The following is a 57,516-nucleotide window of genomic DNA, read 5'->3' as shown; positions in this document are numbered from 1 at the left end:
ATGGGGGAGGTTCCAGGCGTCGTCACATCTCCGCAACCTTCGGTTCCGCCGTGGGAGTTACGGGCCAGCCTCCGCAACCGGGAGCGTCGCTTCAGCCGCTACGAAGAGGTGCATCGGCTGGGCCAGACAGGAGCGTCCCATGCTGCGATCGGCCGACAGCTGGGACTCGATCATCGCACCGTACGCAAGTTCCTCAGAACCGAGACGTTCCCCGAAGCGCAACGGAGCCCACGTCCAGGCATCGTCGATCCTTATGCCGAGTACCTCGACCGACGGCTTGAGCAGGGCTGCAGGAACGTGTCCCGGCTGTGGCGCGAACTGCGGGAACGAGGCTTCACGGGTCAACTTAACATCGTGAGACGCTGGCTTCGCTGCCGGCGTGGCTATCAACCGACCTCGGCAGCAGCCGCTCCACACAGAGCTGCACCACGTATCTCAGTCCGGCAGACGGTCTGGCACATCCTGAAGGAAACGCCCTCCGCTCAGACTTATCTTGAACAGGTCTACCAGGCTTCACCCGAGGTGTCTGTCGCGGCCAAGCTGGCCAAGGAGTTCTTCCGACTCATCACGCAGCGAGATCTTCCAGCCCTCACACCGTGGTTCGAGGCTGCGAAGACAACGGCACTGGCCGGCTTCGCCAGCCACCTGACCAGAGATCGAGATGCGGTTGAAGCGGCTCTCAAGCTCCCGTGGAGCCAGGGCCAGGTGGAAGGCCACGTCCATCGGCTCAAGCTCATCAAGCGCCAGATGTATGGCAGAGCCGGCTTCGACCTGCTCAGACTCAGAGTGCTTCACACCGCCTGAACAGGGCGGCCAAGAGCAGCCGCCCCAACTAAACCATCCTTCACCAAATGTACGGAAGAGCCACAAGAAGGACATGGATAAGCTCAGCGAAATGGCCGCATCGGTCAAATCTGCTGCGGCCTCCGCCAAAACCCCGGAAGATGCCAAGCGCCTCACCGCCCTGTCGGAAATCATGGAGCACCCAACCGCCTGACCCGCGGCCGTTTCCCCACTGCCCGTCCGCGAATCCTCCGCGGGCGGGCCGTTTTACGTTTGAGACCTGACCTGAGAATCCCTCCTGCCTAACCGCATTCGCGCCGGATCAGATCTCCCCAAAATCGTTAACACTTAAGTTGTAATTTGCCAAAAATCCACTACTATCGGCGTACAGCCTTTCACATAAGACGTTTGTCTTCAACTATCCGGGCCCCTTCCAGCCGTTCCGACTGGAAACTCCTGTCTGGTCTCAGGAAAATTTCACGCAGGGAGATTGCCCATGTCGCACTTTGCCTCAACCCTTCCAGTTCTCACGTCCACCCGCAGGCTCATGGTGGGTGCTTCTATGGCGGCATCTTTCGTGCTGTCGTCTCCTGCCTTCGCTCAGAACGCCGTAATCTCCCAGCATGTACCTGCCGTAGTACGCAGCGGCGTCGCCCCGCGCCTGCAGCCGCTGACCTCATTCACCACCATGGAGCTCCAGCTCACGCTCCCCATCCGCAATGAGGCAGCCCTGGACGCGGAGCTGGCTGACATCTACAACCCCGCCAGCCCCAAATTCCATCAATACCTCACCTCCGCGGAGTTCGATCGCAAGTACGCCCCCACGGAGGCCGACTATCAGACCCTCATCCGCTGGGCTCATAACAAGGGGTTCGCAGTCACCCTCACCACGCCCAACCGCCGCCTCATCTCCGTCTCCGCCACCACGGACGTCGTCAACCGCGCGTTCAACGTCACAGAAACCGAGTTCCGAGATAACGTCCTTGCCCGCACCTTCCACGCTCCCGACCGCGAACCCACCACGGACCTCCCCATCCGGCTCTTCGCCATCTCCGGCCTGGACGACTCCATCCCCAAACACAACCATCTCAAGCAAGGTACCCGCGCTCAGCGGTCCGCCGCAACCCACCTCATCACTGGCTCCGGTCCCCAGAACACCTATCTCCCCAGCGACATGCGCGCAGCCTACTACGGCACCGGCCCGCTCGATGGCACCGGCCAGACCGTCGCCATCTATTCCTATGACGGTTATCTCACCTCGGACCTCAGCGTCTTCGCGACCAATACAGGCACCCCGGATCTCACCGCCAAAGTCAAAAATGTTCTCGTCGGCGGCTACGCCGGAAAGTGCTTCGCCTCCAGCAGCGGAACCAGCGGCACCTGCGATGACGGCGAGCAGATCCTTGACATCGAGCAGGTAGGCGGCATGGCCCCTGGCATCAAGCAAATTCTCTTCTATGAAGGCACCTCGGCCGTAGCCGAACTCAACCAGATGGCCACCGACAACCTCGCCACCGTCATCACCTCGTCCTGGGGCGGCGGAGACTTTGGCCCCGCCAACGACACCACCTTCAAGCAGATGGCCGCGCAGGGACAGACCTTCATGAACGCAACCGGTGACTCCGGTGCCTTGAACTCCAGTACCTATTCCGCGCCGTCGGTTGACCCATACATCCTGGAGGTCGGCGGAACGGACCTCGTGACATCCGGCGCTGGCGGAGCCTGGGTCTCGGAGGACTCCTGGTCCTCCTCCACGGGAGGCTTCTTCAGCGCCAGCTCCCCCATCCCTTCCTGGCAGCAAACCCCCGGGGTCATTACCACGGCCAACCAGGGTTCCACCACTCTGCGCAATGTCCCGGACATATCAGCGGAGGCCGACTTTGACAACCCAACGGTTACCAATGGCAGCTTTCAGTTAGGCTACGGCGGAACCAGCTTCGCCGCGCCACGCATCGCCGGACTCATCGCTCTCGCCAACCAGCAATCCGCAGCTCAGGGAGGAAAGCCCGTCGGCTTCTTCAACCCCGCCCTCTACGCTCTCGGGCTCGGTGCCACGGCAGCCGCCAACCTGCACGACATCACAAACGGAGCGAATCCTTCACAAGTCGGCACCGCCGTCAGCTTCAACGCCGTCCCAGGCTACGATCTCGTCACCGGCTGGGGCTCCCCCAACGGCGCAACCTTCCTCAACTCACTCGTCTCCTCGCTCCTGCCGGACTTCTCCATGGCTCTCTCCGCCAACACCGTCACCATGGTGCGCGGAACCACGGACCCAGCCAATAGCATCAACCTTGCCATCACGAGTCTCCAAGGCTTCACCAGTGCCGTCAACCTGACCGTCTCCGGCCTGCCCGCGAACGTAACCGCAAGCTTCAGCCCGGCCACCGCCACCACCTCCAGCGTACTCACCTTCACCGCCGACCCAACCGTCCAATCCTCCACCTCAGCGATCACCGTAACCGGCACCTCCGGCGCACTGACCCACTCCTATACCCTCACGCTCAACGTGCTCAAACGCGCCAGCGGAGACTTCACCATGAGCCTCGGCAACACTAACGTGGCCCTCATCCCGGGAGGAAAGTCCGGCCTCAACGCCGTCACCATCACGCCAGGCGCAAATTTCGTCAACCCCTTGACGCTTTCACTCTCCGCCCTCCCACCCTCCACCGTCGGCGCCACCTTTACGACCAACCCCACCCTCGCCAGCAGCAATCTCACCCTGGCCGCAGCCGCAGCTGCTCCGCTCGGCACCTTTCCCATGACCGTCAGTGCCACCAACGGCACACTCCTCCACTCCGTTCCCTTCAACCTCATCCTGACCAACGCCCAGCTGCTCGGAAACCCAGGCTTTGAGAACGGCACAGACACCACGCCTTGGATCGCCACGGGCGGCATCGAGTGCAACACGGCCTGCACACCCCAGGCTCCCAACTCCGGGAGCTACTTCCTCTGGATGGACGGCTACGGCAAGGTCCACACCGACTACGCCTACCAGACGGTCACCGTACCCTCGGGCTACTCCTCCCTCGTACTCAGCTTCGCCCTGCACATCAACACGGTGGAGACCACGACCACGCTCAAGAACGACGTCTTCACCGTGCAGATTCTCGATCCCAACGGCGTCGTCCTGGCCACACCCTTCACCTTCTCCAATCTGGACGCCGCCACCGGCTACATTGTCCACACCGCCAACCTCAGCCCCTACAGCGGCCAAACCATCACCCTGAAATTCATGGGCGTGGAGAATAAGTCGCTCGCAACCTCATTCACCCTGGACGACGTAAGCCTCACCGTCCAGTAGTCCCTCAAACCCCACCACTTCCAAACCCGTAACACTGACCGCCACGATCCCGACCCGGATCGTGGCTTTTTTGCGCCCGGGATTCACTCGCATGAGTGCTTGAGTAAAGCCCGTGCAAACACCTATAAAACCCCTTGCCAGAAGTACCCCGGCAGGCATAGTTTCTTCCTCGAAACTGTTTCAGATATCAGCCCGTCTCCAAATCACGACCCACGATCCAAGCCCTCTTCAGGAGCAGTTCATTGAACCGTATCGCCGCCCGCATCGCCCTGGCCACCACCCTACTCCCTCTATCTGCGCTTGCCCAGTCCACCCCACCCAAAACCTGGGTCGATAAAGACACCGGCCACCGCGTCATCCGCCTCACCGACGAGCCCGGCTCCTCCGGCTTCTATTTCAATAACAACGCCTACACCCCAGACCTCAAGACCATGATCTACAACGCCCCCGACGGCATCCGCGGCATGGACATGGTCACCCGCAAGACCCGCCTCATCGTCCCCAATCCCCCCACCCCCGCCGGCGATAACGTCGCCCGCTTCCGCAACGGCGTCCACGCCATCATCGCCGGTCGCAAGACCAACAGCATCTTCTACACCCAGACCGACCCCGCCACCAAACAAAGCTCCATCTACAAGGCCGACGTCTACACCAACCAGATCACCAAGCTCGCCACCCTGCCCCCCGGCGCACCCGGCGTCGCCACCATCAACGCGGACGAGACCCTCGCCGCCGGCACCATGAACGACGGCCCCGCCGTAGCACCCGAGTACGGTGCCAACTCCGTCTCCCCCACCGGCACCCCCCGCGTAGCGCCGGAGGCCCACGGAGCCCAGTCCGGCAACCTAGTCCAGCCGGACAACAAGGGCGAGATGATGGAGCGCCGCCTCGCCTCCCGCCAGCCCCTCATCCTCTACACCGTCTCCCTCAAGCCCGGAGACAACAGCAAGATCACCGTCCTCCAGCACTCCACCGACTGGGTCAACCACCTCCTCTTCTCCCCCAAAGACCCGCAACTCCTCATGTACTGCCACGAAGGCCCTTGGCAGAAGGTCGACCGCATCTGGATGATCCACACCGACGGCACCCACAACACCCTCATCCACAAGCGCCACATCGCCATGGAGATCGCTGGCCATGAGTTCTGGGGCCTCGACGGCGAAACCATCTGGTACGACTGGCAGCCCATCAAGGGCCAGGACTTCTACCTCGCCGGATACGACCTCTCCAACGGCAAGCGCACCGCCTTCCACATGGATCGCAACGAGTGGTCCATTCACTTCAACCTCACCCAGGACCTCGACCTCTTCACCGGCGACGGCGGAGACAAGGGCCAGGTCGCCAAAGCCCCGGACGGCGAGTGGATCGAACTCTTCCACCCCCAGATGATCAACACCGCCGGAGCCCTCAACGAGCCGGACTTCTTCCAGCCCGGCATCTTCCACTCCGAGCACCTCGTCAACATGTCCCACCACAACTACAAGCTCGAACCCAACGTCCGCTTCTCCCCGGACAAGTCCCTCGTCATCTTCACCAGCAACATGTTCGGCCCCAGCTACGTCTTCGGCGTAGAAACCGCCGTAACCAAAAACATGAAGCCCGCCGACCTCCTCTCCACCCCGGAACTAGGCGAAAAGCTAAACCCAGGCAAACCCGCCTCAACCAACCTCAACAAGTAGCTCCCCTTGTTGTCATTCCCGTAGGATATCCGCTGTTGCTCTTGCCTTCTTGTTTGTCATTCCCGAAGGGAATCTGTGTTTGTAGTTGCATTCGTCTCCGTGCCCCATTCATCGTAGTTTCATCGCGATGAGTGGGGCCACCACCTCACATTCAAGGCCGTTTGCGAGACAATAGACCTCATGTCTTCGCACCAATCAAGCCCGCCGTTCCGCATGCCCGCCGAATGGGAACCCCACGCCGCCACCTGGCTCGCCTGGCCCCACAACCCGGAAGACTGGCCCAACAAATTCCAGCCCATCCCCTGGGTCTACGCCGAGATTATCCGCCATCTCTCCCGCGTAGAAGAAGTCCACATCCTCGTAAACAACGCCGACGCCGAGCGCCGCGCAGACTCCATCCTCAAGCGCGGCGGTGCCAACCGCTCCCGCGTCCACTTCCACCAGTGGCCCACCGACCGCGTCTGGATGCGCGACTCCGGCCCCATCTTCACCAAGAACCCCGCCGGCGACCTCAGCATCACCAACTGGCGCTTCAACGCCTGGGCCAAGTACGACAACTGGCACCGCGACGACCTCGTCCCCCACATGGTCGCCGAGCACTACGCCATGCCCGAGCGCCGCCCCGAAGCTCGCCAACCCGACGGCGCACCCCATCGCCTCGTCCTAGAAGGCGGCAGCATCGACGTCAACGGGGCCGGCACCCTCATCACCACAGAGGAATGCCTCCTCTCGGAGATTCAACAACGCAACCCGGGCCTCGGCGACGAAAAAGCCACCCGCGAGCAGTTGGAGATAGCCTTCCGCGAGCACCTCGGCGTCCAGCAGACCATCTGGCTCAACCGCGGTTGCGCCGGCGACGATACCCACGGCCACGTAGACGACATCACCCGCTTCGTCGGAGAAAACAAGATCGTCACCTGCGTCGAGCCCAACACCGCCGACGAGAACCACCTCCCCCTGGCCGAAAACCTGGCCCGCCTCCGCGCAGCCCGCAACCTAAAGGGTGAGCCCTTCGAGATCGTCACCCTCCCCATGCCCTGCCCGGTCGTCTTTGAAAGCCAGCGCCTCCCCGCCAGCTACGCTAACTTCTACATCGCCAACGGCCTCGTCCTCGTCCCCACCTTCAACGACGCCTGCGACCGCCATGCCCTCAATACCCTCGCCGCCTGCTTCCCGGACCGAGAGGTCATCGGCATCCACGCAGTCGACCTCGTCTGGGGCCTCGGCACCCTCCACTGCATGAGCCAGCAGGAGCCCGCATGAGCGCACCCTGGCCCCCACCCCCCGACCTCCACTCCATCCAGGAACTAGTCCGCGCCGCCGACCCAGAAAAGCACCTCGCCGAAGGTGCCCCCGCCGACGAGTACGAGCCTGAAGAGCAATCAATCTTCGAAGCCATCCACCACCTCTCCACCGCCGATCTCCTCGTCCCCAACATTCTCCCGCCCATCGAGCACATCTGGACCAAAAGCTTCTCCCTGAACGCCGAAGATCTGGCAGAACGCCGCCCCGCCCTGCTCTCCCTCGCCAAGGAGATCGAGCGCTTCTTCGGCCCCGAATCCAAACCCCGCACCCGCGCCGAGATCATCGCAAGCTCATGACTCCCGACGAACAATTTCTCCGCGAAGCCATCGCCGAAGCCCGCGCCGCCGAGCAGGCCGGTGAGGTCCCAGTCGGAGCCGTCCTTGTCCTCAACAACGAGATCATCGCCCGCGGCCGCAACCGCGTCATCCTGGACTCAGACCCCACCGCCCACGCCGAGATCGTCGCCCTCCGCGAAGCCGGCCGCATCCTCGGCAACTATCGCCTCGAAAACTGCGACCTCTACACCACCCTGGAGCCCTGCGCGATGTGCGCCGGGGCCATCCTCCACGCCCGCATCCGCCGCCTCATCTACGCCGCCGCCGACCCCAAAGCCGGCGCATGCGGTTCCGCCCTGGACGTCATGAACCACCCGCGCCTCAATCACAGGATGGAGGTGGCTGTCGGCCTCCTCGCCGAGGAGTGCGGCGAGATGCTCACATCCTTTTTCCGCACTCGGCGTCTCAAAAACAAAGAGAACGCGGCATCAGCCATCGGCATCGAAGCGCTCATGACAACCGTTAAGAAGTCAGCCGCCCCAAAGAAATCGGCCGCAAAGACGACCGCAAAGAAAACAGCCGCCAAACCTCCTCATAAGTGGTCTGCCAAGGTCACCACGGATTCGACGCATCCTGACGAAGGCCTCTTCAACGAAGACGCTCAGACGATCGCGAAGAAACTCGCCTCAAAGAAGGTTTCACCAAAGGGCCCAGCTTCTGGCATGCAAATGCTCAACTTTTACATCAACCGTGCCGGCAAGAATCTACCCAAAGCACGGCAGGCAGAGCTGGAGAAGGCCAAAGACATCCTCTCCCAGATCATCGCCGACGCGAAGCCGAAGGCCCCAGCGAAGAAGGCTGGCCGGAAGACCCCAGCGAAGAAGACCGCCAACTGAATCCCAGTCGAGCTACCCGGATACCGCATCAGACCTGAACAGGCGTCACTCATCACTGACCGAATCGCGGAGACTGCATGTCAGCACGTTTCACAGGTAAAGTAGCCATCGTCACCGGATCATCCTCCGGCATAGGCCAGTCCATCGCCGTCCGCCTCGCATCGGAGGGCGCATCCGTCGTCATCGATTACCACTCCAACCCCGAGGGCGCGGAAGAAACCCAGAAAAAGATCGCCGCAGCAGGCGGGGGCAAGACCATTACGGTCAAGGCCGACGTCACCATCATGGACGACGTCAAGAACCTGGTGGAGCAGGCCTGGCAGCAACTCGGCTCCTGCGACATCCTCGTCAACAACGCCGGCGTGGAGAAGCACGCCCCCTTCTGGGAGGCCACCGAGTCCGACTACGACCTCGTCCTGGGCACGAATCTCAAAGCCCCCTTCTTCCTCACCCAGCGCTTCGTCCAAAAGCTCATGGAAGCCAAAAAGCCTGGCCGCGTCATCAACATCAGCTCCGTCCATGAGGACATGGTCTTCCCCAACTTCGCCAGCTACTGCGCCGCAAAGGGCGGCATCCGCATGCTCATGCGCGACCTCGCCATGGAACTCGGTCCGCTCGGCATTACGGTCAACAACGTAGCCCCCGGCGCCATCAACACCCCCATCAACGCCTCCCTGCTGGAGGACAAGCCCAAGCTCAACGCCCTCCTCAACAACATCCCCCTCGGCCGCCTGGGTACACCAGAGGACGTAGCGTCCCTCGTAGCCTTCCTGGCCTCGGACGAAGCGGCCTATGTAACGGGCTCCACCTACTTCGTAGACGGCGGCCTCATCCGAAACTACAAGGAGCAGTAGCGTCGGGAAGGTAGAATAGACCTATGGATTTGACCGTATACTCCGCATCCTGGTGCCGCGATTGCCGTGAGGCCAAGCGCTTTCTCGCCAAGCACAATATTCCCTTCAAAGAGGTCGACATCGAGGCCACCCCCGGCGCGGCTGATGAAGTCCTCGCCAACGTCGGCAAGAAGGCCATCCCCCAGTTCGTCCTGGACGGCAAGTGGATTCAACCCTACCGCCCCGGCCAGGGATTCCTCCACGCCGAGATGGCCACCCTGTTCGGCGTCTCCGACCGATAAAAAAGTCTTTATAAAGGAATCCCCTTGATCGCCCGCTATACCCGCCCTGAGATGGGCCGCATCTGGACTGACGAAAACAAGTACCGCTGCTGGCTCCGTGTTGAAACGGCCGCCTCTCAAGCTCTCGCCCGCGCCGGCATCGTCCCGCAGGAGGCCGCCGATGCCATCCGCGACAAAGGCAACTTCTCCGTCGATCGCATCAACGAGATCGAAGCCGAAGTCCGCCACGACGTCATCGCCTTCACGACCAGCGTCTCCGAGTTCGTTGGCCCCGAGTCACGCTGGTTCCACTACGGCCTGACCTCCACCGACGTCGTCGACACCGCACAGTCTCTCCAACTCAAGGAGGCCTCCGCAATCATCCGCGAGGGCATCGTCAAACTGGCTGAGGTTCTGAAGCGTCGCGCGCTCGAGTTCAAGATGACTCCGAGCATAGGCCGCACCCACGGCGTCCACGCCGAGCCCACGACCTTCGGCCTCAAGCTGCTCCTCTGGTACTCCGAGGTCCAGCGCAACCTCGTCCGCTTCGATGCCGCCGCAGAAGACCTGCGCGTCGGCAAGCTGTCCGGTGCTGTCGGCACCTTCGGCCACCTCAAGCCGGAGCACGAGGAGGCCATCTGTGAGGCGCTCGGGCTCAAGCCGGTTGCGATCGCGACGCAGATCGTGCAGCGTGATCGTCACGCGGCATATATCGCTACGCTGGCAGTGCTCGCCTCTACGTTGGACAAGATCGCCACAGAGGTTCGTCATCTCCAGCGCACGGAGGTTCGTGAGGCTGAGGAGTTCTTCTCGGAGAAGCAGAAGGGGTCCTCCGCTATGCCGCACAAGCGGAACCCGATCGTCAGCGAACAGATCAGTGGGCTTGCGCGTGTCATTCGGTCGAACGCGCAGACTGCATTTGAGAACGTCGCACTGTGGCATGAGCGGGACATCTCTCACTCATCGGCTGAGCGGGTGATCTTCCCTGACTCGACCATTCTGGCCGACTATCTGCTTGCCAAGACCACGAACCTGATCGATAAGCTGCTGGTGTACCCGGCTCGCATGTTGAAGAACCTGGAGTCCACCGGGGGGCTCATCTTCTCCGGACAGTTGCTGCTGGATCTGGCGGAGTCCGGCATGTTGCGCGAGGATGCTTACCGGCTCGTCCAAGGCCACGCGATGCGGAGCTGGAAGGAAGACCTTGTCTTCCGCGATGAGGTTGCGAAGGAGCCTGAGATCACCAGCCGCCTGAGCCCAGAGAAGCTGGCGCGTGCCTTTGATTACAACCGTCAGCTTGCCAATGTGGATGCGATCTTCACGCGCGTTCTCGCGCAAAGCTGATGCCTGGACAGACGCTGGATGCGCGGCTGGTGCAGATTGTGGATGCTGCGCTGGCCGACGCCACCCTGCGGGGTGGCTCCCATCTAGCCTGTCGTGCGGGCTGCTCGCAGTGCTGCGTCGGAGTGTTCCCCATCGCGCAGCAGGATGCGGAGCGGCTCCGCCAGGGCTTGCACGCTCTGTCCGGTAGCGATCCGGCTCGAGCGGAGCGGATTCGGCTGCGGGTCTTGGACGCGCTGACGCGGCTCGATCCGTGGTTTCCGGGCGATCTTGCAACGGGCGTTCTCAACGAGGATCATGAGTCGGCGATCCTGTTTGAGGAGTTCGCCAACGATGAGCCTTGCCCAGTGCTCGACCTGACCACCGGGACCTGTGACTTGTACGAGGCGCGGCCGATCCTTTGTCGAACCTTCGGGCCTCCGATGCGGACGCCTGAGGATAACCTCGGAACGTGTGAGCTTTGCTTCATCCATGCCTCGACCGACGAGATCGCAGCCTGTGAGCTCGATCCTGCTGTCCCGGAGATCCAGGAAGCGAGTGATGACGCTTACAACGAACAGGCCGGATGTTCAGGCGAGACGTTGCTCGCATACGCTCTGCGCGATAATTAGCAGGTGAACGTTCCTTCCAATTTGACGCTGGCGATTACCGGGGCCAGTGGGTCTGTCTTTGCCGCGGAGATGCTGCGGCTGCTCGAGGCCGATGCCCGGGTGACGAAGATCAATCTCGTGGTGAGCGAGAGTGCGCTCCGGGTGCTGGCAGAGGAGCTTCAGTTATCGGGCCGTACTGCGCTGCCGGAGAAGCTGCTCGGTCATGCTTCAGTGAAGACGCAGCATCATGCCGATCCTGACATCGGCGCGAACATCGCATCCGGCAGCTACCCGTCGGACGGGATGATCGTGCTTCCCTGCTCGATGGGCACGCTGGCCGGCATCGCGCATGGCATGGCCTCAAACCTCATCGAACGTGCGGCGGATGTGTGTCTCAAGGAGGCTCGGCCGCTCATTCTCTGCGTGCGGGAGACTCCGTTCAACAAGATTCATCTGCGGAACATGACGCTGGCCGCCGATGCCGGGGCTACCCTCTATCCGGTGATGCCGGCCTTCTACAACCAGCCGCAGACCTCCGCCGAGATGGCGGGGCAGTTTGTGCGGCGGGTGCTTGGGCATATCGGCCTGCCGCAGGCGGATGCCTTCAAGTGGCAAGCTGATTAAAACGACATGCCCTGCCGGGTGGCAGGGCATGTCGCCTACTGGGTTAATGACTACTTGTCGAGGATCAGGGGCATCTCGACGAGGTGCTGACCGATGAACCAGGACTGCAGTTCGTTCGGACGGAGGATGTCGGAGACGACCATGTCGTTGGTGCCGTCATCCCCGGCGTCGTCGGCTGCTTCGGCGATGTCGTGGCACTGCTGCATGATGATCTTGTGGGCCTCAAGCAGGCGGGAGATCTGGACCGGAACCTCCTCCTTGCCGCGGGGCGGTTTGGGGATCTGCGAGATCTGGGCCACGTCGCCGCCCATGGCGATGGTTACGCCGCCAAGAAGCTGGATGCGCTCTGCGATGGTGTCCACGAGCTCTACCTGCTCCTCAAAATGCTTGTCGAAGAGGAGATGGAGTTGGTAGAAGGTGGGGCCGGAGACTTGCCAGTGGTGCTTCTTGTACATATCGCGGAGGTCGATCGAGTCCGCGAGAAGCTGATTCAGCTTGCCGACCATCTCGGCGCGGACCTTGGCGCTGAGGCGGTGGGGCATATCTTCAATGACCGATCCGTATGCTTGGATCTCTTTTGCCTTGGCGTGCCAGTGCGGTGCTACGTTCGCGTCGCCGATTGTCTGCTTCTTCATTGCAACTGCCATTTTCTTCACCCCTTGTAGTTCATATGATGCGGGAGAAGGGGGTATGGTTTGCAACCCTCAATGCAGGGTTTGGGTGAATTCCGGATACTCCCCCACCCCACCTCATTTAGTCCAAAGTCTTCATTCGACACGACTTAAGTCCGAACATGCGCGCAAATTGTTCTTTCTAAAATACTTATGGGTAAAGTCTTGCATTGAAAGGAGTTATGCCTTCTTTCGCTGGGCTAAATTGTCTTTTGGATATGAGTTAATTGTACGCGTTTGGGGGAACCAAATACCCCAACTATTTTTAGAGGCTATGTTGTTGTGCCGGTTAGAGTTACAGCGTTTTTTGCATGGTGGGGGGCTTGACATGCGAATTTGCTGGTGTTTTTGAGGGTGTTTTCTGAAAGTATTTTGGGCAGAGAGAAGGGTGGGTTGCGATGGCAGAGGAGAATGTGTCTACGAAGGCGGCGGCGCTCAAGGCGACCCTGAACGTTAAGGGGCGCTTTCTGTACGACCGGCAGGGGAACAAGGTGGTGCTGCGCGGGGTGGACTACCAGGCGCTGGATCAGTGGAAGTATCCGGGCATCGACTACCTGGACGAGGTGCTGCAGACGGGTGCGAACGCGATCCGGATTCCCTGGTACAAGGTCTATCCGACCAAGGGCAGGGGGGCGTTCACGATCGGCAATCTTACGAACCTGATCGACCGGTGCGTTGCGGCCAAGGTCATTCCGATCGTGGAATTTGCAGACTTTACTTCGAACGCGAAAATGAGCCTGCTGAGTACGGTGGTGACTCCGTGGTGGACTTCAACGGGAGACCAGACGCAGAACGGAGTGTTTGCGGCTCTGAAGGCACGTGAATCGTGCCTGATCCTCAATCTTGCGAATGAACTCGGCGACTACCGGTGGGCGGAGGGAGAGACCCCTGCTGCGGCACTGAGCACGTATAAGACGGACTACGAGAAGGCGATCAAGGCGATGCGGACGGCGGGATATACGTGTCCATTGATGATCGATGCGCCGGACTCCGGGACGTCGAGTGAGGCGTTCACGACGAGTGGGACGGGGGCTGCGCTGGTCGCGTCCGATCCGCTGAAGAACGTGCTGCTGAGCGCACATGCGTACTGGGCGGGCTTTGACGGCAGGCCGGGGGTGCAGGCGGCGATTGCGGCGGATCTTCCGATTGTGATCGGGGAAGTTGCGAACAAGGAGGGCGATCCGCCGGGTAACCTGCCGATCTACGACCTCGACGGGACGAACGAAAATACGCCCACGACTACGGGGTTTACGTATCAGAGCTTTCTGACGACCCTGCTGGCGGATCAGGTGGGATGGCTGGCGTGGAGCTGGTTTCCGGATGATGTGGATGCACGGAATATGAGTTCGGATGGGAGCTTTGCGGGGCTAACGACTTATGGGACGGATATTGTGAATAACCCGACTTATGGGTTGAAGGCTACGGCGGTCAGGGTTGCTCCGTGAGGGAGCGACGGCTTCCTTGCGCAGTTGTTGTGGCGGGATGGGAGTGGTAACGGCAAACCGCTAAGGGCGCTAAGGAAGAACGCTAAGGGCGCCATGTAGGGCGAGTGCCAATGCGGGTATCCTTCGCTTTGCTCTGAATGACGGCGTAAGAGGAACAGTGACAACAGCAAAAGAAAAAGGCCGCTCAATCCTTGGGATCGGCGACCTTCTTTGCTGCGGCTTGTGGAGACTACTTTGCGGCTTGCTGCTCGGGTAGACCCTTTTCGCAATCCGACGTGTTCTTGTTGTCGTCTTTGCCCTTGATGGTGACGTCCGGGGTGACCGAGAAGCCGGGGCGTAGAGCGTAGTCGCCGTTTTCCTTATCGAGGTTGGTGAAGTCAATGCGGACCGGGATCCGCTGAACGACCTTCACGTAATTTCCGGTGGCGTTCTCAGGTGGGAAGAGCGAGAGGCGTGAGCCGGTTGCGCCGCCGATCTGGGTGACCTTACCCGAGAACTCGCGGCCGCCGAGAGCGTCGACCTTGATGCCGACCTCCTGGCAACGGTGCATGCCCTTGAGCTGCGTCTCCTTGAAGTTGGCGGTGACCCAGAGGTTGGTCAGCGGGATGATCGTCAGGAGATCCTGGCCGACGGCGAGGTTGGCTCCAACGACGACGCTCTTCTTGTTGATGACGCCGGAGGACGGAGCCACCACGCGGGTGTAGGACAGGTTGAGCAGAGCCTGATCGACCTTGGCCTGGGCGGACTTGACCTGGGCAAGCATGGACTGGGCGCGAGCTTGCTGGGCCTTGACCTGCTGGGGACCGTTCTTGGCGGCCTGCATGGCCTGGGCGCGAGACTGATCGAGCTTCTGCTGCGCGGTGGTTACAGCCGACTGCTGGGCGACAAGGTTGTTCTCCGCCTCAAGCACCGCAGCCGAGGAGGCGCGAGAGGATGCAATGGCCGCGTCATACTGCTGACGGCTGATGACATCTTTTTCTACGAGCGGGGTGTAACGCTCTACGTCCTTGGCGGCCTTGATGGCGTTGGCCTGCTCCTGCTCCACGCGGGCGGCGGCGGCGGCTGCCTGCTGCTGGGCCTGGGTGACGGAGGAAGCTGACCCGCGCACATCAGAGTTCGAGGTGCTGACCTGGGTGTTGCTGGTGGTGCTGGTGATCGGCACGTTCACGTTGGCGTTGGTGTAGTCCGCCTGGGCGCTGGCGAGAGCGGCTTGAGCCTGCTCGAGCGCGACCTGGTAGTCCTTGGGGTCGATCTCGATGAGGAGATCACCCTTGTTCACCTTGGTGTTGTCTTCCGCGTAGACGTGGATGACCTGACCGGTGATGCGGGAGCTGATCTGGTAGATATCGCCGTCAACCTGGGCGTCGTCCGTATCCTCCGAGAAGGTGGAGCGCCAGTACCAGAAGGCTGCGCCGAGGACGAGCAGGATGAGAACACCGAAGATAAAAACGCGACGGCCGGTCTTCCGGGCCGGGGTCTCTTCCGGAGCGGCGGGCTTGGCGGGCGCGCTTGCAGGCGCGCTCTTCTGTTCCGGCTGCTGATGGTCGGTTTGCTGGCCCTGTTGGGACTCTTGTTGCTGCTCTGTATCTGCCACGGTTACTTGCCTCCGAGATAATCTTTGTAGTTGGTCTGAGCTGCGCCGAGCGCACGCGCCAGGGTGAGCTTGGCTACGTTGTGCTGGTAGAGCGCGCTGATGTATTGGTCGTTGGCCTGCTCAAACTGCGACTGAGCCTGCGAGACGGGAAGGTTGTCCGAGATGCCGGCGTGGAAGCGCTGCTGGGCTTCCGAAAGCGCCTCGGTTGCGAGATCGACGTTCGATTTAGTGGCATCGACGAGCTTGGCCGCGGACTGGATATCGAGGATGGAGTCGCGGATATCGGCGTTGACCTGCTGAACCTCATCGGAGAGACGAGCCTTGGCCTGGGTGAGGGAGGCGTCGGCTACTTCCCTTTCGCCGCGCGTCTTGGCGAGCTGAAGGATGGGCGCACTAACCTGGCCGGTGGCGGTAAAGGTGCCGTGGGAGTGGCCGGCGGTTTCTCCGATATCTCCGAAGTCTCCGGAGACGCTGACGACGGGAAACTGGTCTGCGATGGCGGCCTTGCGCTGCGCCTCACCGGATTTGACGGCTTCCTGGCTGGCCTGCAGATCCTTGCGAGATTTGAGAGCTTCCGTGAAGGCTGTCTCCGCGTTGAGATTGTCGAGCGGCTTGAAGGGCGCGGTATCGGTGAGCTGGAAGGGCTGATCGAGCGGCAGGCCGATGGCGCGGGCGAGGGCCAGCTTATCTTTGGCCAAGGTGTTCGCGGTCGAGATCAGGCTCTGCTGTTCGTTCTGGTAGTCGACCTGGGCGCGGAGGACGTCGAGGCGTGGGTTGGTGCCGGCGTCATGACCGGCGACGGCTTGGTCAAGGGTAACCTTGGAGGTCTTGAGCTCGGCGTTGACGGCCTCAATGCGGGCGGCGTCTGCGATGCAGAGCAGGTAGGCGTTGCCGACGGTGAGGACGACCATGTCACGGGCATCTTCCGCGGTGAGCTTGGCCCCGGCGAAGTTGTGCTTGGAGGCGATGTAGCTCTGCAGCGCGGCGATGTTCAGGACGTTCTGCGTCAGGTAGGCGCGGAAGTCGACGACCTGGAAGGGTCCGATGATGGGATTGACGCCGGGGAACTTGAGGCCGTAGGCGGCGAGATTGACCTGCTCGACCTCGATGGAGGCGGAACCGGTGACGGTGGGGAGGAGCTGCTGAAGCTGCTCCAGCCGCTGACCGTTTGCGCCCTGGACGGAGGAGCTCTGGAGGATGATGCCGAGGTTCTGGCGCAGGCCGCGCTGGATGGCGTCGTCCAGGGTGAGGTCCATCATGGTGCCGGTGCTTTTTCCGGTGACGATGGAGCCCTTGTAGCTATCCTGGGTGGGCGTGGCACCATTCTGGCCGGTGGCGTTGTAGAGCTGGGTCTGCCCGGACTGGATGGCGGAGGCGTTGGCTCCAGAACTGGTACCGGTCGAGCTTGCGCCGGGCTGGGAACCGCCGGGAGCCTGAGCAAACGCGCTGCCGGTGGGAGCGAGGACGACAGGGCCACCGACCAGACACGCTGCCAGAGCAAGCTGGGCGAGCCTTGGGCGAGACACTGCTTTGGTTTTCGTCATATATCTAATGGTAACTGTTCCTGGAGTCGATCTGCCGGGAGGAAGCGGAGGTACTCTTCTTTGCCGGTGAGTTTAAGATGCGGAGTGAACTCAGAAGAGTGCAAAAAAATGGTGTTTTCTGTACTGGTTAGTTCCATTTATGTCATGACGCTGCGGGGTTTGGGGCTTTCGACGGGTCTGGACGAGGTTGACCGGTGGAAAACTGGGTCATGCACAGGCCGGAGAGAGTCCGGAGTGAGTAGACTGCGGAGGCAGGCTGTTCTGGAGTTGAGGAGAGAGAGTACATGGCTGAGATTGGCGTAGGGGTGATTGGGTTTGGGCTGGCGACGAAGGTGTTCCATGCTCCGTTTGTGAGCGCGGTGCCGGGTTTGAAGCTGAAGGCGATCGTGCAGCGGAGCGGGGATGAGGCGGCGCAGGCGTATCCGGAGGTGAAGATCGTGCGCTCCGTGGAAGAGCTGCTGGCTGACCCGGCGATTGCGCTGGTGGTGGTGGCTACGCCCAATGAGACCCATTTTCCGCTGGCGAAGCAGGCGCTCGAGGCTGGGAAGCATGTGGTCATCGACAAGCCGTTTGCGGCGACGAGCGAGCAGGCGCGGGAGCTGATCGAACTGGCGCAGGAGATGGGGCTGGTACTGGCTCCGTTTCATAACCGGCGGTGGGATGCGGACTTTCTGACAGTGAAGAAGGTGATGGCGGATGGGTCGCTGGGGCGGCTGGTGACGTTTGAATCGCACTATGACCGATACCGCCCAACGCTGCGGGAGAATACGTGGAAGGAGGCGGCGAACCCGGCGAATGGGTTGCTGATGGACCTGGGGCCGCACCTGGTCGATCAGGTGCTCAGCGTGTTCGGGCAGCCGGAGACGATCACGGCGAGCGTCCGTACCGACCGGGACGCCAAAGGAATTGAAGACGCGTTCGATATCGCGCTGGGGTACAAGGGCTTGATTGCCTGGTGCCGGTCCAGCATGCTGGCGTGCGATGCTTCGCCGCGGTTTCTGCTGCATGGGACGGCGGGGAGCTTCAAGAAATATGGGCTTGACCCGCAGGAGCCGGCGCTGCTGAAGGGTGCGAAGGTGCCGCGGATGGGCTCGGATGAGGTGTGGCTGCAGGAGGATGCGAGTGCGTGGGGGACACTGACGGTCGCGCCCGATCTGAACAAGCCTGCGGAGCTGGTGAAGACGACGGTGAAGTCGGAGATTGGCGACTACCGGAACTTCTATGCGAGTGTGCGGGACGCGATCAGCGGGGCCGGCGAGCTGGAGGTGCCGGCCGAGGCGGGGTACGATTGCGTGCGCGTGCTGGAGCTGGCGCGGGTGAGCTCGCAGGAGGGGCGGTCGGTGCGCCTGAGCGAGTAAGTTCGGATAATTCGATAGAGTATTGAGATGGCGATTTCGGATAAGGTGCAGACGGGCGCGCTGCCGCTCGGTTTTGTATGGGGCGCGGTAAAGGCGGGGATCAAGGCGAGCGGGAACCTGGACGTGGCGGTGGCGGTAGCTCCCAAGGGTGCGAATGCGGCGGCGATGTTTACGCGCAACCAGGTGGTGGCGGCTCCGGTCATCGTGGGGCGGCGGCACCTGGAGGCTACGGGCGGGCGGGTGTCGGCTCTGCTGGTCAATGCGGGCAATGCGAACTGCGCTACCGGTGAGGCGGGGATCAAGGCCTGCATCGAAACCTGCCGGGCGGCGGGTGAGACGTTTCAGTGCATCTTCGACGAGGTCTTCCCTTCCTCGACCGGGATCATCGGCGTGCCGCTGCCGGCGGAGAAGATCCTGGCGGCGCTGCCGAAGGTGGTGACGGAGCTGGGCGCTACGCCGGCTCATGCGGAGGCATTTGCCACCGCGATCATGACGACAGATACGAAGATGAAGGTGGCTCGGGCGGTCGTCGATGTGGACGGGGCGGAGGTGCGGATCTTCGGCGTCGCGAAGGGGGCAGGGATGATTCATCCACAGCTCGTCGCCGCCGATGCGCCCAAACACGCGACGATGCTGGTCTATCTGTTCACGGACCTGGTGGCGGAGGCAGCGGAGTTGAGTGCGCTGCTGGGGCCATCGGTCGAGCGGAGCTTCAATTCGATCTCGATCGACGGGGACACATCCACCAACGACACGGTGCTGCTGCTGGCGAGCGGTGGAAGCGGGATCAAGCTGGACGAGCGGGTGGGCGAGGCGTTCGGCAACGCGCTGAAGCTGGTTTGCGGGAGCCTGGCGCACCAGATTGTCGATGACGGCGAAGGCGTGGGGCATGTGGTCACGCTGGAGATCCGGGGTGCTGAGACGGAGGCCGATGCGAAGACGGTGGCGAAGAGCATCGCGCATAGTCCGCTGTGCAAGACGGCGTGGTCCAGCGCGGACCCGAACTGGGGAAGGCTGCTGGCGGCGGCGGGATACTCCGGCGTGAAGTTCGATCCGGCGAACGTGAATGTGTGGATCGGGACGCAGGCGGTGTTTGAGAACGGGGGGCGGGCGGCGCTGTTCGACAAGGACGCGGCGCACCAGATCATGCTCGCCCGGGAGTACACGATCACGCTGGATCTGGGGATGGGGAGCGCGGGCTGCACGTTCCTGACGTGCGATCTGACGGAAGAATACGTGCGGATCAACGCGGATTATTCGACGTAGACCGGGCAATAACCGCTGTGAAACACTTTGCTAGCGAGATCACAATGGAGACGCCTCATACAATCATCGACGGTTCGGAAGAGGACGGTTCGAATGAAATCGAGCAAGTAAAGCAGATGTAGCCTTGGATGAGACAGCCGAGGCGAAACTCCGGCGGGAACACCTGGTTGAGCTTCTTGAAGAGTTACGGGTAAACCCAGCGTGGAAGGACGCAGATCACCCAGAACTTGCCAATGGATCTTACGAATGGGTACGCCAGATGAGAATGGGATCAGAGAAGCGGCTTCAATATCTTGATGATCGGCGAAACGGTTTGTTCGATTGAAGACCCTCAAAGGTTGGGGCGAACCTGAACGTATCCATCGTCCACCCCAGACTTTCAGCTTGTTGGCAACCGGTCTAAGCTTCCTGGCACAAAAGGCGATTAGCGGTGCGCCGTGACGTTTTGGCATCGGAACAATTATCTTTATAAGCGCAGAGCAGCATAAGTTTTTTGAATACAGAACGGGCGGACCGCCCCCGAGGGATCAAGAGCCGATGGCAATGAAGTTGGATGATGCTGCGATGAAGGACTTTACCGCGGAGATCGCGGAGTGGATTGAAGCGTTTGACCAGATTGTGGCTGCGGACTCCGGGCAGGGTGCCGAGGTGCTGGAAGCTCTGCGGAAGCGGGCTTCCGAGTCTGGCGTCGCGGCTGCTGGGACCCTGACGACCCCGTACTGCAACACCATTCTGACCAGGAACGAGGTTCCCTACCCTGGAGACCGCAGCTTGGAACGCCGCGTAGAAGCGCTGCTGCGCTGGAACGCCATGGCGATGGTGCACAAGCAGAACAAGCAGGATGCGGGCATCGGCGGACATATCTCGACGTATTCGTCGCTGGCTACGCTGCTCGAAGTTGGCTTCAATCACTTCTTTCATGGCAGCTACGGCGAACAGCCGGGCGACTTCATCTACTTTCAGGGCCATGCTTCGCCGGGCGTCTATGCGCGCGCATTCCTTGAGGGCCGCTTTGACGAATCGCGCCTGAAGAACTTCCGCCATGAGCTTCGCGGCGAGCCGGGGCTTTCCAGCTATCCGCACCCATGGCTGATGCCAGACTTCTGGAACTTCCCCACGGTTTCGATGGGCATCGGGCCGCTGAATGCGATCTACCAGGCTCGGTTTATGCGCTATCTGGAGAACCGCAAGCTGATCGAGAAGACCGACCGCAAGGTGTGGGCGTTCATCGGCGATGGCGAAACGGATGAAGTGGATACGCTGGGCGCAATCTCGCTGGGTGCGCGCGAGAAGCTGGATAACCTGATCTTCGTCGTCAACTGCAATCTGCAACGTCTGGACGGGCCGGTGCGTGGCAACAAGCGCATCATCGACGAGCTCGAAGGTGTCTTTCGCGGTGCGGGCTGGAATGTCATCAAGGTCATCTGGGGCTCGGACTGGGATGCGCTCTTTGCCGCCGACAAGTCCGGCCTGCTGCTGAAGCGCATGGACGAGTGCGTGGACGGCGACTTCCAGACCTTCAAGGCGAAGGACGGCGCGTACCTGCGCAAGGAGTTCTTCGGCAAGTATCCGGAGCTTCTGGAGCTGGTCAAGGACTACACGGACGAGCAGCTCGGGCTGCTGCACCGCGGCGGCCACGATCCGGCCAAGGTCTACAACGCCTACAAGCAGGCAGTCGAGCATAAGGGTGGGCCGACGGTCATCCTGGCCAAGACGGTCAAAGGCTACGGTCTGGGTTCGGCGCAGGCTCGTAACGCCACGCACAGCGAGAAGAAGCTGGCGGACGATGCGCTGGCGGCGTTCGTGAAGCGTTTCGATATTCCGATTCCCGAACAGGCGGCGAAGGACGGCGCCTTCTACCGGCCGGAGCAGAGCTCGCCTGAGATCGCTTACATGCAGGCCCGGCGTAAGGAGCTGGGCGGGTATCTGCCGGTGCGTCAGACGCCGAAGCTTTCGCTGCGTGCGCCTGAGTTCAAGGCTCCTTCGCTCGAGTTCTTCAAGGCATGGACCGATGGGTCCAAGGGCCGCACCATCTCCACCACGATGGGCTTTGTGAACCTGCTGAACGCGCTGATGAAGGACCCGGCGGTGGGAAAGTGGGTTGTGCCGATTGTGCCCGATGAGGGTCGTACGTTCGGGCTGGAGTCTTCGATCCGCCAGGTGGGTATCTATGCGCCTGAGGGTCAGAAGTACTCTCCGCATGATGCCGATATGCTGCTCTACTATCGCGAGGATAAGGACGGCCAGATCCTCGAGGAAGGCATTACGGAAGCTGGTTCGATGGCCTCGTTTACGGCTGCGGGAACGGCTTACTCGAACTACGGCGTGCCTTCGATTCCCTTCTACATGTACTACTCGATGTTCGGCTTCCAGCGCATCGGCGACATGGTTTGGGCGTTTGCGGACTCGCGCGGCAAGGGCTTCCTGATGGGCGGCACGGCTGGCCGCACGACGATGCTCGGCGAAGGACTACAGCACCAGGATGGACACTCCATCGTTCTGGCGAGCACGGTGCCCACCTGCCGCACCTACGATCCGGCGTTCGTCTACGAGCTGGCAGTCGTCGTGCAGGACGGCATCAAGCGCATGTACGAAGGGGGCGAGGACGCCTTCTACTACATCACCATGTACAACGAGGACTACGTGCAGATCCCGATGCCTGAGGGCGTTGCGGAAGGCGTCGTCAAGGGCATGTACAAGATCAAGCCTGCGCTCAAGGGTGAGGCTGCTCTGCAGTTGTTCGGCTCCGGTCCCATCCTCAACGAGGTGCTGAAGGCCCAGGAGATTTTGTCCGAGAAGTACAAGATCGAAGCCGATGTCTGGAGCGTGACGAGCTACGTCGAGGTTCGGCGTGAGGCACTTTCAGTTGAGCGTTGGAACCGCCTGCACCCGGCCGAGGCGGAGAAGAAGAGCTACCTCGAAACGCTGATGGACGGGACTAAGGGACCGATCATCGCAGCGAGCGACTACATGCGCAGCGTGCCGGATTCGCTCGCGCCGTGGCTGGATTCGCGGCTGGTGAGCCTGGGGACGGACGGCTTTGGCCGCTCCGACAACCGCGAGCACCTGCGGACGCACTTTGAGGTAAGCGCGGCGGCTATTGTGGGCGCGACGCTCTCGCGCCTGGTTCGCGAAGGCAGCTTCAAGGCCAAGGATGCGCAGAAAGCGATGAAGGAACTCGGGCTCAACAGCGAAGCGAAGGACCCTGCACGCGCTTAGTGTTACGGGCTGCGGGCGGTGAGTCCGCCCGCAGCCAAGCTTGCTGCCTGGGAGGGCCTGATGTGCGCCAAGTCGTTTGAGAATCCACTGACTCCCCACAAGAGACTGCGTGAGATCTACGCCGCGATGGTCGAGACGCGTGTGCTGGGCAAACGCCTTCGCAAGGGCTTTGCGCAGGGGACCGAGGCCTGCTGGGTCGGCACGGCGATCGGGCTGATCGACGCTGAGGGCGATGTGGTCAGTGCCGGCAAGACCGGCGCGCTGGTCGATTACGTCGTTGGCGCGAAGCTGAAGGCTGTGTTGAAGGATCAGACGTCCGAGGCGAAGACCCCCGCGGAGCGTCTTTACTTTGCACTGGGCGCGGCCTCGCGCATGGCTGCCGAAGGAAAGGTCCTGCTCGCTTTTGTCCTGGCTGGTGATCTGCCTGCAGTGGAATGGAAACGGATCTTCAGCGAAGCTCTGCGGCTGGAGCTGCCCATTGTGTTCGTCGTCGTGCCGGAGAAGCGTAGCGAGCCTGGGTTGGCAGACGTTGCGTTGAAGTTGGGGCTGCCGGGGATTCCAGTGGACGCCAGCGATGCCGTGGCGATGTATCGTGTGGCGCAGGAGTCGATTGGCCGTGCGCGCGCGGGTGGCGGGCCGGCCTTGATCGAAGGCGTAGTGTTTCCGGCGACGGGCGATCCAATCGCCTTGCTGGGCCGTCAACTGATCGCCAAAGGCGCGGCGACGCAGGCCTGGATCGACAAGGTGGAGCCGCGTTTCCGGACGAAACTTCCGAAGGAAACGGTACACTAGCCTAAGGCGGAAGCGCCTGAAGCTAAACGAGGTTTGCGTGCTTAAACGAGTTCTGATTCCGGCTGTGGGCTGTGTTGTGTTCACCGTCTCTCCTTCTTTTGCCCAGACACCGGTAGAGCCCGTTCCGGCCGTGCCGAGCACGCAGGCACCCGCCGCTCCCAAGCCTCAGCCAGGCCAGCCGGACCAGTACCCAGCCGCTCCTGCGTATGCGCCGAACCCGACATCGACTCCCCAGGCTCCTGTTGCAGAGCCGGTGGCCCCGCCTGTCATTGCTCCCGCTCCGACCACGCCGCAGGCTCCTTTTGGAGCCTTGCCGCCTTATAGCGGTGCGGATCAGAGGCTGCAGGTGTATCAGCCTTATGGGACTCCGGATGAAAAGGTCAAGAAAGAGCACAACGGCTCAACCTATATCCCGATGGATAGCTGGATCTATCCGGAGATGAGCCGGCTGTACTCACTCGGCTTTGCCGATACTGCATTCCAGAGCATGAAGCCGTACACACGGATGAGCCTGACGCACATCCTGGACGAGTCCGAAGACGACATCCGTGAGAGCGACAGCGATGAGGCCAAGGAGATTCTTGCCGTCATCCGGCGTGAACTGCAGGATGAGACTGGCTTCCAGGGCCAGGGACGAGGGCTCGTCTACGGCACACATGACGTCTACACGCGTGTCATGGGAATCACGGGGACGACGCTGCGGGACAGCTATCACATCGGTCAGACGATCGAGAACGATTACGGGCGGCCATACCAGCACGGCTTCAACAACATCACGGGCTTTGCGGCCCTTGCGGAGAAGGGACGCTTCTCGCTCTATGTGCGCGGGGAGTATCAGCATGCGCCGACCGGCGTAGGCTACTCGCAGGCACTGTCTGCGGAGATTTCAGCGATTGATGGGATTCCCTTCTCCGGGTTCAACCTGCACCAGGCGACGATCTCAACCGGGCCGGTTGCGGCGCAGAACCCGTTCCGGTTGGTGGAGGCTACATTGTCCTTTCACCTTCTGGGGAATGAGATCTCCGGGGGGAAATCGGACGCATGGCTTGGACCCGGGCAAGGCGGTTCGGTGGCGTGGTCGAACAACGCGGAAAATATTTATTCGTTCCGGATCAATCGTGTCGACCCCTTACACATCCCTTACCTTTCAGCGATTCTGGGACCGGTCCGGTATGACTTCTTTTATGGAAGCCTGAAGGGGCATACGGCACCCAACGATGACTGGACTCACTCCGCCATGTTCTCCTTCGCGCCGACGAGCAACTTCCAGTTCGGCTTTCAGCGGACGGTAATCTTTGGCGGCCATGGGCATGAGCCGGTCACGATCCATACCTTCCTGAAGAGTTTCTTCGATGTCAGCGATACGACGGCTGCGGAGAAGAACGGCCGTGACGACCCGGGCGCTCGCTTCAGCGTCTTCAACGCGTCGTACCGTATGCCGTTCGTGCGCAAATATGTGACTTTTTATGCGGACTCGATCGCGCACGATGACGTAACGCCGATCAGTGCGCCACGGCGGGCGGCCTTCCGGACCGGGCTTTATCTCTCGCAGATTCCGGGTATGCGGAAGATGGACTTCAGAGTTGAGGCCGTCGACACAGATCCGCGGGTCTCCCGCAGCACGGGCGGCACGTTCAATTACTACGAAGGGATTCAGAACCAGGCTTATACCAATCAGGGCTTCATCATGGGCGACTGGATTGGACGTGAGGCCAAGGGAGGCCAGGCATGGCTCACCTATCATCTCTCCGGCAAGGAGTGGGTGCAGTTGGAGTATCTGAACAAGAAGAACGACAAGGATTTCATCCCGGGCGGCACCACGCAGAACCAGTTCAAGGCGCAGGTGCTGAAGCGCTTTGCGCATGACAATATCGAGCTCAATGCATGGTTCCAGTATGAAAAATTCAAGGCACCGGTCTACCTGCCTGGTGCACAGAACAACACTGTGACTGCCGTGCAGATCACGTTCTTCCCTGGATTGAAGTCAATCCAGGCGCACTAAAACGACTCAACCGAGAACGAGGCTGGGAGATGAACTCTCCCAGCCTCGTTCTCGTTTTGTTCAAGCGTTATACCGAAGCTGCGACCGGTGCGGCATCGATGCAGGCCTTGAAGTAGTCGAGCGAGAGCTTGAGGCCTTCGTTCAGGCTGACCTTCGGCTCCCAGCCCAGCAGCGCCTTGGCCTTGGTGATATCCGGACGGCGGCGCGTGGGATCGTCCTGCGGCAACGGCCTGTGGACGATGGGAAGGTCCGCACCGGTGACCGCCAGAATCTCCAGCGCGCACTCCTTGATAGTCCACTCCACCGGATTGCCAATGTTGACCGGGGTGTGCTCGGCAGAGCGCGAGAGGCGAACGATGCCCTCGATCAAGTCCGAGACGAAGCAGAAGGATCTGGTCTGCGAGCCGTCGCCATAGATGGTCAGCGGGTTGCCGCGCAGCGCCTGGATCATGAAGTTGGAGATGACGCGTCCGTCGTTGGCCTGCAGACGCGGGCCGTAGGTATTGAAGATGCGGACCAGATGTGTGTTGACGTTGTGATAGCGGTGGTAGGCGGTGACTGCAGCCTCCGAGAAGCGCTTGGCTTCGTCGTAGACGGAGCGGGGGCCGACTGGATTCACGTTGCCCCAGTAGGTCTCGACCTGAGGATGGACTTCGGGATCGCCGTAGCACTCGGAGGTGGAGGCGTGGAGGTAGCCGGCGTTGTACTTGCGGGCGATCTCCAGCGTGTTGATCGTACCTGCGGAGCCGACAAGAAGGGTCTCGATGCCCAGGCGATGGTAGTCGTCCGGGCTGGCTGGCGAGGCAAAGTTGAAGACGGAATCCACGTGGCCGACGTCGAAGGGCACGCAGATATCCTGCTCGACGAGACGGAAGTTCGGCTCATGCTTGAGGTGCGCCAGGTTGGCAAGATTGCCGGTGGCAAGGTTATCGACGCCGATGACGCTGTGGCCCGCGGCCAGCAGCTTATCGGTGAGGTGTGAACCGAGGAAGCCCGCGGCTCCCGTGACGAGTACGATCTCTTGCTTCATGGACTGCTCCACACGTCTTTCAAGGCCGCGAGTCTGCGTGACGCTCTTCCGGGACATCGCAGCTTGGCCGTTGTGACGACAGGCTGAGACAACGTCGCAGCCTGTCCTGTTGTCAAGGTCAGACGATGAGTGGGACCACCGTCAAACGGAGATTCTACGAAGTGACGGGCTGACGGCGAAGATTGTGAATCGGATGGGCCGCCGGACGGCCGACGCTCAGGTAGGTAAACCCATGCTGCAGCATCACGGACGGATCGTAGAGGTTACGTCCGTCGATCACGATGGGGTAGCGCAACGCCTTGTGCATCTCCGTAAGGTCGAGCGTGGCGAACTCCTGCCAGTCGGTGAGGATGAGCAGTGCGTCCGCATCCTGGGCTGCGTCGTAGGAGGAGCTGGCGTAACGCAGCGTGGTGCTGGCCGGCATGATCTCTTCCGTGCGCTTGATGGCGGCGGGATCGTAGGCAGCAACCGAGCAACCCTCGGCCAGCAGCATCTCGACCAGATCGATCGCTGGCGACTCGCGGATGTCATCGGTCTCACCCTTGAAGGCCAGGCCGAGCACGCCGATGCGCTTGCCGCGCAGCGTCCAGAGAGCCGAACGAACCTTGGAGAGGAAGCGCTTCTTCTGCGACTCGTTGATCTTTTCGACCTCGGTGAGAAGGGAGAAGTCGATGCCAAGCTGCTCCGCAACCGAGCGGAACGCGGCAACGTCCTTGGGGAAGCAGGAGCCGCCGTAGCCTATGCCGGGGCGCAGGAACTTGGGGCCGATGCGGCTATCCAGCCCCATGCCGCGTGCAACCTGCTCCACGTTGGCGTCGGTCGCCTCACAGAGATTCGAGACGGCGTTGATGAAGGAGATCTTCAGCGCCAGAAAGGCGTTGGAGGCGTGCTTGATGATCTCCGCGGACTTCGTGGAGGTGTTCAGCAGCACCGGCGGAGCCGCGACCGAGCAGACACCCGGGATCAGGTTGGCGTTGGTGTAGTAGGCACCAGTCGTTAGCGGGGCATAGACCTCCGCGAGCACAGCCGCGGCACGTGCAGTGTCCGAGCCAACGACGATGCGGTCCGGGTGCAGGAAGTCGGAGACCGCAGACCCCTCACGCAGGAACTCGGGATTGGAGACGACGTCAAAGAGATCGCGTGCGACACCGTTGCGCTCCATGACCTTGCGAATCCACTCGTTGGTATAGACGGGGACGGTGGACTTCTCCACGATGACCTTATAGCTGTTGATGGAGCGCGCGATCTCGCAGGCGACGGCCTCCACGTAGGAGAGGTCGGCGTCGCCGGTCTCGGACTGGGGGGTTCCGACCGCGATGAAGATGGCCTGGGACTCGCGGGTGGCTTCCGCCAGATCCGTCATGAAGCGGACCTTGGTGTTGCGATAGCGGTTCAACAGTTCCGGGAGATGATCCTCATGGATCAGGGTGTCCCCGCCCTGCAGTGCGGCGACCTTCCGCTCGTCATTATCGACGCAAATAACGTCATGACCCATCTCAGCGAAACAGACGGCAGCAACGAGTCCGACGTAGCCGGACCCAACAACAGCAATTTGCATATCTTTAGCCATAATTTTAAGAAGTGGAGCAGATTTCCCGGGGTTTGAGCTGCATTAGGTCGTGGCTCGAAGCGCCTCCGACAGTTTATAGTAAGGGACTCAACATCAGATGCGAATAGCACCAAAGAACGTAGGAACGCTTGGTACTCAGTTTGTAGGAAGAGCAGCTTTCGCCTGGAACAGCCCTGCTGCTGGCATCGTCCCAGCGATTGCCACCGCGCCGCTTTCTCGCTGATTTTGCCCTGCGGGAGCTGGCGAAAAGTGCTGGTCTGTGCCATGAGAGACACTTCCTGCAAGTGCGCTTCCTGGTAGAACCACGGTATCAGGTTAGTCCTTGCAAGCAGGTGGTTTACGTTCGCATTGTCCGAGTCTGTCAGTTAGACTAAGTTCAAATGAGTTCGGATAATCCCTACAGCAATCCTGGGCCAGGCATGTCCCAGGCGCAGCAACCTACGTTTGTAGCGCCTTCCAACGACACGACTCTTTCCGAGGCGCTGATCACGCTCCGCAAGCGTCGTATGGTCCTGATCATTGCGGTCGTTCTGGGCACGCTGTTCGGCTTTTACAAGTCCGTCACCCAGATCAAGCCGTATGAAGCGTATGGCCGGCTCGAGGTGAACACCGGTGCCTCCAACCAGTTCAAATTAAGCCCATTTTCTGGTCTCGGTGACGACCCCCAGCAGAAGATGATGAGCGAAATCGCAATCATCACCAGCGATACCCTGCTGACCACCGTGGCCAAGGAGATGAACCTTGCCAACAATCCCACGTTTCTGAGTGTCAAAGGTCCCATCCCGCATAGCAGCATGGAAGATCCGCGGGTACGCCAGACGATCGTCGGCATCCTGCAGAAGAACCTGAAGGTCACGCTGGTCCCCAAGACCGACATTATCCGGATCGCATACAGCAGCCTTGACCCGAAGCTTTCGGCCGATGTGGTCAACAAGGTCATTGCCGACTACCAGCAGCGCAGCTATGAGACCCGGTTCGATTCCACCAAGCGCGTCTCCCAGTGGCTGTCCGGCCAGTTGGATGACCTGAAGCGTCAGGTGGAGACCTCGCAGGAGCAGGTACTTGACCTGGGCAAGAAGCTCGGCACGCTGGGCTTCGATTCCACGCACAACCAGATCGCCTCCTCGCTGGAAGATCTCGCCAAGGCTTCCGGGACGGCGAAGCTGGCACGGATCATCGCGGAATCGCGCTATCGGATGCTGAACGGGATGGACCCGAACGCGATCGAGGGATCGATCGACGCGGGCACGACCGCCACAACGGGCGGAGCGACCAATGGGCTTGCGAATCTGCGCAGCAATCTTGCAACAGCGCGAGCGACCTATGCCGAACTGACCGCAACCCTGGGCCCCAATCATCCTCAGGTCAAGGCCGCCAGAGCACAGATCGACGAGTTTCAGCATGCGGTTGAGGCTGAACAAAACCGGCTGCTGACCCAGGCGAAGGAAACATACCTGATCGCCAAGGCAAACGAGACCCAGACGACCGCGGCTCTGGAAGCCGAGAAGCAGGACGCCTACAGCCTGCGGGACGCGCAGGTCGAGTACACCCTGCGTCTGCGTGAGTTTGAATCCAACCGGACGCTCTATGAAGGCTTGCTGCAGAAGCTGCGCACCGCCGGCGTTGAGGCTGGGCTTGAGTCCTCCGAGATCGATATCATCGACCAGGCTGTGCCGCCGTCCGATCCGCAGTCAACCCCGCAATCGACGATCATTCTCACCTACTTTGCTGTTTCGTTGGTGCTCGGAACGCTGCTCGCCTTCCTGCTCGAAAGCCTTGATACCGGCCTACGCAGCGTGGCAGAGATTGAAGCGATCACCGAACTTCCTTCGCTCTCCATCATCCCCCGCGCGCGCCGGGCGACTCCGGAACAGCTCGCCGCAATGTCTACCGTGGAACGCAATATCAATGTGCTGACCCAGCCCAAGAGCCAGTTTACGGAGGCGTTCCGCTCCCTGCGTACGGCTCTGCTGCTCGCCAGCACGGGCAAGGAGCCCAGGCTTCTGCTCTTCACCAGCGCCACTCCCTCTGAAGGCAAGACGACGGCAGCCAGCAATCTTGCCGTCATCCTGGCGCAGGGTGGCACCCGTACCCTGCTGATCGACGCCGACCTTCGCCGCCCCAACGTCCATCACCGCTTCGGGTTGAACGGCAAGCTCGGCCTCAGCACCATCCTCAGCGGTCAGACGACGCTGGAGAACTCGGTCCAGACCCTGAAGGAAGTTCCGACCCTGGACATTCTCGCCAGCGGCCCCGTCCCTCCCTTCCCCACCGAGATGCTGAGCTCCGCCTCAATGGCCGAGTTGATCCGTCATGCCAGCGAAATCTACACGCACATCGTCATCGACTCGCCGCCGATCCTCTCCGTGACAGACGGCATCATTCTCTCGCGCCAAGTCGATGTATGTGTGCTGGTCGTTCGCCACGGCAAATCGAGCAAGCACGTCGTTCGCCGCGCACGAGACCTTCTGGTGCGCTCCGGCGCACCCATCGCAGGTATCGTGCTCAACGCGGTGGATCTCAACTCTCCGGAGTACTACGGTTATTACGGCTACTCTGGCTACTCCTACTCCAGCCTGGACACTGCGGGCTGGGATGCCAAGAGCGAGTCCGGCAAGACACGGAAGAGGGACGACCGATGAACCTGATGCCTTATGGGACCGATATGACAGATAGGTCCAAAGCAATGCACACTCCCCTCGCCGGCTTGTTCGTGGCGGCAACGGTTCTCCTGCTCTGCCCGGGCCAGCTTTCTGCACAGTTCAGCGGCCCTGCAGTCCATGTGCCTTCCACCGCGAACGTCATTCCTGTCCCCACCGCTGACCCGGCTGTGCTCAATCCGAATCAGAGCGACCTCGTCATCAATTCGGGCGACCTCGTCCAGGTGCGGATCTTCGGTTCACCTGACTTTTCCGTCCCGACCAGAGTGAGCATCGACGGAACCCTGCAACTCCCGCTCATCGGCGTTGTTACAGTCAAGGGCCTGAGCGTCAATGACGCTGAGACTCTGATCGCCCAGAAGCTGATCGCAGCAGGCATGTACGTCAATCCTCAGGTTACGGTGCAGGTGACAGAGGCCTCCGGCCAGACCGCAACCGTCTCCGGCGAGATGCATGCCATCGTGCCGCTCTCCGGCAGCCGGCGTCTGCTGGATGTGCTGGCTGTGGCAGGCACGCTGCCCGTCAACGCCAGCCACATCATCACCGTTTTGCGGGTAGGCGCGGACAAGCCCATCATCGTGGATCTTGGAACCGATCCGAGCCAGAGCGCGGCCGGGAACATCCCCATCGTGCCTCGAGATACGATCATCATCTCGCGGGTTGGCGTGGTCTACGTCGTCGGCGCCTTTGCCAAGCAGGGGGCCATCCCGCTGGATCAGAACTCTCCCCTTACGCTGATGCAACTGACTGCACTCAGCGGTGGCGTGGGTTTTGAAGGTAAGTATGACGACTTGCGCATCATCCGCACCGTCGGGCTGGAGCGCAAACTCGTCAAGGTCGATATCAAACGCGTCCTTCTGGGGAAAAATCCTGATCCAGTCCTGGAAGCAAACGATATCGTCTTCCTGCCGTCGGCACCGCTGAAAGCAGCTTTGAAGTCGAATGGCATCGGCACCGCCGCCAGCATCGCTTCTCTGTTCATCTTCGCGCTTCAGCGTAATAACTAGTGTCTGCTTCGGCAGGCGGTTCGAGACACAGCATGAGCTCTTCTTCCAACCTGGACGGCAGTCCCCCTAGGCCTCGAACGGCTGTGCGGCTGGCCTACCTGGTCAGCCACCCGATTCAATATCAAGCCCCTCTGCTGCGCCGGATCGCCGCCGAACCCGGAATCGAACTCACCGTCTTCTTCGGCTCCGACTTCTCCGTCAAAGGCTACCGCGACGAAGGCTTTGGGGTAGACGTCACCTGGGATATTCCGCTGCTCGACGGCTATCGCCACGAGTTCCTTCCCGTCCTGCGCGACAAGGGTACGGAAGGGGTCTTCACGCCGATCAGCCACGGACTCGTGACGCGGCTGACCAACGCAGACGGCAGCGCACGCTTTGACGCGTTGTGGGTTCATGGCTACGCGACCGTCAACCAGATGCACGGTCTCCTGGCAGCCAAGGCTCTCGGTATTCCAGTGCTGGTGCGCTCCGACTCGTCCCTGCGCGATCGCCCGCGCGGCGGCGCAAAGCTGCTGGCGAAGAAGGCTTTCTTCGCCGGACTCCGCAGCCTCGTAGCCGGCGTGCTGGTCACCGGCACCATGAACCGCGAGTACTGGCAGCATTACATGGGCGAGGACTTTCCGCTCTTCCTCCTGCCCTACGCGGTCGACAACGCATGGTGGCAGGCTCGCTGCCATGAAGCCGCCGCGACCAGATCCGAGCTGCAGACCGAGCTTGGCCTCGACCCAAAACGACCCGTCATTCTCTTCGCCTCCAAGATGCAGACGCGCAAGCACTGCGACGACCTCATCGAGGCCTATGCGCGGCTTGCCCCTGCACCCGGCACCGAGCCTGAGCCCTACCTCGTACTCGTCGGCGATGGAGAAGAACGCGCCGCCCTGGAAGCCCAGGCCGCGGCCACCGGCCTCAGTAGCATCCGCTTCTGCGGCTTTCGCAATCAATCGGAGTTGCCCCGCTTCTTCGATCTCGCCGACGTCTTCGTCCTTCCCTCCCGTCATGAGCCCTGGGGCCTCATCGTGAACGAGATCATGAACGCTGCCTGCCCGGTCATCATCACGGACGACTGCGGCTGCCACCCAGACCTCGTGACCGATGGAGTCGAAGGCTTCGTCTACCCCGTCCGTGACATCGATGCCCTGGAGCAGGCGCTGCGCCTCACCTTTGCAACTCCGCAGACAGCAACTGAGATGGGCCAGCGGGCGTTGGAGCGCATCGAAAACTGGAGCTTCGAGCAGGACATCGTGGGCCTCAAACAGGCCCTCCAGCACGTCGCCAGAAAGCGCCTCGCGGGAGTCGACGCTGCCACATCCAGCGGTGACCAAGCGTGAGCGAAGCGCCCACCACAAAACGCATCCTCCATGTGATCGAGACGCTCGACCCTGCCGCCGGCGGCCCTACGGAGTCAGTCCGAGCGCTCATCACCTTCGGCCCCGCCAACTACATCGGAGAGGCCGTCACGCTGGACGAGCCGGACGCACCCTTCCTCAAGACCTATCCGTTTCCCGTCCATGCGCTCGGCAAAGGAAAGACCTCGCTCGGATACAGCCGCAAGCTGGACCAGTGGCTCGCCGCCAATCGCGACCGCTTCGACGGAGTCGTCGTCAACGGTCTCTGGCGCTACATCAGCTTCGCCGCATGGCGCGCCGTCCGTGGCCGCAAACCCTACGTGGTCTTCCCTCACGGAATGCTGGACCCCTACTTCAAGCGCCGCTACCCGCTGAAGCACCTGAAGAAGTGGGTCTACTGGCTCCTGAGCGAGTACTGGGTCCTCAAAGGCGCATACCGTGTCCTCTTCACGACGACGGAAGAGAGCCAACTGGCGGAGGAAAGCTTCTGGCTGCATGACTGGAACGGCTTCATCGTGCCCCTCGGCGCAAGCAGGCCGCCAGCCGATGGTGCCCTCCTCAAAGACGCCTTCTATACCCAGTTCCCCGAACTGCGCGGAAAGCGTTTCGTCCTCTTCCTGGGCAGGATTCATCGCAAGAAGGGCTGCGACATGCTCATCGAGTCGTTCGTCAGACTCGCAGCCACCGACCCCGAGCTCCACCTGGTCATGGCCGGCCCGGATCAGCAAGGCTGGAGCGCAGAGCTCCAGGCGACGGTCGCCGCCGCAGGCCTCAGCGACCGCGTCCACTGGCCCGGCATGCTGAAGGGTGAGGTCAAGTGGGGTTCGCTGTTCGCCTCTGAGGTCTTCATCCTGCCCTCGCACCAGGAGAACTTCGGCATCGCGGTCGCGGAGGCCATGGCATGCGGACGCGCCGTGCTGCTCGCGGACAAGGTCAACATCGCCCCGGAGATCGCCGCAGACGGCGCAGGCCTGATGGAGACCGATACCCAGGCCGGTACAGACCGCCTCCTTGAGCGTTGGATCGCCATGTCCCTCCCGGAACGCGCGGAGATGGAGCGCAAAGCTCTGGACTGCTTTAGCCGGCGGTACGATATGCATACGAACGCCGTCACCATCATCACCCTCTTTGACGATGCCGCCGCACCGGCATCCAGGCCGTAGAACAAGCGCAGGAGAGCATGGCAAAGCAGAGCTACTACAACGCCGCAGAGCACATCTCGCCGGAGACGGCGGCCGACCCCTACCTGCGCCCGGCCTTTTCGCTGGGCAACCGCCTGCGTCGCCTGGTCTGGAACATCTGCTGGCTGCTCTTCTACCGCATCTCACCGCGCCCCTTCCACGCCTGGCGCACGATGCTGCTGCGCCTCTTCGGCGCGACCATGGGCCCGCACTGCCACTTCTATCCCGCCTCCAAGGTCCACTCCCCTTGGAACCTCATCTGCGCGGACGGAGTCGCTGCCGGTGACGGTGTGGAGATCTATAACCCTGCCCCCATGCGCTTCGGCTCCCACGCCATCCTCTCGCAGGGCGCGTACCTCTGCGGTGCCACGCACGACTTCGACGACAAGGCCTTCCCCCTGCTCGCATACGAAATGGAAATCGGGGCCTACGCGTGGATCTGCGCCCGGGCGTGTGTCGCGCCTGGCGTCAAGGTAGGGGAAGGTGCTGTCTTGGGGCTGGCTTCCGTCGCGACCAGATCGCTCGATCCGTGGACCGTCTATGGCGGGTCGCCGGCGGTCAGGATCAAAGACCGCCAGCGCCACGCCTGATAATGAGAAGGCTTACGACTGGCGCCGAAGCTTAGCCAGAAGATCGGTCGGATGGACCGGCTTGGCGAGAATCTCAAACTCATGTCCCTGGGCCCGAGCCTTCTCCAGCAGATCCGCCGTAGCGGCCTGTCCGGAGAACAGCAGAATCTTGCAGTTCGGACGCTTCGCGCGCGTCGCAATCGCAGCCTCAATCCCGGTCATCCCGGTCATGATGACGTCTGAGATAAGCATGTCCGGCTCAAAGGTGTCGAGGCTCTCGATCGCCTTCTCTCCGCTGTAAACCGCACGTGCTTCAAACCCGGCCTGGTTGAGGATGATGGCGAGCGTGTTGGCGATCACCTGCTCATCATCGGCGACGAGAACCTTCGGTTTTGAAGTGACTGCAGTTGCTGAATCTGACATACGTGTTTTTCCCCAATGTGTTCCTTGAATCAGTGTAGCGTCCAGTGTAGCCCGAAACCGTAGCACAGGCCTGCTTTACCGTTATATCAGCAAAGTAATGATAGGCTGCACGGAGTGGTCGGGAAGCCGACAGTGCCGACCGGCAAAAATCATCACAGATCGTAGAGACCCTGAACCATGCCGGAAGTTCTCATCCGCGCGGAACGCGTGGAGAAATACTACGCCCAGCCAAGCGAAAACCGCATCCAGGTCATCGCCCCCACGGACCTTTCCATCGTCAAAGGTGAGATCGTCGCGCTCCTCGGCCCCTCCGGCTCCGGCAAATCCACGCTGATGCGCATGCTCACCGGCCTCTCCGCGCCCTCGGCCGGCCAGGTCTTCTGGCATGAAAAACCCATCGCCTCCACGGACGTCAACGTCTCCATCGTCTTCCAGTCCTTCGCCCTCTTCCCCTGGCTCACCGTCCAGGAAAATGTAGAGGCCGTCCTCAAAGCCCGTGGCATGAACGCCGACGAGCGCCGCAAGCGCTCCCTCAAGATGCTGGACACCGTCGGCCTCGACGGCTTCCAGGCCGCCTACCCCAAGGAACTCTCCGGCGGCATGCGCCAGCGCGTCGGCTTCGCCCGGGCCCTCGTCGTAGAACCCGAAGTCCTCTTCATGGACGAGCCCTTCTCCGCCCTCGACGTCCTGACCGCAGAGAACCTCCGCTCAGAACTCCTCGAACTCTGGCAGAACAAAACCCTCCCCACCCAGGCCATCTTCATCGTCACCCACAACATTGAAGAGGCTGTCCTCCTCGCCGACCGCATCATCGTTCTTGGTCGCAACCCCGGCCGTGTCCGCACCGACTTCAAGGTCACCCTCACCCACCCGCGCAACCGCAAGGCCGTCGCCTTCACCCAGCTCGTCGACTACATCTATAAGGTCCTCACCCAGCCCGACGCCCCCACCCCCCAGCTCCCTAACGCCGCCGGCGACCGCGACGCCCGCCGCACCTACCAGATGCTCCCCCACGCCCGCCCCGGCGGCATCGCCGGCCTGCTTGAGATCCTCATCGACCACGAAGGCAAGGACGATATCTACAAGCTCGCCGACGACCTCGCCTTCGAGATCGACGACCTCCTCCCCATCGTCGATGCTGCCCAGCTTCTCGGCTTCCTCACCGTCAATGAAGGCGACGCCGCCATCACCCCCACCGGCACCGAGTTCGCCAACTCAGAGATCCTCCGCCAGAAAGAGCTCTTCCGCACCGCCGCCGTCGATAACGTCCTGCTCCTCCGCCAGATCGTCCGGGCGCTCGAAACCAAGAGCGACGGCGAGGTCGCAGAAGAGTTCTTCCACGACGTCCTGGACGAGCAGTTCAGCGAAGAAGAGACCCTCCGCCAGCTTGAAACCGCCATCTCCTGGGGCCGCTACGCAGAGCTCTTCGACTTCGACGCCGCACGCCATCGCTTCATGCAGCCGGAGCGCCTTCATCCCGCACCAGAAGAGCTTGCCACCGTCGATACGGAGTCCGGCGAGTGATCTCACTGCCCACCAACCTTCCCACCCGCGAAACCCTCGCGCGCTCCCAGGTCCTTCGCCGTTCCTGGCCCTTCGTCATGGACCTCGCCGTCGCGGTCATCGGCCTCGCTGTCTTTTACTGCATCGTCCTCATCGCCAAGTTCTGGGCCGGCCCGCCCAACACCCAGATGGTCGTCTCGCTCAGCCCCAGAGCGCTCCCCGCCTACGCCTTCTACTCCGTCGTCCGCATCGGCCTCGCGTATCTGCTAAGCCTAGCCTTCGCCATCGCCTACGGCTACACCGCCGCCTACAACACCCGCATCGAGCCCTTCATGATCGCCGTGCTCGATATCCTTCAATCGATCCCCGTCCTCAGCTTCCTGCCCGGCGTCATGCTCGCCATGGTCGGCCTCTTCCCCACCCGCCACCTCGGCGTCGAGCTCGGAGCCATCGTCCTTATCTTCACCGGCGCAGTCTGGAACATGGCGTTCTCGTTCTACTCCTCCCTCAAATCCATCCCACGCGAGCTCATCGAAGCCACCCGCGTCTATCGCTACTCGCCCTTCCAGCGACTCGTCCAGCTTGAGCTCCCCTACGCCGCCATCGGCCTCCTCTGGAACTCCATCATGTCCGTCGCCGGCGCATGGTTCTTCCTCATGGCATGCGAGATGTTCCACTTCCGCTCCCAGGACTTCCGCCTCCCCGGCCTAGGCTCCTATCTTCAGACCGCCGCAGACCAGGGCAACGGCCACGCCATCGCCTGGGGCCTCTTCACCATGGTCGCCATCATAGTCGCCACCGACCAGCTCCTCTGGCGGCCGCTCATCGCCTGGAGCGACAAGTTCAAATTCGAGCAGGTCGAATCCTCCAAGCGCGTCGCCTCCCCCATCCTCGCGCTCCTCACCCAATCCAACGCCCTCACCGCATTGAAAGAACACACCACAGAGCCACTCACCGAGTACGTCTACACCCGCTACGCAGAACGCCGCATCGCCATCCTCAAGCGCCAGGAAGGCCGCCCACCCGCCGCACCGTCAAAGTCCGCCAACCTCCTCGCCTACGCTCTCATCGCCATAGCCGCGGTTGTCGTCCTCTATCTAGCCCGCCAGACCCTCATCCTCATCAGCCCTCTCCAGCGCTCGCAGTATCTGGAACTCCTCAAAGGAGCAGCCGCAACCTTCGGCCGAGTTAATCTATCGCTCGCCCTCGCCGCAGCCTGGACGATCCCCGTCGGCGTCGCCATCGGCTTCCACCCACGCCTCGCCCGCATCGCCCAACCCCTCGCCCAGATCGCCGCCTCTGTTCCCGCGACAGCGCTCTTCCCCGTCATCCTCCTCGCCCTCGTCCGCATCGGCGGCGGCTTGGGCATCGGGTCGATCGCCCTCATGCTCCTCGGCACCCAGTGGTACATCCTCTTCAACGTCATCGCCGGAGCCCTCGCCATCCCCACCGACCTCAAAGAGGTCGCCACCCTCTTCCACTTCAGCACCCTGCAACGCTGGAAGACCGTCATCCTCCCCGGCATCTTCCCTTTCCTGATCACCGGCATGGTCACCGCCTCCGGCGGCGCCTGGAACGCCAGCATCATCGCCGAGTACTTCCGCCTCAACAACCAGACCCTCCAGACCGTAGGCCTCGGAGCCATGATCTCCAACGCCACCGAGCAAGGCCAGTTCCCCATCCTCCTCCTCGGCACCGTCATGATCTCCCTCATGGTCGTCACCACCAACCGCCTGGTCTGGCGTCCCCTCTTCCGCCTTGCAGAAACCCGCTACCGCCTGGGCGCATAGCCGAGTAGGCCCAGGAGCCACACCACATCGCACTCATGGATCACGGAGGGGCCTGGGTGCTGCTCTAACGCAGCTTCTAACCTCATCGTTCCCACTCGCAGCGCCGTTGTAACCGCATGGCCGTCCACTCGGATCGGCTCCTCGTAAACTACCGTCCGTTCCGAAGAATCACCACACGCCGCCCATACAGCAACGCGTCAACCGAGAAAGCCCCCGCTCCCAGGAACGCCAGCGCCAGCGCCTGCAGCATATCCACCAGCACCGGCATCAGGCCGGGCCACCCCGTAATCCGCGCCAGTAAAAGCTGCAGCCCCAGCACTGCGATGCAGCACAACGGCAGCATCGCTCCCGCCAGCACCCCAAGTCCCAGCACGCCTCCCACCACCCAAAGCCCAGGGGAAACCGGCACCCCACCCCGCGACAACAAAGCACACAGCAGTGAACCCGCCAGACACACTCTCAAAAGGATGAGCGCCACTCCGGCCGTTCCTGCGGGAAAAGATGAAAAAAGTCTCTGCACCAAAACGAGCTTAGAGTACCGCCCCTCGGCGAACAAACTCCTCTGCCCCACGCACGAATAGCCCTTTCGAGCCACGACTCGCAGCCCATCGCGGACTACACTGAATCCGTCCCCGTCCCCCGTTCAATCTCCAATCTCCCAATGCCGAGCCTTCTCCTAATTCGGATAGCTCAAAAGCTGGCCATGCTCGCCCTCCTCTGTGCGTGCGTCCCATCATCCGCGCAGCCAGCCTCCACACCCCCGGCGCCGTTTGACGATATCTATCACAACTCCTGGACCGTACGAGAGGGAGTCCCACCCGTCCTATGGCAGGCAAAGCAGACCCCCGACGGCTTCCTCTGGCTCGCCGCTGAAACTGGTCTTTATCGTTTCGATGGCATCGCCTTTACAAAATACGTCCCCACCAATGGACAAAAGCTTCTAAAGGATGGGCCCATCACAGGCCTGACCGCAACCGCGGATGGCGGCCTCTGGATCGCGTATCGGTTCGGAGGCGTCAGCTTTCTCCACGCAGGCACCGTCACCAACTACCCCGCCACCCCCGCCTTCTCGGAGACCATCTTCGTCCTCACTCAGGACAGCGATGGCGTCATCTGGGGAGCATCCGCCATCGGGCTCTTCCGGTTCGACGGCAAACAATGGTCTCGCGTAGACGAGTCCTGGGGACAAACCATCAGCCGCGTCGCCCATCTCAAACTCACTCCAAGCGGTGATCTCTGGGTCGATGACAGCAAGACCTACTACGTCCTCCCCAAAGGATCCCGCCACTTTCAGCCCACCGGCCTCCCCAACGGAAAGCTCGACCTCACCGGCCCGGACACAGGCTGGCTCTCCCAGGACAAGGTCGGCCTGTTCCCCGTGACACGCAGGCCGGATGACTCATGGACCCTCGGCAAACAGCTCCTGAAGGAAAACATCTCGTCCATCACCCACACGCCCGACGGCGCTCTCTGGTTCGGCGCGCATGATGGCATCTGGCGTATCCGTGACATCGATTCCTACCGAAACAGTCCACTACCGCCCGGCGCATTGCAATCCATGCAAAAGACCGACGGCCTCACCGCCGACTTCGTCTACGCCCTCACCGTAGACCGCGAGGGCAGCATCTGGGCGCTCACCCCCAACGGCCTCGACCAGTTCAGAAAGACCGCCCTGACCACCGTGGCGCTCCCCCCAGACCTTCAGCACTCCTTCCTCGTTGACGAAGGGACCAGCGTACTTACCGGGGCGGGCTTCTCCTCGCTCACGCCGCTGGCTCGTACGACCTCACGCGGAACAGAACTGATCCCCGCCCCGCTGCTCACCGCCGGCATCCATCAGATCTATCGCGATCCCTCCGGCACCGTCTGGATCAACACCGGCGGCAAGCTCGCGCGCCTCAACGGCACAACCCTGACCCCCGTGGAGGGCCCCCGGACGTGCCCGCGGGCGACCTGAAGATTCGCGCCATCACCATGGACCGGACCGGCACTCTCTGGATCTCCATTCCAGCCCACGGGCCGGACAAAATCTACACCTTCAACCACGGCGTCTGGAGCCGCTTTCACGGCCTCGATACCATCCCCAGCTTCTCTGCCACCAGCATGATGGCAGACCGCGCAGGAAGGGTCTGGATCGCCACCGGCTCGTCACGCATCTTCGTGATCGAAGACGGCAAAGTTCGCTCCTTCGATCATCAGCAAGGCATTGACAGCGGTGGCGTCACCCTGCTGACCGAAAGCGGAGATCACATCTGGATCGGTGGTACGGAGAACCTGGACTACTTTTCCAAAGGCCGCTTCCGCAGAATCGCCTTTCAGGATGACTCGCCGATCGCCGGCGTCACAGGCGTGGCAGAGACATCGGACGGAGACGTCTGGTTCAGCTGTGACCGCAGAATTCTCAGGGTGACCGCCGCAGAGATGCAAGGCGCTCTAAGCGAAGACAAGCCCCGCATCCATCCCTCCATCTTCGACTATCTTGATGGCAACTTCGAAAGCCCCAACATCCGCTTTCAGGCTTCAACGATCGCCCACCCGTCCAACGGTCGCCTCTATTTTCTCGGTCGCCAAAGTCTCGTCTCGCTCGACCCATCCAATCTTCAGAAGAATCAGATCCCGCCCGGAATCTTCATTCGCTCCGCCGGCAGCGACGGCCACATCACCGAAGATCCCTCTTCGCTGCAACTGCAGAAGGGCTCGGAAAACCTGCAGATCAACTACACCGCCACCAGCCTGCTCATCCCGGAACGCGTGCACTTTCGTTACAAGCTGCAGGGTTTCGATCGAGACTGGCAGGACGTAGGAACCCGCCGTCAGGCCTACTACACCCACCTTCCGCCCGGTCGCTATGCCTTCCTCGTCACCGCCAGCAACAACGACGGAGTCTGGAGTCCAACCGCCGCACGCTGTGACTTCTATCTCCCCCCCATTTTTCTGCAAAGTGTCTGGTTCAAGCTCCTCTGCTTCCTCGCGCTCGCGGGCCTTCTTTCGGCGCTCTATCTGCTTCGCATCCGCATGGTAACCACGCAGATCAGGCAGAGACTCGTTGAGCGATTGGCGGAGCGCGAACGCATCGCCCGCGATCTCCACGACACCTTCTTTCAGGGCATTCAGGGCCTCTTCCTCCGCTTCAACACCGCGACAGCCATGCTGCCGGCGAAGGAGCCCGCCAGACAGGTCTTCATGGAGGCCCTGCAGCTCTCAGACCAGGTCATGGCAGAAGGGCGGGAGCTCGTCCTCGACCTCCACGCCGACGATGCCGTCATCGCAAGCCTCGCCGAGGATCTTGCTCGAAGCTATCACCGACCGGCCGGTTCGATCGGACCCGCCTACAAGGTGATCGCGGTCGGTCAGGTCAGGCGGCTTCACCCCGTCTGTGGAACCGAACTCCTGCGCATCGGACAGGAGGCCGTCCAGAACGCCTTCAAACATGCCAACGCCGACGCCGTTGAGGTGGAGGTCCTCTACGAAAAGGAATTCCTCAAGATGAGGATTCGAGACGACGGACAAGGCATCGATGAAACCGTAATCCGCCAGGGACGGCGCCCGGGCACCTCGGATTGATCGGCATGAATGAAAGAGCCGAACGCATCGGCGCGCGTTACAGCCTCTGGAGCAAGCAGGGCCAGGGCACGGAGATCGAGGTCGCAGTGCCCGCAAAGATCGCATACGCAGGAAAAAAACCGCTCAAAAAGCCATTGACCGCCACACGCGGAGGAGGCCTATGACGCTCGCACCCATCCTCCGCATTCTTGTCGTCGACGATCACCCCCTGATGCGATCCGGCATCGCGGGTGAAATCAATGGGCAGCCCGATATGCGTGTCGTCGCCGAAGCCAGCGACGGAGAAGAAGCCATCGCCGCATTCAAGCTGCATCGCCCGGACGTGACCCTCATGGACCTTCGCATGCCCGGAATCGGCGGGATCGAGGCCATCCGCCGCATCCGGACCGACTTCCCCATCTCCCGGTTCGTCGTACTGACCTCCTCGGCAGGCGATGTTCAGGTCATGCGTGCGTTTCAGGCCGGCGCGACCGGATACCTCTTGAAAAATCTCCTCCGTACAGAACTGATCGATACCATCCGCGTCGTCCACGCAGGAAGGCGAAGAATGCCGCCGGAGCTGGCCCAGCAGATCGCCGAGTATGCCATGGAAGACGCCGTCAGCCCACGCGAGCTTGAAGTGCTGCAGGAGGTGTCCCGTGGCAAATCAAACAAAATCGTCGCGGGAGACCTGAACATCTCGGAGCATACGGTGAAGAACCACCTGAAGAGCATCCTGTCCAAGTTGGACGCCAGCGACCGCACCGACGCAGTTGTGATCGCAATACGGCGCGGCTACATTGAAATGTGATCCGCTAAACCTTTACAGAGCAATTACTTACAACTATTTTCGCAAGAAACAACCGAAAACGGACTTGTCAAGCCCCCCACGCTGCAAAAAATCCCACAACTAGCCTGAAATGTTCAACTTACAAGCAAAAAATAGTTGGGGTATTTACCCAACTCAGTCTGCTAGGCTATTAGTAAGCATAAAAACAAAGAGCTGACCCGGACGAAACACCGTCGTGATTGTCGAATCCCAACACATGCTTTTCATTTTGTCATTCGGCGGCGCAGTGGACGAACCCGCAGTTTGCTTAAAGAAAATCCACTAACCCGAATCAAAACAAGACTTTACAGGAGCCCACCCTTGATTCCAGGGACTTTGCGATTACTTCAAACCGAAGTCCAGACCTAACTCGATTGTTTTGAAGACTTTGAATTAGAAGGGGGGGAGGGGGGAGTACTTCTTCACAGAGGCAAAAAGAACAGGGACAGCCCGAAGGCTGTCCCTGTTCGATGAATCTGGTTGAAGCTTACAGAGGCTGGATGTCCGCAGCCTGCCAGCCCTTGGGTCCCTTGACCACGTTGAACTGGACAGCCTGACCCTCTTGCAGGCTCTTGAAGCCGCTCGAGGTGATTGCCGAGTAGTGCGCGAAAACATCTTCGCCGTTCTGACGGCTGATGAACCCAAAACCCTTGGCGTCGTTAAACCACTTCACTGTTCCCTGTTCCATTGTTTGCTACCTTCTTGTTACGAAATTGACGCTCGACCAAATCGGGGTCCAACAATACAGCCCGTACAGAAACCAATCTGTTCTACCGACAGCTCTAAGCCTAACACGAATAGGACGCAAGTTGGTTACTAAAGAATTTCACCCGTAACTTTATTCCCGTCGCCGGAACGCAAACACCACCGCCAGCAACGGCGGAGCAATCAAAACACCCCAAGGAGGAATGATGATCCCCAGCAGAATCGGCCCCAGAAACGACGCCCACCACGGCACCAGCGTCGTCCGGTGCAGAATGTACGGACTGATCACCAGACCCTCCAGGATCGCGATCACCCCATACAGCCCCAGCACCATGCAAAGCCGGAACAGCGTATCGCCGCCATCGGACAGCGCGGTCGCGATCGCCGGCCCCGCCACCGCCAGCATCCCCCCGATGCCCGGCACAAACTGAAACACTCCACCCAGCAGCGCCCAGAAAGGAGCCCACGGAACCCGCAGAATCTCGAGCCCAATCAACCACAACACACCCACAATCAAAGCATCGAGCGTCACCGCCCGCCACCACCCGGCGAGCGCCCCACCCGCGGTTCTAAAAGAAGCGCCAATCGGTCGATCCATCAAATCCATCACGCACCTCCGCTCCAACCTGCTCATTCGATGCGGCATCAGACCCGCTTGGAGAACAACACACATGGCAGTCATGATGCAGGCCTTCTATTGGGATGCGCCGAAGCTCGAAAACCGCGAACACGACTTCTGGAACTTCATCGCGGAGCGCGTAGAAGACCTGGGCAAAGCCGGCATCAACGCCCTCTGGCTCCCACCCATCAACAAGGGCTCCAGCAATACCTCCATGGGCTACGACCCATACGACTTCTTCGACCTCGGAGACTTCGACCAGAAGGGCGGCACCAAGACCTGGTACGGCAACCGCGCTGAGCTCGAAGCCCTCATCACCAAGGCCCACGCCAACTCGGTCGGCGTCTACGCCGACATGGTCATCAACCACAACTCCGGCGCAGACGAGGAGGAGGTCAACCCCCTCGACGGCGAAAAGCGCTGGACCAAGTTCAACCCGGCCAGCGGCATCTTCCCCCGCGACTGGAACTCCTTCCACCCCAGCCGCTTCGAACGCACCATGGTGGAGGGCGAGCACTTCGCCGGCTTCCCCCATCTCTGCCACCGGAACCCGTCGGTCTACAAAGCAATGTTCGACTACGCCCGACTCATCATCGAAGATCTCGACTTCGACGGCTTCCGCTTCGACTTCGTCAAGGGCTACGGAAGCTGGATGATCAGCCTCCTCTCGAAATACCAGTATGAGAAGAAGGACATGAAGGAGTTCATGCCCTATGTCGTCTGTGAGCTATGGTCCGGCGGTGACGACATCGACATGTGGCTCGACAAGGCCAACAGCGTCACCGACAACCAGATCGCCGCCTTCGACTTCCCCCTGCGCTACCAGCTCAAGGCCGTGTGCGACCAACCCAACTACGACCTCCGCAACCTCACCCGCGACGGATCCGTCGTCATGGCCCGCCCCGCCCACGCCGCCACCTTCGTCGACAACCACGACATGGGCGAAGACATCATCCAGAACGATAAGCTCATGGCCTACTCCTTCATCATGGTCCATGAGGGCTACCCCTGCATCTTCTGGTTCGACTACTACAACAACGGCCTTGCCCGCCCCTTCACCCCCAACGGCATTAACGCCCTCATCGAAGCCCACCACAAGTACGCCGGGGGCGACTCCCAGATCCTCCACGCCGACCCCGACCTCTACATCATGCAGCGCGTCGGCTGGAAGGATGACAAGACCGACCAACCCGGCCTCGTCTACGTCCTCAACAACCTGGGCGACAAGTGGTCCGGCACCTCGGTCAAGACAAAGTGGTGCAACCAGCGCATGGTCCCCATCGCATGGGACGGCCACGGCCTGTACGGGGAGGTCGCCCACCCCGACGAGCGCCGCACCGACGCCGAAGGCAACTGCGAGTTCCCCGCCCCACCCCGGGGCTACTGCATCTACGTCCCCATCGCAGACGACGCGAACAAGGATGAGGCAATCGCCGGAGTTTAGAGCGCAGAGGATGGCCACCTCGGTGGTCATCCTCTGCTAGGCTTAACTCATGAAATTTGGCGTGCTGGTCTTCCCTGGTTCCAACTGCGATCACGATACCTACAACGTAGCGGCCAACGTCCTCGGCGCTGAGACCACGATGCTCTGGCACGAGTCCACCGACCTCCAGGGCTGCGACGTCATCCTCGTCCCCGGCGGCTTCGCCTATGGCGACTACCTCCGCACTGGCGCCATCGCCAGCTTCGCCCCCATCATGCAGCCGGTCAAGCGCTTCGCCGACTCCGGTGGCCTCGTCCTTGGCATCTGCAATGGCTTCCAGATCCTGTGCGAGTCCGGCCTCCTCCCCGGCGCCCTCATGCGCAACGCCGCCCAGCACTACCTCTGCAAGCAGGTCCACCTCCGCACGGAGACGGCCGACTCCCCCTTCACCCATGGCCTGAAGAAGGGCCAGGTCGTCCGCATGCCGGTGGGTCATATGGAAGGCAACTACTTCTGCGATGCCGAGACGCTCTCTCAACTCAAGAAAAATGACCGCATCGCCTTCCGCTACGCCAGCGTAGACGGCTCAACCGAAGCCGAGCACAACGCCAACGGCTCGCTCGAGAACATCGCCGGCATCCTCAGCGAGGGCCGCAATGTCCTCGGCATGATGCCTCACCCGGACCGCTCCAGCGAAGCACTCCTTGGCTCCGCCGACGGCCTCAGCATCTTCAAGTCCATCGCCCAGTCAATGGCCGGAGTATCCTAGGCGAGCTATGGTAGACATCCATCATCATCTTCTGTGGGGCCTGGACGACGGCGCCAAGGACTTCGAGACCTCCGTGGCCATGGCCAAGGCCTCAGCCGCCGATGGCGTCACCGAGATCGTCTGCACCCCCCACGCCAACGGCAAGTTCAACTTCGATCCCATGGTGAACGCCGCCAAGGCCGCCCAGCTACAAGCCAGGCTGGACGCAGACGGAATCAAGCTCAAGGTCGGTCTGGGATGCGACTTCCATCTCTCCTACGACAACATCCTCGAGGCCAAGGAAAACCCAACCAAGTTCAGCGTCAACGGCCTCGGCTACCTGATGGTCGAGATCCCGGACTACGGCGTTCCGCGCGGCCTCAACGAGACCTTCTACGAGCTGCAACTGGTCGGACTGACCCCAGTCCTGACCCATCCCGAGCGCAATCCTACGCTGCAGAGCGACCTTCCCCGGCTTGCCGAATGGATGCGCGGCGGCGTCCTGGTGCAGGTCACGGGCGACTCCGTCACCGGCAAGATGGGCAAAGACGCCGAGAAGATGGCCCACACCCTCCTCTCCCGCCGCTGGGTCCACTTCCTCGCCACGGACGCCCACAACGTCAGCTCCCGTCCACCCCGTCTCAGCGAAGCCCGGGACCTGGTCGCACGGAAGTACGGCAGTGAATACGCGGACAGCCTGGTCGAGACCAATCCCCGAGCCGTCTTCGATGGAACTCGCTTTGAAGCTCAGGCGGAGCCGCTTGGCCTCTACGAGGAGTTCAAAGACACCCCCTGGTGGCGGCGCATCCTAGACTCCGTGAAGAGCTAAAGCCCTAACCCACCATCCACAGCCAGCAACTGCCCCGTGATGAAGTGCGGGCCCGTCGCAAAGAAGAGCGCAGCCGCAGCCACATCCGCTGAGGTTCCATTGCGCTTCATCGGAGTGCGATCCGCAAAGTGCTGGTAGGCCGCGCCTACCTCCCCTTGCACGATCATCCCCGGCGCAATGCAGTTCACACTGATCTCGGGTGCCCAAGCCTTCGCCATCGTCTGCGACAGCATGTGCAGGGCGGCTTTGGATGTGCAGTAGTGCGCATGGGTCGACCACGGCTCTAGCCCACCCAGGGACCCAATGTTGATGATGCGTCCCTGGCTCTCGCGTAGGTGCGGGAAAGCAGCCTGCGCCATCAAAAATGGTCCGCGCGTATTCGCAGCGAACATCGCATCCCACTCGCCAGGCGTGATCGATTCAAGCGCCGCCGAAGCGAATGTCCCGGCATTGTTCACCAGCAGATCGAGCCGTCCGTGAGCTGCAATCACCGATGTAACAGCATCCTTGATGTCTTCCGGGTTGTTCAGATCACACTGCCAGGTGGTCGCCTTCACTCCCAGACCGGCGAGCTCCGCAACAGTCTCATCGGCTTCAGCCGCAGAGGCGCGATAGGTGATCGCAACATCCGCCCCTGCCTGCGCCAGCGTCAGAGCGATCGCACGGCCAATCCGCTTGGCGGCACCGGTGACGAGCACGGACTTGCCTGCAAGCAACTTCGAAGTTTGTTGAGATGAAGCGGCAAACTGACTCACAGTTGAGGAGGAACTCCGGATGGATTCCCAGGTGTGCCGTTCTGCGTATTTCCAGGAGTCGCATTCGGCGAAACCGGCGATATAGGATTTGGATCGCTCGTATGGTTCGTCGGCTTGGGAGTCTGGATGACCGAAGGAGTCGAAGGCTTCGCCGGCTCCTGTACCCCCCAGCCACGCTCAGAGGCTTTGCCTGAGTTATCGACGTAGGTAGAGATCTGCGCACGCGGCGGCAACATCGTCACCGCAATCTGCCGCGTTGGCTCGTTGACCACGTACTGCTGAGCGAACGTAGCCAAACCATCCGCAATCACCTGCACATCGACGTTGGAGCCCGTCGGAATGATATCGATGATCGCGGTGCCTTCCTCGTTGGTCTTGACTTCGAGATTGCCTTCGTCCTTGCCATCTTTGATCGAATGGAAGATGACGGCAGCATTTGCAACTGGCTTCTGGTTCGAACCTTTTGTGACCTGAACCTCAATGTGCGAGGTCGCCGGAGGGGCTTTGTACTTACGTCCGCGGCGTGCATTATCTTGCCCGTGAGCTACTGGAGCGAGCGCTGAAAGCGCGAGCGTTAAGGCAAACGTACAGGTTGCGTATCGATGAAACAGCATGAGTGGGATTTTACGCTGTACAAACTCTTGCGGTCGACCTGCCGGCCCAAACCAACCCCGTTTTCCAGAGTTGCGCGAAGTTCACTCACATTTCACGTTGTGCGGTTGACATGCTCCCTCCCCAAGTCTATCTTTAGCAATCGAAGGGCTCGAGTGCTAACCCGCTTGCATCTGCCCGATCTACACCTGAAGTTCAAGCTTGACCAAGGAGATTTAAAGCATGGCAACAACGTCATTTACTCCGCTTCACGATCGTATTCTCGTCCGTCGCACCGAAGAGGGCGAAACCATGCGTGGCGGCATCATCATCCCGGATTCGGCCAAGGAAAAGCCGCAGCAGGGTGAGGTTGTTTCGGTTGGCAAGGGTAAGTCGAACGACGAAGGCAAGGTCTTCCCGCTCGATGTCAAGGCTGGCGACACCATTCTTTTCGGCAAGTACTCCGGTACCGAGATCAAGCTCGACGGCGAAGAGCTGCTCATCATGCGCGAAGAAGAAGTCCTCGGAATCGTCTCCAAGTAGTGCTTCGCACCGTCTTGGACGGCTTCGCCGTGTGCGCTTTGGAAGCTTCCAGCTCCTGAGCCACACCTAAGAAACATTACAAACATCTTGCCGGTTTAGACCGGCACATGGAGCAAAGCATCATGGCAAAACAGATTCTGCACGGAGAAGATTCCCGCCAGGCTATCCTGCGCGGCGTAAACATCCTCGCCAATGCGGTCAAGGTAACCCTTGGACCCAAGGGCCGCAACGTCGTCATCGAGAAGAAGTTCGGTTCCCCGACCATCACCAAGGACGGCGTCACCGTTGCCAAGGAGATCGAGCTCGAGAACGCGCTTGAGAACATGGGCGCGCAGATGGTGCGTGAGGTCGCCTCCAAGACCTCTGACGTTGCCGGCGACGGCACCACGACCGCGACGGTTCTGGCCCAGGCCATCTACCGCGAGGGCGTAAAGACCGTTGCTGCCGGTGCAAACCCGATGGCGCTCAAGCGCGGCATCGACAAGGCTGTCGAGGCCATCATCGGCAAGCGCGATGAGCATGGCGTTGTTCAGGGCGGCGCTCTCAGCGCATTCTCGAAGCCTGTCTCGGGCGACATGATTGCACAGGTCGGAACCATCTCGGCCAACTCCGACGCTCAGATCGGCACCATCATTGCCGCAGCCATGAACAAGGTTGGCAAGGACGGCGTCATCACCGTTGAAGAGTCGCGCACCATGGAGACCCAGTTGGATGTGGTTGAGGGCATGCAGTTCGATCGCGGCTACCTCTCCCCTTACTTCGTCACCGATGCCGAGCGCATGGAAGTTGCTCTTGAGAACCCCTACATCCTCATCTACGAGAAGAAGATCTCGTCCATGAAGGACCTGCTCCCCCTGCTCGAGCAGATTGCCCGCACCGCCAAGCCCCTCGTCATCATTGCTGAGGATGTTGACGGCGAAGCGCTTGCGACCCTCGTGGTCAACAAGCTGCGTGGCACGCTGAACGTGGCTGCAGTGAAGGCTCCTGGCTTCGGCGATCGTCGCAAGGCGATGCTCGAAGACATTGCAACCCTCACGGGAGGCAAGGCGATCACGGAAGACCTCGGCATCAAGCTTGAGGGCGTCAAGATCGAGGATCTGGGAACTGCCAAGCGCGTCACGATCGACAAGGATAACACCACGATCGTGGATGGCGGCGGCGAGAACTCCAAGATCGAGGGTCGCGTGAAGGAGATTCGCGCACAGGTCGAGAAGACCACCTCCGATTACGACCGTGAGAAGCTGCAGGAGCGCCTGGCCAAGCTGGTTGGCGGCGTTGCAGTCATCAAGGTTGGCGCGGCTACCGAGACTGAGATGAAGGAAAAGAAGGCTCGTGTTGAGGATGCGATGCATGCTACGCGCGCGGCTGTCGAAGAAGGCATCGTCCCGGGCGGCGGAGTGGCTTTGATTCGCTGTTCCGCAGCTGTCGATGCGCTCATCAAAACGCTGGAAGGTGATGAAAAGATTGGTGCTTCCATCATTCGCCGGGCGATTGAAGAGCCGTTGCGGATGATCGTTTCGAATGCTGGTGAAGAGGGTGCTGTGGTGATCGGGAAGATCAATGAATCGAAGGATTCCAACTTCGGCTACAACGCCGGAACTGGCGCCTACGAGGATCTGGTTGCCGCGGGAGTCATTGATCCTACAAAGGTTACGCGGACGGCGCTGCAGAATGCAGCTTCGATCTCGGGCCTGATGCTCACCACCGAAGCCATGATCTCCGAGATTCCGGAGAAAAAAGAGGCTGCGGGCGGTGGACATAACCATGGTGGTGGCGGTATGGACGGCATGTACTAAAAGTCCCTGCAACACAACAACTTGCAGCAACTATTCACAGCCTTGCATCCACGATGCAAGGCTGTTCTTTTTACCACAAATCGTGGTGTTTCACCATAACTTCGCCTAGGGGCGCGAGCCCTGGAGGAGGATGTCCACGAACATGCGTGCCTTGGCGGGCCAGTCGTCCGTGTTGCCTGCGAAGGCGATGCCGTAGATGGCTCGGAGCATATCCATGAGGTCAACGTCGGGGCGAAGATCGTGGGTGGCTACGGCTCGGGTGGCGAGGGCTTTGGCGGCGTCTTCCATGATCTGGCCGCCTTGCTGAAAGACGCGGGATGGGCCGCCAGCCATCGCATCGAGCGCGGAGGCGATGATCTTTTTTGTGGCGATGTAGTCGATGAAGACGAGCAGCCAGGCACGCAGGGCTTCGATGGGTGGGAGCTCGGCTGAGAGCTTCTTCTGGGCTTCAGCGAGCTTTTCAACCTCGGTGATGTAGACGGCCGAGAGGAGGTCGTCGCGGGTGGGAAAGTGGCGATAGAGGGTGCCGGGGCCGATCCTGGCGCTCCTGGCAATCTCGTCCATGCTGGCGTTTCCGCCGCTCCGGGTGAAGACCTCCCTGGCGACGTCAAGGATAAGGGCGCGGTTGCGCTGGGCGTCGGCGCGGGGTTTGCGGGCGGGGGGCTCGGCCGGAGATGTGGGGAGTGGTTTTTTCATCGAAGATATTTGCAACCGGAGACAGTCTCCGGTAATCTCATCTGCGTAACGGAGATTGACTCCGTTTTATCGCGGCTTGCGCCGTGTGTCAAAGGTTTGAAACAGGAGAGTGTGAGATGGCAGTTCAGTTTGGTGCGAAGTCGACAACGGATGAGGTTCTTGCGGGCGTGGACCTGAAGGGGAAACGGATCCTGGTGACGGGCGTTTCAGCCGGGCTGGGGATCGAGACGGCGCGTGCGCTGGCGGCGCATGGCGCGGATGTGGTGGGCGCGGCGCGGGATCTCGATAAGGCGAAGCGTGCGACCACGGAGGTCAGCAAAGCTGCGGCAGAGGCGGGCGGGAGCCTGGAGCTGATCGAGCTGGATCTGGCGGACCTGAAGAGCGTGCGTGCCGCGGCGGACAAGCTGGTGGCCGATGGACGGCCGTTCGATGTGGTGATTGCGAATGCGGGTGTGATGGCTACGCCGGAGGGCAAGACTGCGGACGGCTTCGAGACGCAGTTTGGGACGAATCATCTGGGGCACTTTGTGTTTGTGAACCGGATTGCGGGGCTTATCAGAGAGGGTGGACGGCTGGTCAATCTGTCTTCTTCCGGGCATCGTTTTGGCGATGTGGATTTGAACGATCTGAACTTCGAGACGACGGCGTATGACGCGTTTCTGGCGTATGGACGGTCGAAGACGGCGAATATTCTGTTTGCGGTGGAGTTCGACCGGCGGCATCGCGAGCATGGTGTGCGGGCTGCGGCGGTGCATCCGGGCGGGATTCATACGGAGCTTGCGCGGCATATGCCTGATGGTGCGATTGCGGCGTTTATCGATCAGTTGCAGGAGCAGCGTGCCGCGGAGGGCGAGCCGCCGTTCGAGTTCAAGACCATTCCTGAGGGTGCGGCTACCTCAGTCTGGGCGGGCGTGGTGGCAGCAGCCGATGAGGTTGGCGGGAGGTACTGCGAGGACTGCCATGTTGGAGTGGTCCTTCCTGCCGATCGTCAGGTGAGCGCGATCAGCACCGGGGTGCGCGGGTATGCGCTCGATCCGGCGACTGCGAAGGCGCTCTGGACGAAGAGCGAGGGACTGGTGGGCGAGACGTTCGCTTAACAGTACGCGTGATGGTTTACGAAATGGTCTGTGCGCCCTGCCCCTTCCCTGACGGATGGGGTGGGGCACACTGGCGTTTGGAGTCTTGTGGCGATGGGGCTCAAGCGCCGACTGCGTCTGAACCGAAGATTGCGGTGCGGGTACTTGCTGCAATCGAACTGAGCAGGCGCGAAAGATGTATACCCAGTCGTACCGCTTTGTCGTGATCGGCTGTCAGTGAGTGCATCGGCGATTTTGCACCAACACAGACCCGTTCTTTCACGCAAACATGCGCCTAAGAGTTATTTCGGCAAAGTCGTACAACGTCTTAGGCGGTATGTGGCGCAACTGACATCACTTCGCCCTCCTATGTCGGGAGTTTCGTCAGCAGCGCGCGGGTCTCGGCGACAACGCGGTCCTGAAATGTGCGGTCCCGGACGAGCGTTGAGCCCTGCATGGGATGGCCGCCTTCGTCATAGTAAACACCGCTCGGGCCAGAGGAATCAGTTAGTATCCTGGTGAACACACGAGCTGCTCGCTTGGGTGTGCTCAAGACCTTTACGAACGGAACCAAGAGCAGAACGAGTACAGAGGTCAGTATTTTGCGGGGCACATTCATGTGGTCATGCAGACCCGTGGCGAGCATGATGCCCGGCTCGACTGCATTTATACGCAGCCGCGGGTTTTCGCGTGCGAACGCCATCGCCGTGACGATGTTGCACTGCTTCGACGTGGCATAAGCGTCCATTCCTGGCTTGGTCGAACCGCCCGGCCCCCACTTGCCATGCAAGCTTTCCTCGGCAGAAAGGTAGCGGCCACCACGAAAGCCAGCCCGCACCGCGAGCTTGCGCTCCGGGTCTTCCGTTGCCGAACCGACGAAGAGTACATTCGCACCATCCTCAAGATGCGGCAGTAAAACTTCTGTCAGGAGGAACGGACCAAGATGATTCGTCACAAACGTATTGTCCCAGCCGTCCCCGGTCTTCGTCACGTCCGGGTTCTGGATTCCCGCGTTGTTGAGCAAGCCGACGATCGACAGATTAAGCGAAACAATGTCCGCTCCAGCGCGATGAACACTTGCCAGATCTGAGAAGTCACAGACAACCGATACTGCCCGTCCGCCCAGGTGCTCGATTTCCTTCTTTGTCTTAGCGAGCTTGGCGGCATTTCGGCCCACGAGAACCAGTATGCCAAGCTTGACCATGTTGAGAGCGGTTGCGCGGCCGGAGCCTGAAGTTGGTCCAGTAAGGACGTACGCCTTACTCTCCGTGTTGCTCTTTATTTTCGGCATTGCTTTCTCCTTGTAATGGCTGGCTAGACAGTTATAGGCTGTGTGGCAAAAAACTACATCATCATGCGCCACACAGCATCGAACCCATCCATGCAGTGCTTCCTCGCGTGCTTTGGTTCCTGACTCATAAAGTCCATCGTCGCGTCCGCTGCCGAATTCAGCAGCAGCGCAACGAAACCCATTGGGACTTTGCTCATTGGCCCTGCTGCACGGCAGTCCTCCATCAACGCTCCCAGGGGGCGCATTGCCTTGTGTGCCGCAGCACGCGTCTCCGGTGTAATCGCGTCAGAAACGTTCAACTGGCTCAGTGCCTTGCGCTTGTCAGGGAAGGACACAGCCCACTGCGTCCAGTTCCGCCATACCTTGAAAAATTTCTCCCGGGAGAATTCACTCTCCTGCACGCCTTCGATTGCGGCGACAGCCATCTCGCTCTTGAGTTCGAGGTAGAGCTGATTAAAGAGGTCTGCTTTGGTTGGGAAATAGGTAAACAGTGAGCCATTCGGGATGCCTGCCTCTTTGGCGATTCTCATCGTAGGCGCGCTCAATCCCTGTGCCACGATCAACTGCGTAGCCGCGGCTAGAATGGCACTGCGCTTGTCGTCGCTCCGTACCCTGGTCATAAGCAAAAGCATAGTTCATAACCGTCTAGCCAGTCAATAAAACCTCAATTTCAAAAGTCCTACTATCCCGTTAGGACTGGATTGACGCACCGCACCGCGAGCATTCTCAAGTGGTGATGTCAGGCCAATGCACTCATCGACAGGCTCAGACCACTCTTCGCGCAGTTCTGAGACGAGGCTCTTCGAATTTGAGGAGTACTTAACTCCGGCAACTTATGCGGCAGTCGTCTCATGCTGGGAATGTAAAAACTTGCGGGAACTTTGGATTCCGAACATGCAGATGTAAGTTCGTGCGTGGGTGATGAAGGATTGCGGGCGCAGGACCGCGTCTGCTCAGAGGCAGAGGATCATGTGTGCTTGTGTGGTTAGGAGCGGATGCCGAGGGCTCTGCGGTACTCGGTTGGGGTTACGGCGCAGATGGAGCGGAAGACCCGGGCGAAGTGCTGCGAGGTGCGGAAGCCGCAGCTGATGGCTACGTCAAGCATGCGCAGCTTCGGGGATTTGAGGAGATCCTTGGCGTGCTCGACTCTGGCGTTCAGGACGAACTGATGGGCGGGCTGGCCGGTGGACCTGCGGAACATCTGGTTGAAGTAACTGGCGCTCAGACCGGCGGCGGTTGCCATCTCCTGAAGCGAGATCTCCTGATCGATGCGTCCGTAGACGAGATGCTTGACCCGGGCGAGCTGGGTTGGGGTGAGGCCGCAGTGGTAGTGCGGCAGGCTTCGTTTGAGATTGCCGCGAAGCTGCACGAGCGCCGACGCGAGGGCCTGCGCGATGGAGTCCATGTACAGGCGACCGGAGAGGCTTCCTCCTTCTTCCTCGGCCTGGATGGCGGCGATGAGGGCGGCGACGCGTTTGTCTTCAAAGTGCGTGCTGCTGTGAATCTCGACGGAGTCGGCTCCGGCTTCGTTGGCGATGGCGCGGAAGGCTTCGTCGGGGAGATCGACTTTGAGGATCCTGATGTCGCTGTCCCAGCGGACGAACTCGTCGATGCCTCGGTTGCAGACGATGAGATCGCCGGCGGCATAGGAGTAGTCGATGAGTTTGTTGCGGATGATGCCGTGCTGGTAACGGCCGGGTGAAAGGACCTTGGCTAACGACTGCTGGTGCTGCATGTAGTACGTCGGCTCGGGATTGATGAAGCTTTCAAGATGCTGCAGTTGCAGGCCAGTCTCTTCGACCATGGCGAACCTCCGTCTGTCCGGAGTCTGCGAATTCCGACGATGTGTTCAAGCCTACGCTTCGTGCGGGCAGGACGGGGGTTCGCGTGAGGAAGAATGGCGGTCAGCGGGTGGTTGGATAGCCGGGGAGATGCTCTGCGATCTCATCCGGAGAGAGCATGCGGAGGCCATACTTCATGAAGACGGCCATGGTGTCGGTGAGGTCGGCGGTAGCGTAGGTCTCCATGTCCGAGGGGATCTGCATGGCGCGGGCGGGGGCGTTCATGTTGTTGATGGCGTTCATGAAGCCGCCGGGGGTCATGAGGGCGAGGACGTGGCACTCCTCGGACTGGATGAGATAGGCGTGGGGAACCTTCTTGGGGAGAAAGACAGACTCTCCGGCTTTGACGGTGAGGACCTTGCCCTGAGCAAAGACTTTGAGCTCGCCGGAGAGGATGTAGAAGAGCTCGTCTTCACGGTCGTGGATGTGCGGCGGTGGCTCGGTTCCCTGCTTCATCCTGGATTCGACGAGATCGAATGCGCCGCCTGTATCTGAACCGCCGGCGAGTTGGCTGACCAGGATGCCCTTGTACCAGGTGGAGTTTTCGAGAGTGGGAGAGCTTTTGTAGGCTTTGAGTGTGTTCATGATTTTCCTTCTTCCTTTGCGATGACGCTTGAACTATCTGAACGCAGGGGAAGAGGTGGGTTGGGTCTGATTGAGAGATCCGGGTCTGATCGATCGATGAAATGTTTTCGGGTCCGGATGTTTGCGGGATTCACAGATGCGGTTGACCTGGGTGGCATACCATTAGGCGAGAAAGAGGGCCTGCCTAATGAGTGTTACCGTCCTGATCAAAGATGCCAACGTTTACTACCTTTGCAAGAACGGAGGCGACGCTTCCACGAATCACGATCTTCTGGCCCTGCCGGGGATGGCGGCCGTGGACTTTACGGGAATGGCTGCGCTGACGACGTTTACTATCTCCACGAAACGTAGCGTCGTCGGCTCTGCAGCAGAGTGGCTCAACGTGAGCGATGATGCGTTTCTCCGGTTCAAGAACGGTGGTAAACGGCTGCCTTCGGAGACCGAAAAGCTGGTGGTGCATGATGGTGGGGTTGCGCTGAAACGCCAGCGGCTCGACCGTGAAAGCAAGCCGGTGATGGAAGGCGATGTCGGTCCGTACGCGCGGGGCGCGGGGAACCTGAAGAAGGGTAACTTGACCACGGCCACGAACAGTAAACCGACAGCGTGGGCGGTGGGGACTGCGGGGACGCCGGCCTACTTTGAGACAGATCCCTCCCATCCAAACGATCTGAACCGCGATCACCAGAACAACGCGGCTTCGCTGAAGAAGCGTAAGAGGGATGACAGGGATGGGATGACGATCGCCATTCCGCAGTGGATTCATATGAA

51 protein-coding genes (2 of these 51 cut by a window edge) are annotated in these 57,516 nt (G+C 60.9%); 35 read left to right on the top strand and 16 right to left on the bottom strand.

What is annotated here, in order from left to right:
* The 11 genes from ACIX9_RS24615 to ACIX9_RS06790 all read left to right on the top strand — a co-directional run.
* A protein-coding gene (locus tag ACIX9_RS24615) for an ISL3 family transposase (RefSeq protein ID WP_013572755.1) crosses the window boundary here: on the top strand, nucleotides 1-804 show its 3' portion. It extends 780 nt beyond the left edge of the window; the window shows 804 of its 1,584 coding nt (coding positions 781-1,584); its start codon lies off the left edge, out of view; its stop codon occupies nucleotides 802-804.
* A 541-nt stretch (nucleotides 805-1,345) separates the two neighbouring features.
* Nucleotides 1,346-4,084 carry a S53 family serine peptidase gene (locus ACIX9_RS06835; RefSeq protein ID WP_198152169.1) on the top strand — a complete coding sequence of 913 codons (2,739 nt, stop codon included), beginning with the start codon at nucleotides 1,346-1,348 and terminating at the stop codon, nucleotides 4,082-4,084.
* A 242-nt stretch (nucleotides 4,085-4,326) separates the two neighbouring features.
* Nucleotides 4,327-5,763 (top strand): oligogalacturonate lyase family protein, encoded by a 1,437-nt coding sequence (locus ACIX9_RS06830; RefSeq protein ID WP_013579747.1) that lies wholly within the window; start codon nucleotides 4,327-4,329, stop codon nucleotides 5,761-5,763.
* A gap of 180 nt (nucleotides 5,764-5,943) precedes the next feature.
* Nucleotides 5,944-7,026, top strand: coding sequence for an agmatine deiminase family protein (locus ACIX9_RS06825; RefSeq protein ID WP_013579746.1), 1,083 nt, complete (start codon nucleotides 5,944-5,946; stop codon nucleotides 7,024-7,026).
* Nucleotides 7,023-7,364, top strand: a complete 342-nt coding sequence (locus tag ACIX9_RS06820) for a hypothetical protein (protein ID WP_013579745.1) — start codon at nucleotides 7,023-7,025, stop codon at nucleotides 7,362-7,364. The genes ACIX9_RS06825 and ACIX9_RS06820 overlap by 4 nt, the downstream gene beginning before the upstream one ends.
* On the top strand, nucleotides 7,361-8,239 hold the full coding sequence (gene tadA / locus ACIX9_RS06815; RefSeq protein WP_013579744.1) for a tRNA adenosine(34) deaminase TadA: 879 nt from the start codon (nucleotides 7,361-7,363) through the stop codon (nucleotides 8,237-8,239). The genes ACIX9_RS06820 and tadA overlap by 4 nt, the downstream gene beginning before the upstream one ends.
* A gap of 77 nt (nucleotides 8,240-8,316) precedes the next feature.
* Nucleotides 8,317-9,093: an SDR family NAD(P)-dependent oxidoreductase gene (locus ACIX9_RS06810; RefSeq protein ID WP_013579743.1), complete on the top strand. Its 777-nt coding sequence runs from the start codon at nucleotides 8,317-8,319 to the stop codon at nucleotides 9,091-9,093.
* 23 nt (nucleotides 9,094-9,116) lie between these two features.
* Nucleotides 9,117-9,374: a glutaredoxin family protein gene (locus ACIX9_RS06805; RefSeq protein ID WP_013579742.1), complete on the top strand. Its 258-nt coding sequence runs from the start codon at nucleotides 9,117-9,119 to the stop codon at nucleotides 9,372-9,374.
* A gap of 24 nt (nucleotides 9,375-9,398) precedes the next feature.
* Complete coding sequence (gene purB / locus ACIX9_RS06800; RefSeq protein WP_013579741.1) at nucleotides 9,399-10,697, top strand: adenylosuccinate lyase; 1,299 nt, start codon at nucleotides 9,399-9,401, stop codon at nucleotides 10,695-10,697.
* Entirely contained in the window at nucleotides 10,697-11,305 is a 609-nt protein-coding gene (locus tag ACIX9_RS06795) for a YkgJ family cysteine cluster protein (protein WP_013579740.1), read from the top strand. The genes purB and ACIX9_RS06795 overlap by 1 nt, the downstream gene beginning before the upstream one ends.
* A 3-nt stretch (nucleotides 11,306-11,308) precedes the next feature.
* Complete coding sequence (locus tag ACIX9_RS06790; RefSeq protein ID WP_013579739.1) at nucleotides 11,309-11,908, top strand: UbiX family flavin prenyltransferase; 600 nt, start codon at nucleotides 11,309-11,311, stop codon at nucleotides 11,906-11,908.
* Nucleotides 11,909-11,958: 50 nt separating this feature from the next.
* Here the strand turns inward: ACIX9_RS06790 and ACIX9_RS06785 are convergent, their stop codons facing one another.
* Nucleotides 11,959-12,543: a Dps family protein gene (locus ACIX9_RS06785; RefSeq protein WP_232298808.1), complete on the bottom strand. Its 585-nt coding sequence runs from the start codon at nucleotides 12,541-12,543 to the stop codon at nucleotides 11,959-11,961.
* A gap of 434 nt (nucleotides 12,544-12,977) precedes the next feature.
* Between ACIX9_RS06785 and ACIX9_RS06780 the strand changes: the two genes are divergently transcribed.
* A complete protein-coding gene (locus ACIX9_RS06780; RefSeq protein ID WP_013579737.1) occupies nucleotides 12,978-14,024 on the top strand; it encodes a cellulase family glycosylhydrolase in 1,047 nt (348 codons plus the stop codon).
* A 229-nt stretch (nucleotides 14,025-14,253) separates the two neighbouring features.
* Here the strand turns inward: ACIX9_RS06780 and ACIX9_RS06775 are convergent, their stop codons facing one another.
* Both ACIX9_RS06775 and ACIX9_RS06770 read right to left on the bottom strand, forming a co-directional pair.
* Nucleotides 14,254-15,618: an HlyD family secretion protein gene (locus ACIX9_RS06775; protein ID WP_013579736.1), complete on the bottom strand. Its 1,365-nt coding sequence runs from the start codon at nucleotides 15,616-15,618 to the stop codon at nucleotides 14,254-14,256.
* A 2-nt stretch (nucleotides 15,619-15,620) separates the two neighbouring features.
* Nucleotides 15,621-17,162, bottom strand: a complete 1,542-nt coding sequence (locus ACIX9_RS06770; RefSeq protein ID WP_013579735.1) for a TolC family protein — start codon at nucleotides 17,160-17,162, stop codon at nucleotides 15,621-15,623.
* A 284-nt stretch (nucleotides 17,163-17,446) separates the two neighbouring features.
* On the opposite strand from ACIX9_RS06770, the gene ACIX9_RS06765 reads away from it, so the two are divergent.
* The 5 genes from ACIX9_RS06765 to ACIX9_RS06745 all read left to right on the top strand — a co-directional run bounded on the left by ACIX9_RS06765 (nucleotide 17,447) and on the right by ACIX9_RS06745 (nucleotide 25,799).
* Entirely contained in the window at nucleotides 17,447-18,520 is a 1,074-nt protein-coding gene (locus tag ACIX9_RS06765; protein ID WP_013579734.1) for an oxidoreductase, read from the top strand.
* Nucleotides 18,521-18,547: 27 nt separating this feature from the next.
* Nucleotides 18,548-19,786, top strand: a complete 1,239-nt coding sequence (gene argJ / locus ACIX9_RS06760) for a bifunctional glutamate N-acetyltransferase/amino-acid acetyltransferase ArgJ (RefSeq protein WP_013579733.1) — start codon at nucleotides 18,548-18,550, stop codon at nucleotides 19,784-19,786.
* Nucleotides 19,787-20,323: 537 nt separating this feature from the next.
* Nucleotides 20,324-23,005, top strand: coding sequence for a pyruvate dehydrogenase (acetyl-transferring), homodimeric type (gene aceE / locus ACIX9_RS06755; RefSeq protein ID WP_013579732.1), 2,682 nt, complete (start codon nucleotides 20,324-20,326; stop codon nucleotides 23,003-23,005).
* An 18-nt stretch (nucleotides 23,006-23,023) separates the two neighbouring features.
* The gene (locus tag ACIX9_RS06750) at nucleotides 23,024-23,797 is read left to right on the top strand and encodes a thiamine pyrophosphate-dependent enzyme (protein WP_157477362.1); all 774 of its coding nucleotides are present in this window, start codon (nucleotides 23,024-23,026) and stop codon (nucleotides 23,795-23,797) included.
* 37 nt (nucleotides 23,798-23,834) lie between these two features.
* Entirely contained in the window at nucleotides 23,835-25,799 is a 1,965-nt protein-coding gene (locus tag ACIX9_RS06745; RefSeq protein ID WP_013579730.1) for a capsule assembly Wzi family protein, read from the top strand.
* Nucleotides 25,800-25,866: 67 nt separating this feature from the next.
* Here ACIX9_RS06745 and ACIX9_RS06740 read toward each other — a convergent pair whose 3' ends face one another.
* On the bottom strand, nucleotides 25,867-26,829 hold the full coding sequence (locus tag ACIX9_RS06740; protein WP_013579729.1) for a UDP-glucuronic acid decarboxylase family protein: 963 nt from the start codon (nucleotides 26,827-26,829) through the stop codon (nucleotides 25,867-25,869).
* A 154-nt stretch (nucleotides 26,830-26,983) separates the two neighbouring features.
* Nucleotides 26,984-28,399: a UDP-glucose dehydrogenase family protein gene (locus ACIX9_RS06735; RefSeq protein WP_013579728.1), complete on the bottom strand. Its 1,416-nt coding sequence runs from the start codon at nucleotides 28,397-28,399 to the stop codon at nucleotides 26,984-26,986.
* A 380-nt stretch (nucleotides 28,400-28,779) separates the two neighbouring features.
* Between ACIX9_RS06735 and ACIX9_RS06730 the strand changes: the two genes are divergently transcribed.
* From ACIX9_RS06730 to ACIX9_RS06710, 5 genes are read left to right on the top strand one after another with little or no spacing between them, the layout of a single operon-like run.
* A complete protein-coding gene (locus tag ACIX9_RS06730) occupies nucleotides 28,780-31,041 on the top strand; it encodes a GumC family protein (RefSeq protein WP_013579727.1) in 2,262 nt (753 codons plus the stop codon).
* 44 nt (nucleotides 31,042-31,085) lie between these two features.
* Nucleotides 31,086-32,066, top strand: a complete 981-nt coding sequence (locus ACIX9_RS06725; RefSeq protein WP_157477360.1) for a polysaccharide biosynthesis/export family protein — start codon at nucleotides 31,086-31,088, stop codon at nucleotides 32,064-32,066.
* Nucleotides 32,067-32,098: 32 nt separating this feature from the next.
* On the top strand, nucleotides 32,099-33,394 hold the full coding sequence (locus ACIX9_RS06720; protein WP_013579725.1) for a glycosyltransferase family 4 protein: 1,296 nt from the start codon (nucleotides 32,099-32,101) through the stop codon (nucleotides 33,392-33,394).
* On the top strand, nucleotides 33,391-34,575 hold the full coding sequence (locus tag ACIX9_RS06715) for a glycosyltransferase (RefSeq protein ID WP_013579724.1): 1,185 nt from the start codon (nucleotides 33,391-33,393) through the stop codon (nucleotides 34,573-34,575). Before ACIX9_RS06720 ends, ACIX9_RS06715 begins: the two co-directional genes overlap by 4 nt.
* 17 nt (nucleotides 34,576-34,592) lie before the next feature.
* A complete protein-coding gene (locus tag ACIX9_RS06710; RefSeq protein ID WP_013579723.1) occupies nucleotides 34,593-35,183 on the top strand; it encodes an LbetaH domain-containing protein in 591 nt (196 codons plus the stop codon).
* 12 nt (nucleotides 35,184-35,195) lie between these two features.
* On the opposite strand, the gene ACIX9_RS06705 is transcribed toward ACIX9_RS06710, so the two are convergent.
* Entirely contained in the window at nucleotides 35,196-35,585 is a 390-nt protein-coding gene (locus ACIX9_RS06705) for a response regulator (protein WP_013579722.1), read from the bottom strand.
* A 177-nt stretch (nucleotides 35,586-35,762) separates the two neighbouring features.
* Here ACIX9_RS06705 and ACIX9_RS06700 point away from each other — a divergent pair, with 177 nt between their 5' ends.
* Nucleotides 35,763-37,109 carry an ABC transporter ATP-binding protein gene (locus tag ACIX9_RS06700; RefSeq protein WP_013579721.1) on the top strand — a complete coding sequence of 449 codons (1,347 nt, stop codon included), beginning with the start codon at nucleotides 35,763-35,765 and terminating at the stop codon, nucleotides 37,107-37,109.
* Complete coding sequence (locus ACIX9_RS06695; protein ID WP_013579720.1) at nucleotides 37,106-38,878, top strand: ABC transporter permease; 1,773 nt, start codon at nucleotides 37,106-37,108, stop codon at nucleotides 38,876-38,878. The genes ACIX9_RS06700 and ACIX9_RS06695 overlap by 4 nt, the downstream gene beginning before the upstream one ends.
* Nucleotides 38,879-39,026: 148 nt before the next feature.
* On the opposite strand, the gene ACIX9_RS06690 is transcribed toward ACIX9_RS06695, so the two are convergent.
* The gene (locus ACIX9_RS06690; RefSeq protein WP_157477359.1) at nucleotides 39,027-39,287 is read right to left on the bottom strand and encodes a hypothetical protein; all 261 of its coding nucleotides are present in this window, start codon (nucleotides 39,285-39,287) and stop codon (nucleotides 39,027-39,029) included.
* A 252-nt stretch (nucleotides 39,288-39,539) separates the two neighbouring features.
* On the opposite strand from ACIX9_RS06690, the gene ACIX9_RS06685 reads away from it, so the two are divergent.
* From ACIX9_RS06685 to ACIX9_RS06675, 4 genes are read left to right on the top strand one after another with little or no spacing between them, the layout of a single operon-like run.
* On the top strand, nucleotides 39,540-40,835 hold the full coding sequence (locus tag ACIX9_RS06685) for a ligand-binding sensor domain-containing protein (RefSeq protein WP_198152168.1): 1,296 nt from the start codon (nucleotides 39,540-39,542) through the stop codon (nucleotides 40,833-40,835).
* Nucleotides 40,817-42,442 carry a sensor histidine kinase gene (locus tag ACIX9_RS06680; RefSeq protein WP_041596975.1) on the top strand — a complete coding sequence of 542 codons (1,626 nt, stop codon included), beginning with the start codon at nucleotides 40,817-40,819 and terminating at the stop codon, nucleotides 42,440-42,442. The genes ACIX9_RS06685 and ACIX9_RS06680 overlap by 19 nt, the downstream gene beginning before the upstream one ends.
* 5 nt (nucleotides 42,443-42,447) lie before the next feature.
* Entirely contained in the window at nucleotides 42,448-42,606 is a 159-nt protein-coding gene (locus ACIX9_RS26335) for a hypothetical protein (RefSeq protein ID WP_198152167.1), read from the top strand.
* Nucleotides 42,603-43,232: a response regulator gene (locus ACIX9_RS06675; RefSeq protein WP_013579718.1), complete on the top strand. Its 630-nt coding sequence runs from the start codon at nucleotides 42,603-42,605 to the stop codon at nucleotides 43,230-43,232. Before ACIX9_RS26335 ends, ACIX9_RS06675 begins: the two co-directional genes overlap by 4 nt.
* A 505-nt stretch (nucleotides 43,233-43,737) precedes the next feature.
* Here ACIX9_RS06675 and ACIX9_RS06670 read toward each other — a convergent pair.
* Both ACIX9_RS06670 and ACIX9_RS06665 read right to left on the bottom strand, forming a co-directional pair.
* The gene (locus tag ACIX9_RS06670; protein ID WP_013579717.1) at nucleotides 43,738-43,938 is read right to left on the bottom strand and encodes a cold-shock protein; all 201 of its coding nucleotides are present in this window, start codon (nucleotides 43,936-43,938) and stop codon (nucleotides 43,738-43,740) included.
* Between the two features lie 150 nt (nucleotides 43,939-44,088).
* On the bottom strand, nucleotides 44,089-44,589 hold the full coding sequence (locus tag ACIX9_RS06665) for an AI-2E family transporter (RefSeq protein ID WP_083808506.1): 501 nt from the start codon (nucleotides 44,587-44,589) through the stop codon (nucleotides 44,089-44,091).
* 37 nt (nucleotides 44,590-44,626) lie between these two features.
* Between ACIX9_RS06665 and ACIX9_RS06660 the strand changes: the two genes are divergently transcribed.
* Genes ACIX9_RS06660 through ACIX9_RS06650 form a run of 3 tightly spaced genes read left to right on the top strand, consistent with a single transcriptional unit; the run spans nucleotide 44,627 to nucleotide 47,574 of the window.
* Nucleotides 44,627-46,018 (top strand): alpha-amylase domain-containing protein, encoded by a 1,392-nt coding sequence (locus tag ACIX9_RS06660; RefSeq protein WP_013579716.1) that lies wholly within the window; start codon nucleotides 44,627-44,629, stop codon nucleotides 46,016-46,018.
* A gap of 49 nt (nucleotides 46,019-46,067) precedes the next feature.
* Nucleotides 46,068-46,766, top strand: coding sequence for a phosphoribosylformylglycinamidine synthase subunit PurQ (gene purQ, locus ACIX9_RS06655; RefSeq protein ID WP_013579715.1), 699 nt, complete (start codon nucleotides 46,068-46,070; stop codon nucleotides 46,764-46,766).
* Between the two features lie 7 nt (nucleotides 46,767-46,773).
* Nucleotides 46,774-47,574 carry a tyrosine-protein phosphatase gene (locus tag ACIX9_RS06650; RefSeq protein ID WP_013579714.1) on the top strand — a complete coding sequence of 267 codons (801 nt, stop codon included), beginning with the start codon at nucleotides 46,774-46,776 and terminating at the stop codon, nucleotides 47,572-47,574.
* Here the strand turns inward: ACIX9_RS06650 and ACIX9_RS06645 are convergent.
* On the bottom strand, nucleotides 47,571-48,290 hold the full coding sequence (locus tag ACIX9_RS06645) for an SDR family NAD(P)-dependent oxidoreductase (RefSeq protein WP_041596974.1): 720 nt from the start codon (nucleotides 48,288-48,290) through the stop codon (nucleotides 47,571-47,573). The two genes, ACIX9_RS06650 and ACIX9_RS06645, sit on opposite strands and share 4 nt — an antisense overlap.
* A 35-nt stretch (nucleotides 48,291-48,325) precedes the next feature.
* Nucleotides 48,326-48,943: a carboxypeptidase-like regulatory domain-containing protein gene (locus tag ACIX9_RS06640; protein WP_013579712.1), complete on the bottom strand. Its 618-nt coding sequence runs from the start codon at nucleotides 48,941-48,943 to the stop codon at nucleotides 48,326-48,328.
* A gap of 220 nt (nucleotides 48,944-49,163) precedes the next feature.
* On the opposite strand from ACIX9_RS06640, the gene ACIX9_RS06635 reads away from it, so the two are divergent.
* Together ACIX9_RS06635 and groL are read left to right on the top strand one after the other, a co-directional pair.
* Nucleotides 49,164-49,463, top strand: a complete 300-nt coding sequence (locus tag ACIX9_RS06635) for a co-chaperone GroES (RefSeq protein WP_013579711.1) — start codon at nucleotides 49,164-49,166, stop codon at nucleotides 49,461-49,463.
* A gap of 122 nt (nucleotides 49,464-49,585) precedes the next feature.
* Nucleotides 49,586-51,259, top strand: coding sequence for a chaperonin GroEL (groL, locus tag ACIX9_RS06630; protein ID WP_013579710.1), 1,674 nt, complete (start codon nucleotides 49,586-49,588; stop codon nucleotides 51,257-51,259).
* Between the two features lie 105 nt (nucleotides 51,260-51,364).
* Here groL and ACIX9_RS06625 read toward each other — a convergent pair whose 3' ends face one another.
* On the bottom strand, nucleotides 51,365-51,955 hold the full coding sequence (locus ACIX9_RS06625; protein ID WP_013579709.1) for a TetR/AcrR family transcriptional regulator: 591 nt from the start codon (nucleotides 51,953-51,955) through the stop codon (nucleotides 51,365-51,367).
* A 116-nt stretch (nucleotides 51,956-52,071) separates the two neighbouring features.
* Between ACIX9_RS06625 and ACIX9_RS06620 the strand changes: the two genes are divergently transcribed.
* Nucleotides 52,072-53,052 carry an SDR family NAD(P)-dependent oxidoreductase gene (locus ACIX9_RS06620; RefSeq protein WP_013579708.1) on the top strand — a complete coding sequence of 327 codons (981 nt, stop codon included), beginning with the start codon at nucleotides 52,072-52,074 and terminating at the stop codon, nucleotides 53,050-53,052.
* A 346-nt stretch (nucleotides 53,053-53,398) separates the two neighbouring features.
* Here the strand turns inward: ACIX9_RS06620 and ACIX9_RS06615 are convergent, their stop codons facing one another.
* From ACIX9_RS06615 to ACIX9_RS06600, 4 genes are all read right to left on the bottom strand, one after another.
* A complete protein-coding gene (locus ACIX9_RS06615) occupies nucleotides 53,399-54,322 on the bottom strand; it encodes an SDR family NAD(P)-dependent oxidoreductase (protein ID WP_013579707.1) in 924 nt (307 codons plus the stop codon).
* 53 nt (nucleotides 54,323-54,375) lie between these two features.
* Nucleotides 54,376-54,942, bottom strand: coding sequence for a TetR/AcrR family transcriptional regulator (locus ACIX9_RS06610; RefSeq protein ID WP_041597493.1), 567 nt, complete (start codon nucleotides 54,940-54,942; stop codon nucleotides 54,376-54,378).
* Nucleotides 54,943-55,307: 365 nt separating this feature from the next.
* Nucleotides 55,308-56,126, bottom strand: coding sequence for a helix-turn-helix transcriptional regulator (locus tag ACIX9_RS06605; RefSeq protein ID WP_013579705.1), 819 nt, complete (start codon nucleotides 56,124-56,126; stop codon nucleotides 55,308-55,310).
* 100 nt (nucleotides 56,127-56,226) lie between these two features.
* The gene (locus tag ACIX9_RS06600) at nucleotides 56,227-56,748 is read right to left on the bottom strand and encodes a cupin domain-containing protein (protein WP_013579704.1); all 522 of its coding nucleotides are present in this window, start codon (nucleotides 56,746-56,748) and stop codon (nucleotides 56,227-56,229) included.
* A gap of 187 nt (nucleotides 56,749-56,935) precedes the next feature.
* Between ACIX9_RS06600 and ACIX9_RS06595 the strand changes: the two genes are divergently transcribed.
* Nucleotides 56,936-57,516, top strand: partial view of a hypothetical protein gene (locus tag ACIX9_RS06595; RefSeq protein ID WP_013579703.1) — the 5' portion only. Its footprint extends 271 nt past the window's final position; the window shows 581 of its 852 coding nt (coding positions 1-581); its start codon is at nucleotides 56,936-56,938; the stop codon falls past the right edge of the window.

This window comes from Granulicella tundricola MP5ACTX9, from assembly GCF_000178975.2.
In the GTDB taxonomy this organism is placed as follows: Bacteria; Acidobacteriota; Terriglobia; order Terriglobales; family Acidobacteriaceae; genus Edaphobacter; species Edaphobacter tundricola.
Note: the sequence above shows the minus strand (reverse complement) of the source record. Positions and strands in the feature narration are given on the sequence as shown.

Bases quoted from the DNA above. Each gene is read 5' to 3' on its own strand.
- argJ (WP_013579733.1), top strand. From the start codon at position 18,548: ATGGCGATTTCGGATAAGGTGCAGACGGGCGCGCTGCCGCTCGGTTTT.
- ACIX9_RS06625 (WP_013579709.1), bottom strand. From the start codon at position 51,955: ATGAAAAAACCACTCCCCACATCTCCGGCCGAGCCCCCCGCCCGCAAA.
- ACIX9_RS06735 (WP_013579728.1), bottom strand. From the start codon at position 28,399: ATGGCTAAAGATATGCAAATTGCTGTTGTTGGGTCCGGCTACGTCGGA.
- groL (WP_013579710.1), top strand. From the start codon at position 49,586: ATGGCAAAACAGATTCTGCACGGAGAAGATTCCCGCCAGGCTATCCTG.
- ACIX9_RS06710 (WP_013579723.1), top strand. From the start codon at position 34,593: ATGGCAAAGCAGAGCTACTACAACGCCGCAGAGCACATCTCGCCGGAG.
- ACIX9_RS06720 (WP_013579725.1), top strand. From the start codon at position 32,099: ATGAGCTCTTCTTCCAACCTGGACGGCAGTCCCCCTAGGCCTCGAACG.
- ACIX9_RS06825 (WP_013579746.1), top strand. From the start codon at position 5,944: ATGTCTTCGCACCAATCAAGCCCGCCGTTCCGCATGCCCGCCGAATGG.
- ACIX9_RS06605 (WP_013579705.1), bottom strand. From the start codon at position 56,126: ATGGTCGAAGAGACTGGCCTGCAACTGCAGCATCTTGAAAGCTTCATC.
- ACIX9_RS06740 (WP_013579729.1), bottom strand. From the start codon at position 26,829: ATGAAGCAAGAGATCGTACTCGTCACGGGAGCCGCGGGCTTCCTCGGT.
- ACIX9_RS06640 (WP_013579712.1), bottom strand. From the start codon at position 48,943: ATGCTGTTTCATCGATACGCAACCTGTACGTTTGCCTTAACGCTCGCG.
- ACIX9_RS06835 (WP_198152169.1), top strand. From the start codon at position 1,346: ATGGCGGCATCTTTCGTGCTGTCGTCTCCTGCCTTCGCTCAGAACGCC.
- ACIX9_RS06600 (WP_013579704.1), bottom strand. From the start codon at position 56,748: ATGAACACACTCAAAGCCTACAAAAGCTCTCCCACTCTCGAAAACTCC.
- aceE (WP_013579732.1), top strand. From the start codon at position 20,324: ATGGCAATGAAGTTGGATGATGCTGCGATGAAGGACTTTACCGCGGAG.
- ACIX9_RS06705 (WP_013579722.1), bottom strand. From the start codon at position 35,585: ATGTCAGATTCAGCAACTGCAGTCACTTCAAAACCGAAGGTTCTCGTC.
- ACIX9_RS06810 (WP_013579743.1), top strand. From the start codon at position 8,317: ATGTCAGCACGTTTCACAGGTAAAGTAGCCATCGTCACCGGATCATCC.
- tadA (WP_013579744.1), top strand. From the start codon at position 7,361: ATGACTCCCGACGAACAATTTCTCCGCGAAGCCATCGCCGAAGCCCGC.
- ACIX9_RS06610 (WP_041597493.1), bottom strand. From the start codon at position 54,942: ATGACCAGGGTACGGAGCGACGACAAGCGCAGTGCCATTCTAGCCGCG.
- ACIX9_RS06770 (WP_013579735.1), bottom strand. From the start codon at position 17,162: ATGACGAAAACCAAAGCAGTGTCTCGCCCAAGGCTCGCCCAGCTTGCT.
- ACIX9_RS06730 (WP_013579727.1), top strand. From the start codon at position 28,780: ATGAGTTCGGATAATCCCTACAGCAATCCTGGGCCAGGCATGTCCCAG.
- ACIX9_RS06650 (WP_013579714.1), top strand. From the start codon at position 46,774: ATGGTAGACATCCATCATCATCTTCTGTGGGGCCTGGACGACGGCGCC.
- ACIX9_RS06675 (WP_013579718.1), top strand. From the start codon at position 42,603: ATGACGCTCGCACCCATCCTCCGCATTCTTGTCGTCGACGATCACCCC.
- ACIX9_RS06785 (WP_232298808.1), bottom strand. From the start codon at position 12,543: ATGAAGAAGCAGACAATCGGCGACGCGAACGTAGCACCGCACTGGCAC.
- ACIX9_RS06725 (WP_157477360.1), top strand. From the start codon at position 31,086: ATGCACACTCCCCTCGCCGGCTTGTTCGTGGCGGCAACGGTTCTCCTG.
- ACIX9_RS06820 (WP_013579745.1), top strand. From the start codon at position 7,023: ATGAGCGCACCCTGGCCCCCACCCCCCGACCTCCACTCCATCCAGGAA.
- ACIX9_RS06670 (WP_013579717.1), bottom strand. From the start codon at position 43,938: ATGGAACAGGGAACAGTGAAGTGGTTTAACGACGCCAAGGGTTTTGGG.
- ACIX9_RS06635 (WP_013579711.1), top strand. From the start codon at position 49,164: ATGGCAACAACGTCATTTACTCCGCTTCACGATCGTATTCTCGTCCGT.
- ACIX9_RS06620 (WP_013579708.1), top strand. From the start codon at position 52,072: ATGGCAGTTCAGTTTGGTGCGAAGTCGACAACGGATGAGGTTCTTGCG.
- purQ (WP_013579715.1), top strand. From the start codon at position 46,068: ATGAAATTTGGCGTGCTGGTCTTCCCTGGTTCCAACTGCGATCACGAT.
- ACIX9_RS06685 (WP_198152168.1), top strand. From the start codon at position 39,540: ATGCCGAGCCTTCTCCTAATTCGGATAGCTCAAAAGCTGGCCATGCTC.
- ACIX9_RS06795 (WP_013579740.1), top strand. From the start codon at position 10,697: ATGCCTGGACAGACGCTGGATGCGCGGCTGGTGCAGATTGTGGATGCT.
- ACIX9_RS06780 (WP_013579737.1), top strand. From the start codon at position 12,978: ATGGCAGAGGAGAATGTGTCTACGAAGGCGGCGGCGCTCAAGGCGACC.
- ACIX9_RS06765 (WP_013579734.1), top strand. From the start codon at position 17,447: ATGGCTGAGATTGGCGTAGGGGTGATTGGGTTTGGGCTGGCGACGAAG.
- ACIX9_RS06805 (WP_013579742.1), top strand. From the start codon at position 9,117: ATGGATTTGACCGTATACTCCGCATCCTGGTGCCGCGATTGCCGTGAG.
- ACIX9_RS06615 (WP_013579707.1), bottom strand. From the start codon at position 54,322: ATGCCGAAAATAAAGAGCAACACGGAGAGTAAGGCGTACGTCCTTACT.
- ACIX9_RS06665 (WP_083808506.1), bottom strand. From the start codon at position 44,589: ATGAGCAGGTTGGAGCGGAGGTGCGTGATGGATTTGATGGATCGACCG.
- ACIX9_RS26335 (WP_198152167.1), top strand. From the start codon at position 42,448: ATGAATGAAAGAGCCGAACGCATCGGCGCGCGTTACAGCCTCTGGAGC.
- ACIX9_RS06700 (WP_013579721.1), top strand. From the start codon at position 35,763: ATGCCGGAAGTTCTCATCCGCGCGGAACGCGTGGAGAAATACTACGCC.
- ACIX9_RS06660 (WP_013579716.1), top strand. From the start codon at position 44,627: ATGGCAGTCATGATGCAGGCCTTCTATTGGGATGCGCCGAAGCTCGAA.